We start from the raw sequence: 56,712 nt of genomic DNA, 5'->3' as shown, positions 1-56,712 counted from the left end.
GCGTGGCAGTGGACGCCGAAGGACGGCGGCGGCGCCGGTACGGTGCCCGACGCGCACGACCCGTCGAAGAAGCACGCACCCGCGATGCTCACGAGCGACCTCGCTCTTCGTTACGACCCGATCTACGGCGAGATCACCCGCCGCTGGCTCGATCACCCCGAGGAACTCGAGCGCGAATTCGCCAAGGCGTGGTTCAAGCTCCTGCACCGCGACATGGGTCCGATCTCGCGGTACCGCGGCCCGTGGATCCCGGAACCCCAGATCTGGCAGGACCCGGTACCGGAGGTCGACCACGAGCTGATCGACGAGAGCGACATCGCGTCGCTCAAGAGCACGGTCCTCGAGTCGGGAGCAACCGTCCCGCAGCTCGTCGCGGCCGCGTGGGCGTCGGCTGCGAGCTTCCGCGGAACCGACAAGCGCGGTGGGGCGAACGGCGCGCGGGTGCGGCTCGAGCCGCAGAAGAACTGGGAGGCCAACGAACCCGAGCAACTCGCACAGGTTCTGCAGATCCTCGAAGGCATCCAGGAGCAGTTCAACAGCTCGGGCGGGAACAAGAAGATCTCGCTGGCGGACCTGATCGTCCTCGCCGGGAGCGCCGCGGTGGAGAAGGCCGCCAAGGATGCCGGGCACGAGATCACGGTGCCGTTCACACCCGGCCGCACGGATGCCACGCAGGAGTGGACGGACGTCGAATCGTTCGCGGTGCTCGAACCGAAGCACGACGGCTTCCGCAACTACTTGCGCGGCGGCGAGAAGCTCCCACCCGAGAAACTGTTCCTCGAACGGGCGAACCTGCTGACGTTGACGGCTCCCGAGATGACGGTGCTCGTCGGCGGTCTGCGTGTTCTCGGCGCGAACCACGGGGGCGGCACGCACGGGGTCTTCACCGACCGTCCGCAGACCCTGACGAACGATTTCTTCGTCAATCTGCTCGACATGGGAACCGAGTGGAAGGTCTCCCAGAACAGTGAGGGCGTCTACGAAGGTCGCGCTCGGGGATCGGACGAGGTCGAGTACACCGCGACCGCCGTCGACCTCGTCTTCGGGGCCAACTCGCAGTTGCGGGCGCTGGCCGAGGTCTACGCGGCCGACGATGCAGGCCCGAAGTTCGCGCGTGACTTCGTCGCGGCCTGGACGAAGGTGATGGACCTGGATCGCTTCGACCTGAAGAAGTGAGGGCCTCAGCGGTCCACGACCGCGCCTGATGCACCACTCCGGAGCCACCCGCCGTACTCGGCGGGTGGCTCCGCAGCGTGCGGCGAAGGGGTACCGAGAAAACGGACTGGACAGACTTACTACACACAGGTGTACCGTGGGAGTGCGATTTTGGTGATATGTGTCACATTCCGCTCTCGGGGGGAGCAGATGCGACGAGGTCCGTACTCGAACGACTCGTCTCCCTGGGAGGCCCCACCATGCGTAGATCTCTCATCTCGGCGGCCTGTGCCGCCGCACTCCTGTCCCCTGTCCCCCTGTCCGTCGCACTCGCCGGCACCGCAGCGGCACAGACCGACGTCTCCGTCGTCGGGATGTCACAGGAACAGGCCCGGACAGTGCTCTCCGACGCCGGAGTCCCCTACATCATCCTCAACCGTTCCGGCAGCACCATGCAGAACTGCCGGGTGACCGAGCAACGCGACCGCGGCTACGACGTCGAGGTCGAATACGACTGGAATCACGAAGACGGGACATGGGACAAGACCGAGGTCGAGGTCTGGCGAGGACTCGCACTCGTCATCGTCTGCGATTGACGGCCGACTAATCCCAGAAGACCCGCTCGACGACCGCCCGCGCACGCCGCGTCACGCGCAGGTAGTAGTCGAGGAACTCCGACGCGTCCTCGCCACGCCAACCCGTCACGCGGGCAACCGCTTCCAGCAACCGTCCGGGACCGGGGAGTTGGTCGGTCGGTTTACCGCGCACGAGCACGAGGCAGTTGCGCGCATCCGTCGCGGTGATCCACGCCGTCCGGAGAAGTTCGACGTCGGTGGCGCTGAGCAGTTCGGCGGCTCCGATGGCGTCGAGCGCGTCGAGCGTCGAGGTCGTGTGCAATGCCGGGATGCCGTATGCGTGCTGGAGCTGCAGCAACTGCACGGTCCACTCGATGTCGGCGAGCCCACCCCTGCCGAGTTTGGTGTGGGTCGCCGGATCGGCGCCGCGCGGCAGCCGCTCGGAGTCGACGCGGGCCTTGATCCGCCGGATCTCGCGGACGGCCTCGTGGGAGACCCCGCCCTCGGGATACCGCACGTCGTCGATCATGTGCAGGAAGCGTGTGCCGAGTTCGCGATCCCCTGCGACGGCATGCGCGCGCAGCAGAGCCTGGACCTCCCACACCTCGGCCCACTGCGTGTAGTACGCGCGGTAGGACGCGAACGTCCTCACGATCGGACCACTGCGACCTTCCGGACGCAGATCCAGATCCACCTCGAGAGGCGGATCGGTGCTCGGCGCACCCAGCAGTCGCCGCACCTGTTCGGCGATGCTCGTGGCCCACTTGACCGCATCGGTCTCGTCGGCGTCCGGCAGCGGATCACACACGAACAACACGTCCGCATCGGATCCGTAGCCGAGTTCGCCGCCACCGAGCCGTCCCATCCCGATCACGGCGATGCGGGCCGGGGCCGGTCCGCGAGACTGTACCGAGGCACGGATCACCGCATCGAGCGCGGCTTCGAGCACGCCCGCCCATACCGCGGACAACGCCTTGCACACCTGCGGCACGTCGAGCATCCCGAGGATGTCGGCGCTCGCGACCCGCGCGAGTTCGGCACGGCGGAGTGAGCGCGCGGCGGCGATCGCGCGTGCGGGATCGGAGTAGCGCGACGACGAGGCGACGAGGGCGCGCGCCACCTCGGGCGGGTTCGCCTCGAGCAGCCGCGGCCCGGTCGAGGCGTCGGCGTACAGGCGGATGACGTCGGGAGATTTCACCAGCAGGTCGGCGACATAGGCCGACGAGCCGAGAACCGTCATGAGGCGTTCGGCCACCGCCGGTTCGTCGCGCAGCACCCGCAGGAACCAGACGGTGTCGTAGAGCGCATCGGACAGCCGTCGATAGGCGAGCAGGCCGGCATCGGGATCGGTTGTCTCCCCGAGATATTCGAGCAGTTGCGGGAGCAGCAGCGCCTGGATTCGCGCCTTGCGTGAGGCCCCGCCGGACAGCGCAGCCAGGTGTTCCATCGCGTGCTGCGGGGCGTTGTAGCCGAGCGCCGCGAGCTGGCGGACCGCCGCGTCGGGCGACAGGCGCAGGGCTTCCTTGTCGAGCTTGCTCACCGAGTCGAGCAGCGGCCGGTAGAACAGGCGCGCGTGCAGTTTGCGGATCCGCGACGAGTTGCGCTTGATCTCCGATTCGAGAACGCCGAGCGCGTCCTTGCGTCCGTCCGGTCGCATGTGGGCGGCACGGGCGAGCCAGCGCAGCGCCTCGCGGTCCTCCGGGGGAGGCAGGGTATGGGTCCGCTTGAGCCTCTGCAACTGCAACCGGTGTTCGAGCAGGCGGAGGAATTCGTAGGACGCCCGCATGTTCGCCGCATCGTCGCGGCCCACATAGCCGCCGTCGGCGAGCGCGCACAGCGCTTCGACGGTGTTGGGGACGCGGAGCGACTCGTCGACGCGGCCGTGCACGAGTTGCAGCAACTGCACGGCGAATTCGACGTCGCGGAGGCTGCCGCGTCCGAGCTTGAGTTCGCGCTCGCGCAGTTCGGGCGGGACCATCTCCTCGACCCGGCGCCGCATCGCCTGCACATCGGGGACGAAGTCCTCGCGTTCGGAGGCGGTCCACACCATCGGGCTCATGGCGTCGATGTACCGGCGGCCGAGGTCGAGATCCCCGGTCATCGGTCGCGCCTTGAGCAGCGCCTGGAACTCCCAGGTCTTGGCCCACCGGTTGTAGTACGCGACATGGGATTCGAGGGTGCGGACGAGTTCGCCGCGCTTGCCCTCCGGGCGCAGCGCGGCATCGACCTCGAAGAACGCCGACGTGCCGATGCGCATCATCTCGCCGGCGATCCGGCTCGCCCGGGCATCGGCGGGTTCGGCGACGAACACGACGTCGACGTCGCTGACGTAGTTCAGTTCGCGCGCACCGCACTTGCCCATCGCGATGACGGCGAGGTCGATCGGGCACGGGCCGTCCGGAATCACCGTGGACACGGCCACCGCGAGCGCCGCGGTCAGCGCCGCATCGGCGAGGTCGGCGAGCAGCGCACCGACCTCGAGATAGGGCACCACCGGTTCGTTCTCGACCACCGCGGCGAGATCGGCGGCGGCGATCAGCATGAGCTGGTCGCGGTAGGTGGTCCGCAGCGCCGCGACCGCGTGTGGGCCGACGAGTCCGGCCCGGTGGATCAACCGGCCGGGCCGCCCGTCGGGCTCGGGCTCGGCGTCGACGCTGTCGAGCATCCGCGCCGTGAAGGTGTGCTTGTCGGGCAGCGCCGCGCTGCCCGCGAGCATCGTCCAGCGATCCGGATTGGCGACGACGTGGTCGCCGAGCGCCGACGACGCACCGAACAGCCCGAACAGCCGGCCGCGCAGGCCTGTGTCCGAGCGGAGCGCCGAGTCGAGGTCCGTCCAGTCGTCACCGAGCGCGTCGGCCAGTCGCACGAGAGTGCGCAACGCCAGATCCGCGTTCGGGGCACGGGACAGCGACCACAGCAGTTCGACGCTGTCGGCGTCGTTCCATCCGAGTCGAGCGAGTTCGGCAGGGGCGGTCGGCTCGACGAGGCCGAGCCGACCGGGGCCGGGAACTACCGAACGCGCGCTGGGCGGTCTCACCACGTTTCCATCGTCGCTTACAACCCCAGGTACTGCTCGAGTTCGAACGGGGTGACCTGGCTGCGGTAGTTCTCCCACTCCCGCCACTTGTTGCGCAGGAAGTAGTCGAAGACGTGCTCACCGAGGGTCTCGGCGACGAGTTCGGACTTCTCCATCTCGCGCAGCGCGATGTCGAGATCGGTGGGCAGTTCGCGGTAGCCCATGGCGCGACGCTCGGCGGAGGTCAGCGACCATACGTCGTCCTCGGCCTCGGGTGCGAGCTCGTAACCCTTCTCGATGCCGCGCAGACCGGCCGCGAGCAACACCGCGAAGGTGAGATAGGGATTGCACGCCGAGTCGGGGGTGCGGATCTCGACGCGCCGCGACGACGCCTTGTTCGGGGTGTACATCGGGACACGCACGAGCGCGGAGCGGTTGGACGGACCCCAGCAGGCGGCCGTCGGTGCCTCTCCACCGTGCACGAGACGCTTGTACGAGTTGACCCACTGGTTGGTGACGGCGCTGATCTCGTTGGAGTGTTCGAGGATGCCGGCGATGAACGCCTTGCCGGTCGCCGAGAGCTGCAGCGGGTCGTCCGGGTCGTGGAAGGCGTTGGTCTCACCTTCGAACAGCGACATGTGGGTGTGCATCGCCGACCCGGCGTGGTCGCGGAAGGGCTTGGGCATGAAGGTGGCCCGCACGCCCTCCTGCATCGCGATCTCCTTGACCACGTAGCGGAAGGTCATGACGTTGTCGGCCATGGACAGCGCATCGGCGTAGCGCAGGTCGATCTCCTGCTGGCCCGGTGCGGTTTCGTGGTGGCTGAACTCCACCGAGATACCCATGGATTCGAGCGCGTCGATGGCGTGACGCCGGAAGTGCGGGGCGGAACGGTGCACCGACTGGTCGAAGTAGCCGCCGATGTCGGCCGGCACGGGTGCACTGCCCTCGGGGCCGTCCTCGACGAGGAAGAACTCGATCTCGGGGTGCACGTAGCAGCTGAACCCGAGATCGGAAGCCTTGTTGAGCTGACGCCTCAGCACGTGGCGGGGATCGGCCCAGCTCGGGGTGCCGCCGGGCATGGTGATGTCGCAGAACATCCGGGCCGAGTACTGGTGGCCCCGGTCGTCGCTCCAGGGCAGCACCTGGAAGGTGGTGGCGTCGGGACGCGCAACCATGTCGGCTTCGGAGATGCGGGAGAAGCCCTCGACGGCCGAGCCGTCGAAGCCGATGCCCTCCTCGAAGGCCCCTTCGAGTTCGGCAGGCGCGATCGCCACCGACTTGAGAGTGCCGACGACGTCGGTGAACCACAGACGCACGAACCGAATGTCGCGCTCTTCGAGGGTGCGGAGCACGAACTCCTTCTGGCGATCCATACCCGCGAGACTAGGCACAATCCGTTAATTCCGTGTTACATCGGCAGGCGCATCCGGATGGCGTGTCGCTCACACGCCCCTCCGGTCAACAGCGAGGATCCCGCGCGGGCACCTCGAGATCCACCAGATAGCTGGTCACAGCGGTGTCCACGCACTCGTTGCCGTCCAGGGCGACGGTGTGCTGCGTTCCCTCGAAGGTCACCAGGACACCACCGAGCCGGGCGGCGAGTTCGACCCCCGCGTCGTAGGGGGTCGCGGGATCCCCGGTCGTCGAGACCACGAGCACGGGCGGCAGATCGCGAACGTCGGGAGTGTGCGGTTCCCCGGTGGCCGGCACCGGCCAGAAGGCACAGACGTCGAGGGCCGCCGATCCGGTGCCGCGGCCGTCGTCGAGGAAGGGTGCGGCCGCGCGGAACCGCGTGTCGAGTTCGCCCGCGAGCGCCCGGTCGGTCACCGGTGGGTCGTCCACGCACCGGATCGCGTTGAAAGCGTCGGTGATGTTGCTGTAGGTGCCGTCCTCGCCGCGCCCTTCGTAGAGATCGGCGAGCCGCAACAGGGTGTCGCCGGTGCCGGTGCTCGCGAGCGACTCCAGCCCGCCGCGCAACGACCCCCACAGCGTCGGCGAGTACAACCCCTGCTGCACGCCGGTGATCGCGTCGCGGTGACTCAGTCCGCGCGGGTCGGTCGTGGGTGCGGGAGCGTCGAGCAGCGGGTCGACGAGCGCCCGGAACCGCTCGGCGGCCCGGCCGGGATCGGCCCCGAGGGGGCATCCGGCGTACTGCGCACAGTACGCCGCGAATTCGTCGAAGGCTTTCCGGAAGCCGTCGGCCTGCAGAACGATCTCCTCGACCGGGTCCTGCTCGGGGTCGATCGCACCGTCGAGCACCATGGCCCGCACCCGACCGGGGAAGGCCTCGGCGTAGAGGGTGCCGAGCCGGGTTCCGTACGAGTAGCCGAGATAGGTCAGCGCGTCGTCGCCCAGAACGCCGCGAAGCACGTCCATGTCCTGCACGACCTCACGAGTGCCGACGTGGGCGAGCAGGTCCGTACCGTTGCGTTCGGCGCACAACTGCGCGTACTCGCGATTGCGCTTCTCCGCCTCGGCGATGCCCTCGGGGCTCGTGTCCCCGTCGTCGAGGGCGCGGTCGGCGTCGAACTCGGCGTCGGTGAGGCAGCGGACCGCCGGTTCGGACGACCCGACACCGCGAGGGTCGAAGCCGATCACGTCGAAGCGGTCGGCAAGGACGGTGCTGTCGGCGGCGAGCGCCGTCGACAGCCCCGAGGCGCCCGGTCCGCCGGGATTGACCAGCAGGGAACCGATCCGGTCGCCCGTGGCGGCCAGGCGCGACACCGCGAGGGTGATCACCTCACCGCTCGGATCCGCGTAGTCGAGCGGAACCTCGAGCCGTGCGCATTCCACGCCCTGCCGCTCCAGCATCGGCCCCTCGGCGCCGTACGGCCCGCACGACCCCCACTCCGGGTCCTGTCGGTAGAACCGTTCGAGTCCGGGAACCACTCCGACCGCCGAGGGCTGCCGTGCCTCCTCGACGGCGTCACCGCACGCGGTCGCCGCCGCAGCGGCCACGAGCGCCAGGACGGACAGACGACGGATACGCGCACGAACAGGGTGGGGCACGATCCGATCGTGCCACGGACAGAGCTGCGCACTGCCCTCGCCACCGGCGCTGTTCACCACCGGCGGCGCAGTGGTGTGACGAATCGCACCGCCCCGGAATCTTCGCGGGTTCCGGCCCGAGTGGCAGACTGAGACGGTCATCACCCGACCCGGGGACCCCGAGGGCCTCGAGGAAGAAAGGGACAGTGATGTCCGACAACGTGACGTCCGTATACGGTGGCGCGGCTTCCGCTGCAGCCTCTGCCGACACCCCCAAGCGCAAGACACGAGTCCATCACCTGCAGGCGATGAAGGCCGAAGGCCGCCGCTGGGCAGAGTTGACGGCCTACGACTACTCCTCCGCCCGCATCTTCGAGGAGGCGGGCATCCCCGTCCTGCTCGTGGGCGATTCGGCAGCCAACGTCGTGTACGGCTACGACACCACGGTGCCCGTGACCGTCGACGAGCTCCTCCCTCTCGTCCGCGGCGTCGTGCGCGGTGCTCCGCACGCGCTCGTCGTCGCCGACCTGCCGTTCGGTTCCTACGAGTCCTCGCCCGAACAGGCCCTTGCGACGGCCGTGCGGTTCATGAAGGAGGGCGGCGCCCACGCGGTGAAGCTCGAGGGCGGCGAGCGGATGGCTCCGCAGATCGCCGCGATCACCGCCGCCGGCATCCCCGTGCAGGCACATATCGGCTTCACCCCGCAGTCCGTGAACACGCTCGGCGGGTTCCGGGTGCAGGGACGCGGCGACGGCGCCGAGCAGCTCGTCGCCGATGCGATCGCCGTCCAGGAGGCGGGCGCCTTCTCCGTCGTGATGGAGATGGTGCCGGCCGATCTGGCCGGGCAGGTCACCCGCAAGCTGAGCATCCCGACCGTCGGCATCGGCGCCGGCAACGAGTGCGACGCCCAGGTCCTCGTCTGGCAGGACATGGCCGGCTACACGAGCGGGAAGACCGCGAAGTTCGTCAAGAAGTTCGGGCAGGTGGGCGACGAACTGCGCCACGCCGCAACGCAGTACGCAGCAGAAGTGGCGCAGGGCACCTTCCCGGGGCCCGAGCACTCCTTCTGAGGATCTGCGACGACGGGCACCATCGACGAGTTCGGTGGTGCCCGTCGCATTTTTCGGGCACCTTCCGGATCGGTGGCAGACTCGACGACGACCCGACCGTACGAAACCACGAGGTGTCCATGCAGCTCCGCTTCAGTCTCGTCCCCGCCGTCACCGCCGCACTGGCCGGTGTTCTCGTCGGCTGCGCACCGGCTCAGGATCCGGCACCCAGCGGAACGTCGACCGACGCCACGGTCGAGACGTCGCGGTCGACGGAGCCCACGCGTTCGCCGTCCGCGGCAGGCTCACCCTCGGAAGCCGGAGCCGGGGGCTTCACCGAAGCGCAGACCGCCGACCTGTGTGCTCGTCTCGAAGGTCAGTTGTCGAACTGGCGCACCTACACCCCGTCGGTGGGTCGCGGCGGCCTCAACATCCTCGTCGGTGAATGGGGTGCGGCGAACGGTGTCGATCTCGTCGTGCTCGCGGGCGACCGGGGCCGCATCGACGCGGCGACCTCCGCGCAGTGCCCGCAGGTGCGCGAGGAGGCCCTGCGCGGCCTCGACATTCCCGATCTCGCGTCGGGTCTCGTCGGGTTCTGACCCGTGGAGCGACGCGAACTGTATCCGCCGATCGAGCCGCACGCGACGGGCATGCTCGACGCCGGCGACGGCCAGCAGCTGTATTGGGAGGTCAGCGGTAACCCGCAGGGCAAGCCCGTGGTCTTCCTCCACGGCGGTCCCGGTGGCGGCACCGCACCCCTGCACCGCCGCTTCTTCGACCCGGCCGCCTACAGGATCGTGTTGTTCGACCAGCGCGGCTGCGGCCGGTCGCGGCCCCACGTTGCCGATGGTGCGGATCTGTCGGTCAACACCACCGACCACCTCGCCGCCGACATCGAACGCCTGCGTGCCTTCCTCGAGGTGGACAGGTGGATGGTGTTCGGCGGGTCGTGGGGATCGACTCTCGCCCTCGCGTACGCCCAGCGGTACCCCGAGCGTGTCACCGAACTCGTCCTTCGTGGGATCTTCCTGCTGCGCCGCAGCGAGATCGACTGGTACTACAACGGCGGCGCCGGCCGGCTGTTCCCCGAGGCATGGGAGGGCTTCTGCGCCCCGCTCGCCGGGGCCGGGGCGGGCGAGCATCCCGTGGACGTCTACCACCGTCTGCTGCACTCGACCGATCCGGACGTCGCCCTGAACGCGGCCATCGCGTGGTCCACCTGGGAGGGCGCCACGAGCTCGCTGTTGCCGAACCCGTACCGGGTCGCGGAAACCGCCGAACCCCGGTTCGCGTTGGCCTTCGCCCGCATCGAGAACCACTACTTCCACCACCGCGGCTTCTTCGACGAGGGGGCGCTCCTGCGCGACGCGCACCTGCTGCGCGACATCCCGGGTGTGATCGTGCAGGGCCGCTACGACGTGGTGTGCCCGGCGCGCAGTGCCCACGACCTGCACGAGGCGTGGCCGTCCTCCCGGCTGCACCTCGTCGACGATGCGGGACACGCGGCGACCGAACCGGGGATCGTCCACCGGCTCGTCGAGGCCACCGACTCCTTCCGCTGACAGCGGATCAGGCGGGCAACCGCCCGAAGCCGATCACGGCGTCGTCACCGGCCGGGTCGAGTTCGTGGACGCGGATCCGGCCCATCTCGTTGCCGCCGACGGTGATCGCCGAATCACCGTCGACGGCGACGACGATGTTCGTGTGCTCGCGCTGGCCGACGCCGATCCTGTTGTGGTACAGCACCACGTCGCCGACCTCCGGCCGGTAACCCGTTCCTGCCGGTTCGTAGCGGCCCGTCTGCTCGTAGTACTCCTGGAGTGTGTACACGCCCGGGATCCGCCAATGACCCGAGTGCGGATTGGACAGCGGCACACCGGCTTCCCGCATGATCCAGCTGACGAAGTCGGCGCACCACGCTTCGCGGACGCCCTCCGAGTAGAACGTGCCGGGCGGTTGCGCCTCGTGCTGTTCCTCGAGCAGTTCGACGATCCGCACCTGCGCCGGCGACAACGCCGACGTGTCGATCTCGGGGAACGACGCACTGTCCCAGGGGAACAGCCGGTTCGGCAGGATCCACCACACGAGCACCGCGAGCGCCGCGCACAACGCGACCGCGACGGCGAGGACGGCAGCGACCGGACGTCGCCGCCGCGTGGTCTCACCGGTCATGGTCGAAGCGGATCTTGCGGGCCTGCGGGTCGGCGAGGGTGAGCCGCACCCGCACGGTGCTGCCCTCCTCGGGTGCCCCGCCGCACGGGCCGATGACGGTCTCGGAGGCGACGAACACCTCGGCGTCATGCCGGTCGGTGGCTTCCTTCAGCACCGTCGCCTCGAAGGTCTCCCCCACTCGCGGCGCGAGCACGACGGCCTCGGCCAGGTCGATGCACGCCCGGTTCACCTTGCCGGCGAGCGAATCGGTCGACGACATGATCTTCGGCATCGCGGACAGTTCGGCGCGCACCGCCTCCGGGACGGGCAGGCCCGACGACACCGCGAGGCACACCTCGGTGGCGTATCGGTCGGACAACCGGCGCAATGGCGCGGTGACATGCGCGTAGGGCGCGCCGATCGCTCCGTGCAGGATGGTCTCGGGCAGTTCACCGTCGAAGGCGGCGTAGGACGCCCCGCGCAGTAGCGTCGGCGCTTCGCTCATCAACACGAGCGTGCGCGGATCGTGGGCGTCGAGTCCGGCGAGGAAGGACCCGACTCCCATCTCCGGCGGCCACGGCACGTCCAACGACCGAGCGGTGCGACGCAGCCCGTCGACCGCCGCGGGATCGGCGGCGGGAAGGGTGCGCAGCAGACCGACCCCGGCGTCGATCATCATCTGCGCGGCGCACATTCCGGTGAGCAGCGAGATCTCGGAGTTCCACTCGTCGGCCTCGGTCCGCGGTTCGATCTGCAGCCTCCAGCCGTCGCCGTGCGGCACGACGTCCTGCGTGGGCAGGCGCAGTTCGATCGCGCCGCGCGCGAGCGCCGCGGCCGCGCGCAACCGGCCGAAGTCGGGCAACGCCTCGACGGACGGATGCAACCTGTCCGCGTCGGCGTCGCGCTGCACTCCGGCGTAGTCCATGCGCGCGACCGACCGGACGAGCGCGCGCCGCACGCTCACCGCGACGGGCTCCCCGCCGTGGTCGGTCTCGATCCGCCACAGCGCCGCGGGGCGGACGACGTCCGGCAGCAGGCTCGCCGTGCCCTCGGACACTTCGCGTGGATGCAGCGGAACCGAGCCGTCGGGCAGGTAGAAGGTCTGCCCGCGACGATGTGTCTCGGCGTCGAGAGCGCCGCCCGGTTCGACGAGTGCGTACACGTCGGCGATCGCGTAGTGCAGCACGAAACCGTCGTCGGTGCGTTCGAGGTGCAGCGCCTGATCGAGATCCATCGATCCGGGTGGGTCGATGGTCACGAGCGGCAGGTCGGTGCGGTCCTCGCGGACGTCCGCGTAGCGGTCGGCCGCCTGCCGTGCCTCGTCGAGGGCATCCGACGGGAAGCCGTCGACGAGGTCGAATTCGGCGCGCACGTCGGCGAAGTCGATCGCCGGCGCGACGACGATGGGAGTGGTCACCACGATGCTCGGGAACTCCTGCGGTTCCGGGTGCTCGTCGTCGAACTCAACCGTTCTTCCAGTCGTCGTCGGCGGCGTCGGCCGCCTTGTTCCGCTCTGCCGCGATCTCCAGCGCCCGCTGAGCGGTCTCCCGATCCGGGTAGGGCCCCATGCGGTTGAGGGCGTGCGGATCCTTGCCCTGGGAGACCTTCCCCGTACGCACGTCGTAGTACCAGCCGTCGTCGCTCATGGTCTCAGTGTGCCCGAACGACGTCCTCGTGTACGGGCAACCCGTCGGCGGGCGTGGCGCGGTACTGTCGGGCCGCACACATGTGCTCGATGTCCGAACGCGCATGTGCTCGATGTCCGAACGAAGGAGCACGCCATGTCCTACATCCTCTACGACGCGTTGCTGCCCTGGCTGGGTCCGGATGCGGCCTCGTACTGGGCGCACCTGCTGGTCATCGATCCGATCTGATCCGACCGGTGGCTACGCGGGGGGACCGGGAGACGCCGGGCGAACGAGCCGGCCTGTAAGCCGGATCCTGTCCCCCGCCGAAACGGGGTGGCGACCATCCATCTGGGCACACCGTCGCCGGGTACCTCGAGCGGTTCACCCGCAGGCTCGGGCGAGCAGCCCTCGAACACCTGCGCAGTCGCACCGCACGCGATGCGACCTTCAACCTTGCTCCGGGCGGGGTTTACCTAGCCGCCCCGGTCACCCGGGGCGCTGGTGCGCTCTTACCGCACCCTTTCACCCTTACCTGCCGTACGGCAGGCGGTTTGCTTTCTGTGGCACTGTCCCGCGAGTCACCTCGGGTTGCCGTTAGCAACCGCCCTGCTCTGTGGAGTCCGGACTTTCCTCGATTCGGGGCCTGGCACCGTCCGGTGCCGGTTCCCCGCGCCGCGGCCGCCCGGCCGACTCGTTCGCTCGAACAGACTATCCCGCAGTGTGTCGGCGCCGCCAACTACGGTGCCCGTATGACGCGACTCGTGGCTCTGCTGCGCGGAATCAACGTCGGCGGCATCCGGATCCGGATGGCCGATCTGAAGGAGGTCTTCGACGCTCTCGGCTTCGAGAACGTCCGCACCGTGCTCGCCTCCGGCAACGTGCTCTTCGACGCCGACGACGACCCCGCCACCGCGAAGGCCGGGATCGAGGCCGCGCTGACCGAGCGGTTCGGTTACGAGGCCTACACGTTCGTCCTCGAGCAGTCGTTTCTCACGCGGGTCGTCGAGGCCTATCCTTTCGACGCCACCCGTACGGACCGGCATTCGTACGTGGTGTTCGTGTCCGATCCCGCAGTGCTCGAAGAGTTCGCCGCCCGGTCGGGCGATCTCGATCCGAAGGTGGAGTGCATCGAGCAGGGCGAGGCCGTCCTCTACTGGCAGGTGGAGAAGGGTTCGACGCTCGACAGTGCCGTGGGGAAGCAGTCGGGTGCGGCGCGGTACAAGGCGACGACGACCGTCCGGAACCTCAACACGCTGCGGCGGCTGATCTGACGGGGCAGGTCACCGGCCCGCCGGACGATCCCCGGATGCGCACACGCCCTGACATCCCACCGGAGAAAATTTCCCGGCGACCGTGTAACGCATGCTGTCGGCCGACAGATAAACCGAACGAGTGGCCGCGCAGACAACCCCCCGACATGTCTGCGCGGCCACTTTCGGTTTCGCGACCGCTCCCGGTTCAGAGGTGCGAGGTGTCGTTCACGAGCCGCACCGACGAACCGCCGTCCGGATAGAACTCGGCGATGCTGAGCGATGCGAGATCCAGATGCAGGCGGTACAGCAGCGACGGGCCCGACTCGAGCGCCATCTGCAGGACCGTCTTGATGGGCGTGACATGGGAGACGACCAGCACGGTCGAGCCGGCGTAGTCGGTGAGCAGGTCGTCGCGCACGGAGGCGATCCGCTCGGCCACCTCGTCGAAACTCTCGCCGTTCGGGGGTCGCACGGAGGTGTCGCCGAGCCACCGCCGATGCAGTTCGGGATCGCGACGCGCGGCCTCGCCGAAGGTGAGACCTTCCCAGTCGCCGAAATCCGTCTCGATGAGCCCGTCGTGCACCGTCACCGGCAGGTCGAGAGCGTCGGCGGCCGCGGCGGCCGTCTCCCGCGCCCGCCCCAGCGGCGACGACAGGACGGCGGTGATACCCCCACGGGCACCGAGGCGCCGGGCCGCGGCGACCGCCTGGTCGCGACCGAGTTCGGTCAGCGCAGGGTTGCCGCGCCCCGAATAGCGCCGCTCGACCGACAGCGTGGTCTGCCCGTGGCGCAGCAACAACAGCCGGGTCGGCGAGCCGATCGCACCGGTCCAGCCGGGTGAGGCCGGAACAGCCGGATCGGGCACGGGCACGACCGGCGGGGTCGTGACGTTCTCGGTCGTCGCCGACGGCGGCAGCGGCCGTGCCACGGTGTCGGATGCGACATCCATCAGTGCTTCCGCGGCCGCGTCCATCGCGGCATTGGCCAACCGGTCGGCGTACGCGTTCTCCGCGCGCGGGATCCACGTGAAGTCGACGCTGCGGAACCGACCTGCCAGCTCGCGCGCCTGCGCGGCCAACGGGATCATGTCGGGATGCTTGACCTGCCACCGCCCGCTCATCTGCTCGACGACGAGCTTCGAATCCATGCGGACCTGCACCTCGTCGGCGCCGAGTTCGGCGGCGGCGGTGAGACCGGCGATCAGACCCTTGTACTCGGCGACGTTGTTGGTCGCGCGCCCGATGCTCGCCTGCCGTTCGGCGAGGACTGTCCGATGGTCGGCATCGAAGACGACGGCACCGTAGCCGGCCGGTCCGGGATTCCCGCGCGAACCACCGTCCGCTTCGACGACGACCGTCGTCACAGGCCGGATTCCTTGGTGCGGACCATGATCGCGTCGCACTCCGGGCACCGGACCAGCAGATCCGCGGGTGCGGCCGCGATCCGGGCGATCTCACCGCGGTCGATCTCGAGGCGGCACGCGCCGCAACGGCGGCCCTGCAACAGCGCGGCGCCGATACCGGACTTCTCACGCTGCTTCTCGTAGACCGTCACCAATTCCGCCGGGAACACCGCGAGCAGCGCCTCACGATCACTGCGGCACCGCTGCTCGGCCACCTCGATGTCGGCGATGGCCTCGTCGCGGGCCCGGACGGCGTCGCCGAGCCGGTCGTCGACCTGCGACACCTGCGCACCGGCATGGTCGTGGTCGGCCTTCGACGCCTCCCGCCGCTCCATCACGTCGAGCAGGTCGTCCTCGAGTGCCGCCTGGCGACGTTCGAGGCTGGTGAGTTCGTGCTGCAGTTCGGTGAGCTGCTTCGATCCCACCGAGCCGCCCTCGAGCAGCGACCGGTCGCGGTCGGCACGCAGACGTACGGCCTCGATCTCACCCTCGAGCTTCCGGATGTCCCGGTCGAGGTCGTCGAGGATGATCTCGACGGCCACCGCGGCATCCTTGCGCGCGTTGCGCTCGGTCTGCAGGCGATCCACCTCCTGCTGTTCGGGCAGTGTCCGACGGCGATGCGCGAGGCGGTTCAGTTCTGCGTCCACGGCGGCGAGGGACAGCAGCTTGGCCTGCACGGTGGGTTCGACGTTCACTCGGGTGGTTCCTGCTTTCGGTGGTGTGTCGGCGGGCCGGGAGTCGGCTGCCACGCGGGACGTGTCGTAGCTGATTACCGTACCGCGCCCGCCGCGGTCGTCCAGGGATCGGTGCGCAACTCGCTGACCCGCGCCTGCCAGCCGTCCCGGCCGGCGAACGCCTCGTCCAGAACGTCGCGGGCCTGCGCGCACCACGGGTACTCGCTCGCCCAGTGAGCGACGTCCACCAGCGCGGGACCTCCCGCACGCAGGTGCTCGTCGGCGGGATGATGCCGCAGGTCGGCGGTGACGTAGACGTCGACACCGCGCGCAGTGGCGAGACCGAGGAAGGAATCACCGGAGCCGCCGCACACCGCCACGGTCCGCACGGGCCGGTCGGGATCGCCCGCGCCGCGGACACCCCACTCGGTGGCCGGCAGCGCGGCGGCGACATCCTCGGTGAACTCGCGCAGCGTGCGTGTCTGCGGCAGCTCTCCCACCCGCCCCAGGCCACGATCGCTCGGCAGGTCGGCGAGTTCGAGGATGTCGAAGGCCGGTTCCTCGTAGGGGTGCGCCTCGCGCAGAGCCGCGAGTACCGCCGCCCGCGACCGGCGCGGCGCGATCACCTCGATCCGGTCCTCGGGGACGCGTTCGAGGTCGCCGACCGAACCGATGGCCGGGTCGGCGCCGTCGACCGGGCGGAACTGACCGGTGCCCGAGGTGGTCCAGCAGCATTCGCGGTAGTTGCCCAGGGCGCCCGCACCCGCCGCGAACAGACCCGCGCGCACCGTCTCGGCGGCGTCGGCCGGCACCATGACGACCCACTTGTCGGTTGCGGGTTCGGGCTTGGCCTCGAGCGGTCGCAGCCCGGTCAGACCCAGTGCCGCGGCCAGCGCGTCCGAGACACCGGGATTCGCCCGGTCGGCGTTGGTGTGCGCGGTGAACAGAGCACAACCGCCGCGGATGAGACGGTGGATCAACGCTCCCTTGGGGGTATGTGCACCCACGGTGTCCACCCCCCGCAGCAGCAACGGATGATGTACGAGCAGCAGCTGCGCACCCCATTCGAGTGCCTCGTCGACGACGGCCCCGGTGGCATCCACCGCCAGCAGCACCTTGCGCACCGGCTCGTCGGGGTCGCCGGCGACCAGTCCCACCGAGTCCCAGCTCTCCGCCAGGGACGGCGGGTAGGCCGTCTCCAGAACGTCGATCACCTCACGCAGCGTCGCCGCCGTCACGTCCACCTCCAGCTGATCCGCTCTCTCCTACGCGCACGACCCTACGCGGCAGGACACCGGACGAACGGGGAGAATGGGCCGGTGACCGCTCTCGCCACCACCCGACCGCTCGTGCTCCCCGCCCCCGTCGTCCTGTTCGATCTGGACGGGACGCTCACCGATTCCGCGACCGGGGTGATCAACGGATTCCTCCACGCCGCCGAAACGACCGGCTTCGAAGCACCCGAGGGCGACCTGCAGTGGTTGCTCGGACCTCCGATGCGCGACACGCTGCAGGGCCTCGGACTCGACGACGAGCAGATCGCTGCGGGGCTCGCAGCGTACAAGGACTACTACTCCGCCACCGGATGGGCGGAGAACGCGGTCTTCGACGGCATCGAATCGGTGCTCGAGGCCGTACGCGGCGCCGGTAGCCGACTGGCCGTCGCGACGTCGAAGTCCCAGGCGTTCGCCGAACGGATCCTCGACCATTTCGGTCTGACCGGATACTTCGAGTTCATCGGCGGTGCCAGCGACGACGGCTCCCGGCGGCACAAATGGGAGGTCGTCGCGCACAGTCTCGCCGCCCTCGGGATCGATCCGCAGGAGACCGCGGCCGGCGGCACGACCGGCGTGGTGATGGTGGGCGACCGCGAACACGACATCCACGGTGCGGGACGCTTCGGCATCCCCACGGTCTTCGTCGAGTGGGGTTACGGGACCGAGACCGAGGGCCGTGCGGCGGCGCGGACGACCGCCTCGGTCGAAGAACTGCGGGAGGTGCTCACGGGTGGACGCTGACAGCCGCTTCCACGTCACCTTCGTGTGCACCGGCAACATCTGCCGGTCGCCCATGGCCGAGAAGATCTTCGCCGAACACCTGCGCCGCGAAGGACTCGACGACCGGATCCGCGTCAGCAGCGCCGGTACCCACGGCTGGCACGTCGGGTCCGAGGCGGATCCGCGGACCGACGCGGTCTTGCAGCGGCACGGCTATCCCACCGGTCACCGAGCCGCGAAGCTCGGGACCGAACACCTGTCCGCCGACCTCGTCGTCGCCATGACCACCACCCACGAGCGGGCGCTGGCGCGGCTCGGTGTCCCCTCCGATCGCCGTGTGTTGCTGCGATCGTTCGATCCCGACGCCGACGACGATTCCGTGCCCGATCCGTACTACGGCTCCCTGAACGAGTTCGAGCAGGTCCGCGAGCAGATCGAAGCCGCGGTTCCCGGCCTGCTCGAGCGGGTGCGACAGTGGTGAGACGCACCTCACCGGCTACCGTGGGTCTGTGCGCCGATTGACATTTCTCCTACGCCCCAGCTGGTTGGTCCTGGCGCTGGTCGTCGTCGGCTTCGCCTACGCGTGCTTCACGGTCCTCGCGCCGTGGCAGCTCGGCAAGAACACGAGCACCGAGGACCGCAACGGCCGCATCGCTGCGTCGATGGCGCAGGATCCGGTTCCCGTCGCCGATCTGCTGGGCGGCGACGGCCCGACGGTCGAGGACGAGTGGCGCCGTGTGCTCGCGCAGGGCTCCTACCTCCCCGAGTCGGATGTGCTCGTGCGGTTGCGCAGCGTCGAGTCGCAGCCGGCCTACGAGGTGCTGACTCCGTTCGCACTCGATTCCGGCGGAACGATCCTCGTCAACCGCGGGTACGTGCGGCCGGTCCGCGGCACCGAGATCCCCGAGATCCCGCCCGCGCCGTCCGGCCCCGTCACGCTCGACGCCCGCATCCGGATGTCCGAGGGAACGGTCGACGGCAAGGACCCCTTCTTCGACGCGGGCTACCAGCAGGTCTACTTCATCGACGCCCCGCAGGTCGCATCCGTCACGGGTCTCGACCTCGAGGACGTCTATCTGCAACTCGACGCCGACCAGGCCGGCGGTCTCGGTGTGATCCCCCTCCCCCAGCTCGACTCCGGCCCGTACCTGTCGTACGGCCTGCAGTGGCTGGCGTTCGGGATCATGGCTCCGCTCGGTCTGGGCTACTTCGTGTGGGCCGAGATGCGGGAGCGCAAGAAGGCGAAGAATCCGGAAGCCGGTGGTGACGCTGCCGGGGCTCCGGTGGAAGCGGCGCCACGCACCGCGAGCGAGAAGCTCGCCGATCGATACGGCCGGCCGCGGTGACCGAGCCGACCACCCTGCCCCGATCCGAGGAGCTCCCGATGTACACGACCGTCGACGACTATCTGGCCGACAAGGATCCGGCCGCCGTCGACGTGTTCCGGCACGTGCGCGCCATGATCCTCGGCCTCGGCGACGACGTCACCGAGCGTGTGCACGCGTCGGAGATCTCCTGGTCGCGGGGTCTGCCCTTCGCGGCGGCGTTCGTCTACGCCTCACGCCTCGAGGTGGCCCTGGATCTCCCCCGGCGCATCCACCACGCGACGCTGCGCGAGGCGTTCCCGAAGAAGGGACCGGTGACGACGCACCGGCTGAGCGTTTCGTCCGTCGACGAACTCGACGACCACTTCGTGGAGCTGCTGGACGTCGCCTATCGCACCGCGGCGGAACCGCGCGACTGAGGCCCCACGACTCCCTTCCGCACGAAGGAGACGAGATGGACGAGGTGAGCGGCGCGATCCGGTTCCTGTCGGCGTTCACGGCCATCGAGAACCACTTCAAGTGGCAGCTGCAGACGGATGAGGAGCACATAAGCTTCGTCCGGATGGCCAAGGAGTACGCCCGGCGCCACCGCACCCAGGTCGATCTGCCCGCCCTCCGAGCCTTCGCAGACCTGCGCAACGCGCTCGTCCACCAGGACTACTACGGGGGCAAGCCGGTCGCCGATCCGGTCCCGGAGGTCGTCGAGGCGATCGAGAGACTGCGCGACAGGATCATCGATCCGCCGAAGGTGTTGCAGGTCCTGCCGAGGCGGGCACCCGCCGTGTTCGAGACGGACACACCGCTGAATCGGGTGCTCGACGAGATCCGGTGCCACGACTACTCGCAGTTCCCGATCTACGAGGACGACACCTATCTCGGGCTGCTGACGACGAACTGCATCGCCCGCTGGCTCGCGCATCGTCTCGCGACGGACGAGATCGTCGAGGGCGAGACCGTCGGAGCGGCCCTGGAGTTCGCCGAGCCGCACGAGCGGGCCGCGCACCTACCCCGGACCATCACGGTGCCGCAGGCCATCAAGAAGCTGTCCCCGCCCGCGGGCGGGCAACTGCCACCGACGGCGCTGATCGTCACGCACAGTGGCAGCGCGAAGGAACGGCCCCTCATGATCGTCGTCGCCGACGACCTGCCGACGCTCGTGGCCGCGGTGAACGCCGGAAATTAGATCTGTGTGGATCCGACCCCGCTGAGCGGGGCTCGATCCACCGGAATCGCACATGGGATTGTGGGCGCGGAGGGTTTCGAACCCCCGACCGCTGGTGTGTAAAACCAGAGCTCTACCACTGAGCTACACGCCCGAAAGACGGCGGCAGATGCCGCCGACTTCGCATCAGGACTTTAGCGCGGCGAGCGCTCTGGCCCAAGCTCCCTGGTCACGGGCCTCTCCGGGCTGGTTCTCCTCCGCGAACTGCACGATGCCGTCCTTGTCGATGACGAACGTGCCGCGGTTCGCGAAACCGAACTTGTCGTTGAACACTCCGTAGGCCTGCGCGACCTCGCCGTGCGGCCAGAAGTCGGACAGCAGCGGGAAGGTGTAGCCCTGCTCGGCCGCCCAGATCTTGTGGCTGGGCGACGGACCGACGGAGACCGCAAGGATGGCGGTGTCGTCGTTCTCGAAGGTGGGCAGGTCGTCGCGGACGGCGCACAGCTCGCCCTGGCAGACGCCGGTGAAGGCGAGCGGGTAGAACACCAGGAGCACGTTCTTGCTGCCCCGGAAGCTCGACAGCGTCACTTCCTGGTTGTTCTGGTCCTTGAGGGTGAAATCGGGGGCTTCGGTGCCCACGGCGATCGGCATGCGTGTGGATCCTTACGTTCTGGGAGTCGGGTCAGCGGCGGGGACGGCCGGCCTTGGGCTGGACGAGGCGGCTGCCGATCCAGTCTCCGAGGTTGGTGGCCGTGGTCTGGGTGAGACCGGCCGTGGTGGCCGATTCGGCGATCTCGCTGGGCTCGACGTGATCGGGACGCCCGGTCTTGGGGGTCAGGACCCACACGACGCCCTCGTCCGCGAGGGGACCGATCGCGTCCATGAGGGTGTCGACCAGGTCGCCGTCGCTGTCGCGCCACCACAGCAGTACGACGTCGACGACCTCGTCGGAGTCCTCGTCGAGCAGCTCGGTACCGGTGACCTCTTCGATCGCAGCCCTCAACTCGTCGTCGGTGTCCTCGTCCCAACCGAGTTCCTGCACCACGTGGTCGTGAGTGATACCGAGCTTGGAAACATAGTTCTTGGCATCCGCCGCGGCGACCACGGTGGTTCCTCCTCAGGGTTGTGGCGCGCGAAGCGGGCTCCGCGCACCGACGTGACGATCAATAGGTCAAAGCGAACATCGTCGGAAGCCTCAACGCAACCCGAATCGCTGGGAAAAGCGGGAGAATCTTTCGGAAGAGACCTTTTGCACCACCTCACACCGTGCCCGATCCGTCCGGTTGGCCGGACCACGACGTGATCCTTCGTTCCGGATGGGGGAAGATGAGGGTTGCATCATGTTCAGATGTCGATTGCGTCGGCTCCCACAAGAGCCGGCCGACGGAGAGGGCGCTCCACCGACGCGCCCACCACGATGAGGAGCAGACGTTGACAGACCTGATCCACGGATCCGATTCCCGACAAGGCGCCGCACCGGGCGCATCGGGACCGGATTCCTCGGCCAAGCCGGCATCGACCAAGGACAATCGAGTCCGGGTGATCCGCGAAGGTGTGGCCTCCTACCTGCCGGACATCGATCCGGCGGAGACCGACGAGTGGCTCGAGTCGTTCGACGGAATGCTCGAGGCCGCAGGTCCCACCCGCGCACGCTACCTGCTGCTGCGCATGCTCGAGCGCGCCAACGAACGCAAGGTCTCCCTTCCCGCCCTGACTTCCACCGACTACGTCAACACCATCCCCACCGAGAGCGAGCCGTGGTTCCCCGGTGACGAGGAGGTCGAGCGCCGCTACCGCGCGTACATCCGGTGGAACGCGGCAATCATGGTCACCCGCGCGCAGCGTCCGGGTGTCGGCGTCGGTGGCCACATCTCCACCTATGCCTCGTCGGCCGCGCTGTACGAGGTCGGCTTCAACCACTTCTTCCGCGGCAAGGACCATCCCGGCGGTGGCGACCAGGTCTTCATCCAGGGCCACGCCTCCCCCGGCATCTACGCGCGCGCCTTCCTCGAGGGACGCATCGGCACCGAGCAACTCGACGGCTTCCGTCAGGAACACAGCCACGCCTCGCTCGGCGGCGGCCTGCCGTCGTACCCGCACCCGCGTCTGCTCCCGAACTTCTGGGAGTTCCCCACGGTGTCCATGGGCCTGGGCCCGATGAACGCGATCTACCAGGCACGGTTCAACCACTACCTGCACGACCGCGGCATCAAGGACACCTCCGACCAGCATGTCTGGGCGTTCCTGGGCGACGGCGAGATGGACGAGCCGGAATCGCGCGGCCTGGCGCACGTCGCAGCCACCGAGGGTCTCGACAACCTGACCTTCGTCGTCAACTGCAACCTGCAGCGACTCGACGGCCCGGTGCGCGGCAACGGCAAGATCATCCAGGAGCTGGAGTCGTTCTTCCGCGGCGCCGGCTGGAACGTCATCAAGGTCGTGTGGGGCCGCGAGTGGGATGCCCTGCTGCACGCCGACAAGGACGGCGCGCTGGTCAACCTCATGAACGTCACGCCCGACGGCGACTACCAGACGTACAAGGCGAACGACGGCGCGTTCGTGCGCGAGCACTTCTTCGGCCGCGACCCGCGGACGAAGGAACTGGTCAAGGATCTGTCCGACCAGGACATCTGGAATCTCAAGCGCGGCGGTCACGACTACCGCAAGATCTACGCGGCGTACAAGGCCGCCATGGAGCACAAGGGTCAGCCGACGGTGATCCTCGCGCACACCATCAAGGGCTACACGCTCGGTAAGCACTTCGAGGGCCGCAACGCGACCCACCAGATGAAGAAGCTCACCCTCGAGGACCTCAAGTACTTCCGCGACCTTCAGCGGATCCCGATCTCGGATGCCGAGCTCGAGAAGGATCCGAAGATGCCGCCGTACTACCACCCCGGTTCCGAGGCACCCGAGATCCAGTACATGCTCGAGCGGCGACGGTCCCTCGGCGGCTTCCTGCCGGAGCGCCGCACGAACACGAAGCCGCTGCAGCTACCCGCGGAGAAGACCTACGACGTGGTCCGCAAGGGTTCGGGCAAGCAGGAAGTCGCCACCACGATGGCGACCGTGCGTGTGCTCAAGGAACTGTTGCGCGACAAGGAGATCGGCAAGCGCATCGTGCCGATCATCCCGGACGAGGCTCGCACCTTCGGTATGGACTCGTGGTTCCCGTCGCTGAAGATCTACAACCGCAACGGTCAGCTCTACACCTCGGTGGACGCCGACCTGATGCTCGCCTACAAGGAGAGCGAGGTCGGGCAGATCCTGCACGAGGGCATCAACGAGGCCGGTTCGACGGCGTCGTTCACGGCGGTCGGTACGTCCTACGCGACGCAGGGCGAGCCGATGATCCCGGTGTACATCTTCTACTCGATGTTCGGTTTCCAGCGCACGGGCGACGGTCTGTGGGCGGCGGCCGACCAGATGGCACGCGGTTTCGTGCTCGGCGCCACCGCCGGTCGCACGACGCTGACCGGTGAGGGCCTGCAGCACGCCGACGGGCATTCGCTGCTGCTCGCGTCGACCAACCCCGCCGCGGTCACCTACGATCCGGCGTTCTCCTACGAGATCGCCCACATCTTCCGTGACGGTCTGCGGCGGATGTACGGCGGTACCGAGGGTGTCGACGGCTTCGGCGGCGAGGACGTCTTCTACTACATCACCGTGTACAACGAGCCGTACTCGCAGCCGGCCGAGCCGGAGGATCTCGACGTCGACGGTCTGCTCCGCGGTATCTACCTGTACAAGCGGGGTGCGGAATCCGGCCCGAAGGCGCAGATCCTGGTCTCGGGCGTGATGATGCCCGAGGCGCTGCGCGCGCAGCAGATGCTCGCCGACGAGTGGGGCGTGTCCGCCGACGTCTGGTCCGTCACCTCGTGGGGCGAGCTGCGCCGCGACGGCGTCGAGTGCGACCGTCAGGCACTGCTCAACCCCGGTGAGGAAGCTCCGGTGCCCTACGTCGCGTCGGTGCTCAACGACGCGGCAGGTCCGTTCGTCGCGGTGTCCGACTGGATGCGTGCGGTGCCCGACCAGATCCGCAAGTGGGTGCCCGGCGACTACACGGTGCTCGGGGCCGACGGCTTCGGCTTCTCCGACACCCGTGGTGCCGCGCGTCGCGTCTTCAACATCGACGCGGAGTCCACGGTGGTCGCGGTGCTCGCAGCGCTGGGCCGCGAAGGTGCCGTCGACCGTGAGAAGGCCGTCGAGGCGGCCCGCACCTACAAGATCGACGACGTGACGGCCGCCCCGGTGTCGATGGCGGATCCGGGCGTCGCCTGACCCACCTCGACGTCACGTCCGTCGTGGCGTGACGGCCGGCTCGCGACCGGCGGGTACTTTCGTCCCATGGTCGACGAGCCGCAACCCCGCCGGATCGGGCAGGTACCGGGTGCTCACAGGGAGCGCCCGGTGCCGCCTTCGCGTCCCGAGCGGGCGCCGCTGCCCGACGCTCTGCTCCGTCGGGTCAAGCAGTTCTCGGGGCGACTGTCCACCGAGGCCGTGCACGTCATGCAGGAGCAGTTGCCGTTCTTCGCCGACCTCGACGCGTCGCAGCGTTCGACGGTGCAACTGGTCATCCAGACGTCGGTGGTCGATTTTCTCGAATGGGTGCGCAATCCCGACAGCGACCTGCGGTTCAGTCTCGACGCTTTCCAGATGATCCCGCAGGATCTCGCGCGGCGGCTGACGCTGCGTCAGACGGTGGACATGGTCCGCGCGGCGATGGAGTTCTTCGAGCAGTGGCTGCCGGCCCTCGCCCGCAACGAGGAACAGCTGGTCGCGCTCACCGAGGCGATCCTCCGGTACGGACGCGAACTCGGCTTCGCCGCGGCCGCGGTATATGCGGGGGCCGCCGAGTCCCGGGGTGCGTGGGACACGCGGCTCGAGGCCCTCGTCGTCGACGCCGTGGTGCGCGGGGACACCGGTCCCGACATGCAGTCGCGGGCCGCGACCCTCAACTGGGATGCCACGGCCCCGGCGACGGTGATCGTCGGTACTCCCCCGCCGGATCAAGGGGTCTCGGTGATCACCACCGTGCACACCGTCGCCCAGGAGCACGGGCGCGCAGCTCTGGCCGTGGTGCAGGGCGAACGTCTGGTGATGGTGGTCAGCGGCGATCTGCACGGTTCGGCGGATGCGGCGACCTTCCGTACCGAGTTGATGCGCGCGTTCTCGGACGACCCGGTGGTGATCGGCCCGACGACGCCCACGCTGACGACCGCGCACGTCTCCGCGGTCGAAGCGCTCGCCGGGATGGAGGCCGTGGTGGGCTGGCCGGGTGCTCCCCGGCCGGTGCATGCCGCGGAGTTGCTGCCCGAGCGTGCGCTGCTCGGTGATCCGGGTGCGATCGCCGCGCTCGAGGACTTCGTCGTCGCCCCGCTGGCGGCTGCGGGACCGTCCCTCGCGGACACGCTGGACGCATACCTCGACAGTGGGGGCGCTGTCGAGACTTGTGCCCGAAAGCTGTTTGTTCATCCAAATACCGTGCGGTATCGATTGAAGCGGATCACAGAGGTAACGGGTCGAGATCCCACAAATCCTCGCGACGCGTACGTGCTCCGGATCGCGGCGACGGTGGGCCGCCTGGCACGAAGCCATAACGAATTGAGATCACCTGCACCACCTGTCACTCGATTCACAATTCGCGAATCGGACACGTAACGTCTCGGGCCTTTCACCCGATAGCGACCACCGACGTGCAGATTTGTGGGAACCCTACAAATCGAGGCGCCAGCTTTCATCGCTACCGACATCTCGCGGGGGCGCACTTCCGGTGTTCCCTGGTGATCGTGATTTCGCTGCTTGCCCCCGGTCAGGGGTCTCAGACACCCGGAATGCTCGCCCCGTGGCTCGAGCAGTCCGGAGCGCGCGACCGCATCGATCTGTGGTCGCAGACGGCGGGACTCGACCTCGCGCGACTGGGCACCACCGCCACCGCAGACGAGATCACCGACACCGCGGTGACCCAGCCGCTCGTGGTGGCCTCCGCACTCCTGGCCTTCGAGGATCTCGACCGTCGCGGCCTCGTGCCTGCCGACACGATCGTCGCCGGCCACTCCGTCGGCGAACTCGCCGCAGCCGCCATCGCGGGTGTCATCAGCGCCGACGACGCCGTCGCCCTGGCCGCGATCCGCGGGGCCGAGATGGCCCGTGCGTGCGCGATCGAACCCACCGGAATGTCCGCCGTCCTCGGCGGCGCGGAGGACGAGGTGCTCGCGCGCCTCGCCGAGCTGGATCTGACCCCCGCCAACATGAACGCGGCAGGCCAGATCGTCGCAGCAGGGCGCCTGACCGCGCTCGAGGAACTCGCTGCGAACCCGCCCGAGAAGGCCCGCGTCCGCGCACTGCCGGTCGCCGGTGCCTTCCACACCCGATTCATGGCACCCGCCCAGGACGCCGTGGCCGCCGCCGCGGCGAAGATCACCCCTTCGGACCCGACGCACACGCTGCTGTCGAACTACGACGGCAAGCCCGTCACCTCCGGAGCCGACGCCCTCGAACGTCTCGCAGCCCAGGTCACCCGGCCCGTCCGGTGGGATCTGTGCACCGCTTCCCTGCGCGAGGCGCAGGTGAGCCGGATCGTCGAGCTTCCCCCCGCCGGCACGCTGGTGGGCATCGCCAAGCGCGACATGCGCGGCACGCCCACCCTCGCCCTCAAGACCCCCGCGGAAATTTCCGCTCTGGCCGAAAGTCTTCAACTCGGTTAGGTTGCTGCGCGCGCCGTCGCACAGCACGGGCACCTCACCGGGACATCCCCGGAGCCCCGGTCGGAAACATCCGGCCGGTTTCGAACGACATAGTCGACAGATCGAGAAGGGAGCCACATCGTGGCCGCCACCCAGGAAGAAATCATCGCCGGTCTCGCCGAGATCATCGAAGAGGTCACCGGCATCGAGCCCTCCGAGGTGACCGTCGAGAAGTCCTTCGTCGACGACCTCGACATCGACTCGCTGTCCATGGTCGAGATCGCCGTCCAGACCGAGGACAAGTACGGCGTGAAGATCCCCGACGAGGATCTCGCCGGTCTCCGCACCGTCGGCGACGCCGTGAACTACATCCAGAAGCTCGAGGCCGCAGGCGTTCAGGCCACGAACGACAACGAATGAGTTCTGCTGTGACCTCCCCTTCTCCTCGGGCACTCCGCAACGTCGTCGTCACCAGCCTCGCGGCCACGACGTCGATCGCCGGCGACGTGGACTCCACCTGGAAGGCACTGCTGGCCGGTGAGAGCGGGATCGGCACCATCGACGGCGGATTCGTCGACGAGTACGACCTGCCGGTGCGCATCGGCGGAACTCTGAAGGTCAGCCCCGACGAGGGCCTGTCCCGCGTGGAGCTCCGTCGGATGAGCTTCGTCGAGCGCCTCGCGCTCACCCTCGGGCGCACCGTCTGGCAGAACGCCGGCAGCCCCGAGGTCGACAAGGACCGTCTCGGTGTGGTCATCGGTACGGGCCTCGGTGGTGGCGAATCGCTCATCGACGCCGTCGACAAGCTCCGTCAGGGCGGGTACCGCAAGGTCTCGCCGTTCGCGGTGCAGATGATCATGCCGAACGGGCCGTCGGCCACCGTCGGGCTCGAACTCGGTGCCCGCGCGGGGGTCATCACCCCGGTCTCGGCGTGCTCGTCCGGATCCGAGGCGATCGCCAACGCGTACCGGATGATCGCCTTCGGCGACGCCGACATCGTCGTCACCGGTGGTGTCGAAGGTCAGCTGGACGCGGTCGCCACCGCGGGCTTCGCGATGATGCGGGCGCTGAGCACCCGCAACGACGACCCGCGCGGTGCGTCGCGCCCGTTCGACAAGGACCGCGACGGTTTCGTCTTCGGCGAGGCCGGCGCGCTGATGGTGCTCGAGAGCGAGGAGCATGCCAAGGCACGCGGATCGACCATCCACGGTCGCATCCTCGGCGCCGGCATCACCTCCGACGGGTACCACATCGTCGCCCCCGATCCGGAAGGCACGGGTGCGGCACGGGCCATGCGGCGGGCGATCGAGACCGCCGGGCTCACCAAGGCCGATATCGGGCACGTCAACGCGCACGCGACGGCCACCCCGATCGGCGACGTGGCCGAAGCCAAGGCCATCAACGCGGCCGTGGGCAACCATGCCGCGATCTACGCCCCCAAGTCCGCGCTCGGTCACTCGATCGGTGCGGTGGGTGCACTCGAAGCAGTACTCACGGTCCTGACGCTGCGTGACGGGGTCATCCCTCCCACGCTGAATCTCGAGAACCAGGATCCAGGGATCGATCTCGACGTGGTCAAGGGCGAACCGCGTTCCGGCCGGATCGATTTCGCGCTGAACAACTCGTTCGGTTTCGGTGGGCACAACGTGGCGCTCGCTTTCGGTCGCGCCTGACCGTCGACGCCTGTCCGCCCCCTGTGGTGGAGGCTCCGCCCGGAGCCTCCACCACAGCCCACCACCACCGCGTCTGCCCGAGGAGTACCCGATGACCATCCTGGATCCAGCCACCCTGCGTGAGACGTCGGTGGACCCCAGAGATCCGTTGGCCCGTCTCGAGAAACTGTTCGACCCGGGCAGCCTGGAGTTGCTGCACAGCCGCGACAAGTCGGGCGTCCTCGCCGCCGTCGGCGACGTCGACGGCATCCGCACGGTCGCGTACTGCTCCGATGCCACCGTCATGGGTGGCGCCATGGGCGTCGAGGGATGCAAGCACATCGTCTCCGCCATCGACTACGCCATCGATCACGAGATCCCCGTGGTGGGCATCTTCCACTCCGGGGGCGCGCGTCTGGCCGAAGGTGTCGAGGCCCTCCACGCCGTCGGCCTGGTCTTCGAGGCCATGGTGCGCGCGTCCGGTCTCGTCCCCCAGATCTCCGTCGTTCTCGGCTTCGCGGCCGGTGGTGCCGCCTACGGCCCGGCCCTGACCGACATCGTCATCATGGCCCCCGAGGGCCGTGTCTTCGTCACCGGCCCGGACGTGGTGCGCAGCGTCACCGGCGAGCAGGTCGACATGGAGTCGCTCGGCGGACCCGACACGCACACCAAGAAGTCCGGTGTCGCCCACATCGCCGCGCACGACGAGACCGACGCTCTGCACCGGGCACGCCGTCTCGTGTCGATGCTTGCCGAACAAGGCGAATTCGACGTCGCCGCAGCGGCACTCGGCGACACCGACCTGCGGGCACTGATGCCCGAGTCGCCGCGACGCGCATACGACGTGCGGCCGATCGTCCACCGGTTGCTCGACAACGTCGACGGCGAGTCCGCCTTCGAGGAGATCCAGGGCGGTTGGGCGCGCAGCATCGTCACCGGTTTCGGTCGTCTCGGCGGCCGCACGGTCGGTGTCATCGCCAACAACCCGCTCCGCCTCGGTGGGTGCCTCAACTCCGAGAGCGCCGAGAAGGCAGCACGATTCGTGCGGATGTGCAATGCCTTCGGCGTTCCGCTCGTCGTGATCGTCGACGTTCCCGGTTACCTTCCCGGCGTGAACCAGGAGTGGGAGGGTGTCGTGCGACGCGGCGCCAAGCTGCTCCACGCGTTCGCCGAGGCGAAGGTTCCCCGCGTCACGCTCGTGACGCGCAAGATCTACGGCGGCGCGTACATCGCGATGAATTCCCGGGCTCTCGGGGCCACCGCCGTCTACGCGTGGCCGGAGTCCGAGGTGGCCGTGATGGGCGCGAAGGCAGCCGTGGGCATCCTCCACAAGAAGGCCCTCGCCGCGGCGTCCGAGGAGGAGCGCGAGGCGCTGCACGATCGGCTCGCCGCGGAGCACGAGGCGATCGCCGGCGGTGTCGGGCGCGCGATGGCCATCGGTGTCGTCGACGAGATGATCGATCCGGCCACCACGCGCAGCACCCTGGCCGCTGCACTCGCTGCCGCCCCTGCGGTTCGCGGACGGCACAAGAACATTCCGCTCTGATACTGCTCTTCCACGGCAGAAGAACACCGGCATCGCTCCGAGGAGCGATGCCGGTGTTCTCGTCTCGGGAAAGCTGTGGGGTGCGTTCCGGTCGTGATTCCGGGGCGGCGACCGCGGTCAGCCGACGTCCCGGCGGAGCCATGTCACCTGGGCGCCTTCGTCGCCGCTGCGGTACGGCTCGAGTTCCTCGTCCCATGCGGTCCCGAGGGCGCGGTGCAGTTCGCTCGTGACGTCGGAAGCGGAGGACAGCAGGGCACGCAGACGCATCTCTCCGACGACGATGTCGCCGTTGGCACTGGTGGCCCCCCGCCACAGGCCCAGTCGGGGGACGTAGCTGAAGCGTTCGCCGTCCACACCCTCGCTGGGGTTCTCGGTGATCTCGAAGCGGAGCATCGGCCACGAGCGCAGCACGTCGGCCAGTCGTGCGGCCGTGCCGACGGGCCCGACCCAATCGACGCAGGTACGCAGTAGGCCCGGGGAGGCGGGCTGACCCGTCCACGCGAGGTCGGGCCGGCAGTCGAGGATGTCGGCCAGCGCCCACTCGATGTGCGGGCACACGGCCGCCGGAGAGGAGTGGACATAGATCACCCCCGCCGTGGCATCCGCGAATTGGTTGGATGCGCGCATACATTCACCTCCGATTCGACCAGGACGTCTTCCCCAACGACCTTCGCCGATCAAGGCTTCTCCATGCGGGCTGCGTACAAGTGTGCCCGTGTGGCGGGTGTTTCGCCAGCGAACCAGAGAGGTTCATGTGAATTCGGTGATGATCCCGTCCCCGAGGGCGGGCCAGAGAGGCTTCGCCCAATCTCCGAACGCACGATCAGTAAGTACCACAGTGGCGACGGAAATTTCGGGATCTACCCAAATGAACGTTCCGGATTGACCGAAATGACCGAAAGTGCGCGGCGAATTCCGCGTGGCGGTCCAATGCGGATTCTTCTCGCCCCGGATCTCGAATCCGAGACCCCAGTCGTTGGGCTTGAACATCCCGTAGCCCGGTACGAGTCCGTTCAGCCCCGGGAACTGCACTGCGGTCGCCTCGGCGACCGTTCCGGGCGAGACCAGAACAGGCGTGAGCAATTCACGCGCGAACAGAGCGAGATCGGCCACCGACGACTGCGCACCGTGGCCGGCCGGACCGGGCAGGGAGGAGGACCGCATGCCGAGCGGCTCGAAGACCGCCTGCCGGAGGTATTCCGGGAACTCGATGTCGGTTTCCGTCTCGACGAGTTCGGCGAGTACCTCGAAGCCCGCGCTCGAGTAGATCCGCTTCCGCTCGGGCTCGGTCTGCACGGTGCGCTCACCGAACGCCAGACCCGAGGCGTGGGCGAGCAGATGCCGCACCGTCGACCCCTCGGGACCCGCGGGCTGATCGAGTTCGATCGCGCCCTCTTCGACGGCCACCAGGACCGCGTACGCCACGAGCGGCTTCGTCACGGACGCGAGCGGGAAGACCTCGTCGAGGTCCCCCCGGGACGCGACCGTTCCGCCGTCGCGGGTCACCACTGCGGCGGCGGAACGGTCGACGGGCCAGTCGCTGATCGGATCGAGGCTGTGCACGCGATCAGCCTACGAGACGACCCGACGGGGCGAGGTCACCGGTCGGCGCCGGTCACCAATCGGCTTCGGTGTACCGGATGACGCCGCGGATGTTCCTGCCCTCGAGCATGTCCCGGTATCCGTCGTTGACCTGCTCGAGGGTGTAGGTGCGCGTGACCATGTCGGCCAGGTTCAGCTGACCGGACTTGTACAGGTCGAGCAGGTTCGGGATGTCCACCCGCGCGTTGCAGCCACCGAATATGTTGCCCTTGAGCTCCTTCTGGAGCATCGAGAACATGAAGGCGTTCAGCTTGACGTCCATGTCCGCCATATGACCCATGGCGGTGACGACGCACGTCCCGCCCTTGCCGGTGATGGTGAGCGAGGGATCGACGTACTCTCCCTTCATCTCCCCCACGGTGATGATCGTCTTGTGGCACATGCGTCCCCACGTGATCTCCATGATGGGCACGATGGCCTCCTCGATGGAGGCGAAGGTGTGCGTGGCACCGAACTTCATCGCCTGCTCGCGCTTCCACGGCACCGGATCGATGGCGAAGACGTAACGTGCACCGGACGCGACCGCACCCTGCAGTGCGCTCATGCCCACGCCGCCGACCCCGATGACGGCCACGAAGTCCCCCGCCTTCACGTCGGCGACGTGCGTGGCCGAACCCCAGCCGGTGGGCACGCCGCACCCCACGAGTGCCGCGAGCTCGAAGGGAACGTCCTTGTCGATCTTGACCACCTGGGTCTCGTGGACGGTCATGTACGGCGCGAACGTCCCCAGCAGCACCATCGGGATCACGGGCTTGCCCTGCGCATGGACGCGGTTGGTCCCGTCGGCGATGGCCAGGCCGCTGAGCAGTCCGGCACCGAGATCACAGAGATTGGACTGCCCCATCACACAGGACGGACACCGGCCGCAGGCCGGCACGAACGAGAGCACCACGTGGTCGCCCACCTCGAGACCGGTGACCCCGTCGCCGACCTTGGTGATGACACCTGCACCCTCGTGACCACCCATCACCGGATAGGCCGGCATCGGCGTGGCACCCGTGACGATGTGATGGTCGGAATGGCACATGCCGGCGGCTTCCATGCGGATCTGCACTTCACCCGCGACGGGGTCGCCGAGCTCGATCTCCTCGACCGACCACGGTTCGTCGATGCCCCACAGCACTGCACCCTTGGTCTTCATCTGGCTCGCCTCCATCGCATTGCCGGTTGTGCACGTGACGATAGCCACAATCGCACAGAATTGAAACAGGTTCTACTCACTGTCCCGGTCACCGCCGAACCCGATTCCGCCGGAACGCAGTCGTGGGGCTACCGGGAGGACGATCTGCGCACGGCGTGGCCGATCCTCGCCGAGTCGATGGGCGCCGAGGCCCGATCCCGCACCGGGACACCGCTTCGGCTCGTCACCGATCGGCACGGGCGATCGCGGCGAGGCGCGTCGCGAGCCGGTCCGCGGCCGCCCGAAGCTCCGATGGCTCGAGGACGACCGCTTCGAAACCCATTCGCGCGACATGCATCACGATCCAGTCCGGGTCGTCCGCGCCGACGACGAGCACGCACCATCCGTCCTCGTCCTCCTCGACCCGCCCGACCTGCGGCGGCACCATGTCGCGCACCCGGTCGGCGTCCGCCCGTAGTCGGATCCGCGCGATGTACCGGTAGGGCGACTCCGTCACCGACCGCTGGACGTAGGCCACCGGATCGGGATGCTGCCGCGGCCGGAACCGCCACGTCGTGGGCGTCACCTCGCGCATCCGGTCGAGCCGGAAGGTACGCCAGTCGTCGCGGTCGACGTCCCAGGCCATGAGGTACCAGCGTTGTCCCGCTGCGACCATCCGCACCGGTTCCACCGTGCGCTCGTCGTCCGCATCCAGGCGGGTGGTGTACCGGAACCGCACGCGGGTCGCGTCGCGGCAGGCGCGGGCCAGCACCATCAGCATGTCGGCGTCGATCTCCGTACCCGCGCCGACGACGGTCTCGGTGGCGCCGTAGATCGCCCGCACCTTCTCGCGCAGGCGCGGTGGCATCACCTGGTCGAGTGTGGCCAGGGCGCGCAGCGCCGCCTCGGCGGCTCCGGCGATCGTGCTGCCCGACGCCAGTCGCAACGACACCGCCGTGGCGATCGCCTCGTCGTCGTGCAGGAGCAGCGGCGGCAACCTCGTGCCGGCTCCGAGCTGATAGCCGCCCCCGACTCCGGGAGACGCGCGCACGGGATAGCCGAGGGCACGCAGACGATCGACGTCGCGACGCACCGAGCGATCGGTCACACCGAGCTCCGCGGCGAGTTCGACGGCGGTCCAGGACGGGCGGCTCTGCAGCAGTGCCAGCATCCGCAGGACCCGTTCGGTGGTCGACTCGACGGTCATACGACGATGGTCGCACGGATCACGGACCGACCCTGTCCGCAATATGCGTCAACCTGTAGCCATGACGGAACTCGCCTGGAACCACCTCTTGCGACAGCAACTCGACTATCCGGTCCGCCGCCGTCTCGACGGCCTGACCGACGACGAATACTTCTTCGAGCCCGCCCCGGGCTGCTGGAGTGTGCGGCCACGCGGGACGAGTACCGCTCCCGTGCAGGGCGGAGCCGGGGCGATGACCATCGACTTCGCCTTCCCCGAACCCGATCCGCCGCCGTTCACGACCATCGCGTGGCGACTCGGGCACGTACTCGTCGGCGTGCTGGCGATGCGCAATGCGAGCCACTTCGGGCGCACCCCCACCGACTACACGACGTTCGAGTACGCAGCGACCGCCGACGAGGCCCTGGCCCAGCTCGATGCCGAACTCTCGACGTGGATCGCAGGCGTCGAATCACTCGGGGAAGACGGACTCGCCCGGCCGTGCGGTGAGGCGGAAGGACCGTACGCGCAGTACCCGATGGGCATGCTGGTCCTGCACATCAACCGCGAACTCATCCACCATCTGTCCGAGGTCTGCCTCCTGCGGGACCTGTACCTGCATTCCCGTAGCCGAGCCCGACAGGAGACGAGCTGACATGGCCCGCGATATCCAGATCACGTTCGACTGCGCCGATCCCGGAGCCCTCGCGGAGTTCTGGGCCGATGCCCTCGGTTACGAGATACAGAAGCCGCCCGGCAATTTCGTCTCGTGGGACGACGCACTCGACGCGATGGGAGTACCGCTCGACCGACGCAACGACGCGTCGGCGGTCGTCGATCCGGACGAGGCAGGTCCCCGGTTGTTCTTCCAGAAGGTGCCCGAGGGCAAGCAGGCCAAGAACCGGGTGCACCTCGATGTGCGTGCCGCTCCCGGACTCGACGGCGCCGAGCGCATGGCCGCCCTGGAAGCCGAGGCCGAGCGGCTCGTCGCGCGCGGTGCCACGCGCCGGGAGCGCCACGACCCGGCGCCACCGTTCGGGGCCGGCCACATCGTCATGGCCGACCCCGAGGGCAACGAGTTCTGCCTCGACTGAACCTCGCCTGGGTCAGGCCGGCTCGGAGACCCAGTGGACGAGCTGCCAGATGATCCCGTTGGGATCGGCGAACTGGCAGTACCGCTCGCCCCACGGCTCGGTCTCCGGCTCGGTCACCACCGTCGCACCGGATTCCGCGATGCGCGCGAACTCGGTGTCGACGTCGTCGACGACGAAGGCGATGAGCATGCCCTGCCCGGCCGGTCCGGCGACGGATTCCGGCTTGAAGGTCGACAACCCGGTACGCAGGAACACGATGTTGAATCCTGCGTGCGGGTGAGTCAACGAGACGAACCCGTCGGCCGACATCTCCTCGGTGAAACCGAAGTGCCGGATGGCGAAATCGGCCGATGCGGCCGTGTCGGCGACGTTGAGCGACAGTGCTGTGGAGTTGATTTTCACAAGACCTCCCGGGACAGAAACTTCGTACGTTGTATAGAGTACTCGTGAGGACGAGATTCCGGGAGGTATCGATGGCACGCGATCTGATCGACCTGCTGTGGCGCGAGCACCCCGAGGCGCCCACCGCCGGTTCACGCGGACCGAGAGCGAAGGTCACCACCACTTCCGCGGTGGACGCTGCCGTCGCCGTCGCCGATGCGGAAGGCCTCGAGGCCGTGACGATCCGCCGCCTCGCAACCGACCTGGGGATCTCCGCGATGGCCCTCTACACCCATGTCGGATCACGCGACGATCTTCTCGTCCTCATGGTGGACCGAGTCCACGCCCGACAACCCCGCCCGCCCTACACGTCGTCGTGGCGGGACCGGATACGGCAGGTCGCCGAAGCGGAACTCGAGCACTATGCCGCGCACTGGTGGCTGCTGGACGTCGACGACCAACGCACAGCCCTCGGCCCCGGCACGATCGCGAAGTACGACCACGAACTCCACGCCTTCGACGGAACATCCCTCGTCGATATCGATCGCGATGCGGCACTCACCTTCGTCGCGGACTTCGTGCGCGGTGCGGCGCGAGCACGACGTCCCGATCCGCACGCGGCCGACATGGGCGAGGCGTGGGCCAGGTGGAACGAGCGATTGGCTCACTATCTGGGCGACACCCATCCTCTCGCGCAGCGGGTGGGAGCGGCGGCCGGAGCGGAGATGAACGCCGCCTACAGCCCGCACCACGCGTGGGAGTTCGGGCTGCAGCGCGTCCTCGACGGACTCGAACCGCTTGTCTCCGTATCGGGATCGAAGCGCGAGGACCGGCCCGTCCGGACATGAGCCCCCCTGATCCCACCGAGCACTCCCCACCGGCAACGATGCGCCTCCCGACCGCGCAGCACCCCGCTGCCCGCTGCGAGGCCCACAAAGTTTGCATACGAAACAGTCGGGTATGTGGCCTTCAGCAGGCCCGACAGTCGGGGCCGCAAGGAGGTACACGATCATGGTCGACTCATCCGGCCGCCGCGCCGAATCCCCGGTGGTGCTGCCCTCCGAAGTACGCGGGCAGTTGTCACTGTTCGACCGTTTCGCCACACGTGCCGACGTTCTGGTCTCCCGAGCCGCGTTCTTCGCCTTCTGCGTGCTGTTGGTACTGGTCTGGGCGCCGTCGTTTCTGTTGCTCGACAACATCGACACCTGGCAGCTGATCATCAATACCGTGACCACCATCGTCACGTTCCTGTTGGTCGCTCTGTTGCAGAACACCCAGAAACGGTCCGACGATGCGATCCAGCACAAACTCAACGCGATCGCCGACGGCTTGGCCGACCTGATGGCACAGCTGTCCCGTGAGCACCCCGGCCTGCAGATCGATTGCGAGGAACTACGCGCGGCCGTCGGACTCGAGCATCGTGAAGGCTCCTGAGCCGTTCCGCTTTCCGGTCCGGCCGGCCGGGCACATCAGGGTACGCCGGGCACGGTGATCGTCGGGTCTCGGCGGCACACGGTGCGGCCTGACCACCCACCCGGTGCCTCACCTCGCAGTTGCCAGGATTTCACCTCCGTTTTCACCATCGGAACGTCCGTTTCCCGCCGGGACGGTCGTTCCCGAGCGGTGATACTTGTCCGTGGTGGTCCACGATCCCCGACCTGTGGGTCACCGGACGGCCCGCCTCGAGCCCGAGGCGGGCCGTCGAATCCCGCTCGGCGCACTCCGTTACCGCACTGCCTGGTCGGCCGTCCCGATCGCGGATCTCCAACTTTCGATGGATGAACGAACTCAACCAATGCGCGATGTCCGCACCCCCCGTTCTCCGCGAAGCTGGATACATGTTCCTCAGTCTCCGAGATCTCCGTTTCGCCAAAGGCCGTTTCACGCTGATGGCTTCAGCCTTGTTCCTCATTTCGTTGATGGTGGTCATGCTGTCCGGTCTGACCTCGGGACTGGGCAATCAGTCCATCGCCGCGATCGAGAAGATCGATGCCGACCACGTCGCCTTCGGCACTCCGGCCGAGGGCCGAGCGGTTTCGTTCGGCGAGTCGACCGTGACGATGCGCCAACAGGCGGAACTGGCCGGTGCCGACGGTGTCGACGCTGCCGCGATCATCGGGATCGCCCCCGTCCGGATCAGCGCCGACGGACGAGAGGTCGCCGCTTCCGCGTTCGGTGTCGACGGGCGGTCCTTCGCATCCCCGGTTCCACTCGACTCCGGCTCGGTCGCCGTCGACACCGACCTCGCGAGCAGCAACGAGTGGACGACCGGAACTCGGATCTCGCTGGGCGGCAACATATTCACCATCCGCGCTCTGGTCGACGACTCGTTCTACAGTCACCAGCCCGTGGTCTGGATGGAGCACGACGCATGGCAGTCGCTGCCGTCGGCCGGTGGTAGCGAGGGCACCGTCGTGGCGTTGCGCACCTCCGGCGATTTCGATGCCGATTCCGTCGGTGCTGCGACCGGAACGGTCGTCACCGACGACGACGGCGCGTTGAACGCCATCGGCTCGTACACCTCCGAGCGGGGTTCGCTCCTGCTGATGCAGACCATGCTGATGATCGTCAGCGCCCTGGTGGTCGGCGCCTTCTTCACCGTGTGGACGATCCAGCGCAGCCAGGACCTCGCCGTACTCAAAGCCGTCGGTGCATCCACCCGTTATCTGCTCCGGGATGCCCTCGGCCAGAGCCTGATCGTGCTCGTGCTGGGGGCCGGGCTCGGTACCGTGGCCGCACTCGGCCTCGGACTCGTTGCCGCACAGGTCGTCCCGTTCTCCCTCTCGATCTCGACCACCGTGGTTCCGTTCCTCGTCCTCGTGGCCACGGGCATGATCGGCGCGGCCGCCTCCCTGGCCCGTATCGCCAAGGTCGACCCCCTCACCGCGCTCGCAACCGCCCGATGAGCCACTCCACGAACCCGAAGGACTCCGATATGAGCATCTCCTTACGCGACATCGTCCTCACATACCCCGACGGCGACGAGCGCCGACGCGTCCTCGACGAGGTGGATCTCGAGGTCCGGCGCGGCGAGTTCGTCGCCGTGACCGGTCCGTCCGGGTCCGGTAAGTCGAGCGTGCTCGCCGTCGCCGGCCTGCTCATCACCCCCGACGCCGGCCGCGTCGTCATCGACGGCAGCGACATGACGGGACTGGGTCGCGACGAGCGCACCACCGTACGGCGCGACAAACTCGGATTCGTGTTCCAACAGTCGAATCTGCTGCCGTCGCTGACCGCCGTCGAACAACTGCAGATGATGACCCACCTCGCCGGCGGATCGGTTCGCGAGAACAGCGCGCGCGCCAGGGATCTGTTGTGCTCGCTGGGTCTCGAGGAACATCTGGATCGGCGTCCCCACCAACTGTCGGGAGGTCAACGGCAACGGGTCGCCATCGCCCGCGGTCTGATGAACGATCCTTCGGTACTGCTGGTCGACGAGCCCACCTCGGCGCTCGACGAGGAACGCAGCCGGGAGGTCGTGACCCTGCTCGCCGATCTCAGCCGGGACCGCGACGTTGCGATCGTGATGGTCACCCACGACCTGAACCAACTCGCTCTCGTCGATCGCGCCTACCGGATGCGTAACGGAGCCCTGTTTCCCTCCTCCGATCTTCCGACGGACGGCTCGGGGTATGGGCGAAGGTTCTCGACATCGTCCACATCGTGAACGTCTGCGCGGTCGGTTGCCCGGAACGATCCGGGGAACTCTGCCCCCGCAGCGCGGTCACCGGCTGCCGCGGCACCTTTGCTCCGCGGTAGGGCGGCACGCGGTGGCCCATGCCGGTCGACATTCCTCACCTCCGGCCGGCATCGGCCTGGAGGACAGCGAGCATCAACGCGCACAACTCGTCCTCGAACATATCCAGGTCGCGCCACACTCCCGCAACCTGGTCGCGTTCCCAGGACGCCAGCGCGGACACCACGAATCGCGCAGCCAGCGCCACGCGAGCGTTGCGCTGTTCCGGGGGTAGATGCCCGAGTTCGGAAGCCAGATCGGAGAAGAGCTCCTTCAGTCCTTCCAGTCCGGGGATCGCAGGATAGGCCGGGTCGTCGGGAAGCAGGGGCTGCGGGGAGGCGACGAAGTCGCTGCGGATACCCGCCAACCACTGTTCGTTGAACCGGGCCCAATAGGAGGGGTTGCGGGCGGCAACTTCCCGGACGAACGGGCGCACATAGGCTTCCACCAGCGCGGGCAGGCGGTCCTGTGCGTGTTTCGCGGTCTCGTGCAGCTTCCGGGCGGACCCGTCTCCGGCAGCGCGGGTGGCCCACAGGTCGATCAGCAGTCCGTGCCAGGATCCGAAGTGGTACTTCACCGCGTCGTTGTTGCGCTGACCGGCTTCCCGGATCACCTCGCGAACCGAGACACCGGCCAGGCCACGCTCGGCGACCAGACGTTCGGCGGCGTCGAGAAGTGCCTCTCGGGTACTGGGTGCAGGCATGGACGTGAGCATACGAGAGTGCTACCTTCCCCGATTAGGTCATTTGACCTAATCTCGTGATCGGTTCAGGAGGAGCACGATGCGCACCGATTCCCCCCGGCGAATCTCCTTACTCGCAGCCCTTACGGCGGCAAGCCTGCTGACGGCCTGCGGTTCCGCCGCCGAACAGGATCCGGTCACCGACGGCCGCGAACACGGAGCTCTGCTGACGAGCCGATCACTCTCGGGGCCTCCGAAACTGCCCGGCGCCGGGCGCAGCGAACAGATCACCTACCTGTCCCAGGGGCCGATGGGCCAGGACGTCGTCGTGTCCGGCTCGGTATCCGTACCTGCGGGCGAGGTTCCGGAAGGCGGATGGCCGGTGATCAGCTGGGCGCACGGCACCACGGGTGTCGCAGACGCCTGCGCGCCGTCTTCGGGCTCGGTACCCGGGTCGGACGGTGAATACCTGAGATATGTCGACGAGACCCTCGATCGTTTCGTACGGGCCGGCTACGCAGTCGCCCAAACCGACTATGCGGGACTCGGAACGCCGGGGGTCCACCCGTACATCAACGGCGATTCCGAGGCGGCGGCCGTCACCGACATCGTGCGCGCAGCACGCCGACTGGATCCCGATATCGGCACGGTCTGGTACGCCGCGGGACACAGCCAAGGCGGGCACGCAGCATTGTTCGCCGCAGATCGCGGACCCGATCTGGCACCCGAACTCGACTTGCGGGGAGCGGTGTCGATCGCACCGGGAAACAACCTCGGCGACACCGTCGAATACTTCGCAGCCGGAGGTCCCGAGTCGCGTGCCGTCCTCGGTTACCTACCGCTGATCCTGCTCGGCGCCCATGCGGCCGACGAGGAGTTGAGTCCCTACGATTACGTCACCGAGAAGATGACACCTCTGCTCGATGCCGCGAAGGGCGGCTGCACCGACATCCTCTGGGAACTCGCGGAATCGGTACCGCTGGACGAGGTGATCCGACCCGACGCAGACTTCGCGCCGCTGGTCTCCTATCTGAACGAGCAGAACCCCGATCGACTCAGCCCCCGCGTGCCGACACTGATCCTGCAGGGCGGCGGCGACACCGCCGTGACCGAACCGGGTTCTGCAGCATTGGTCGAATCACTGTGCGCCGGCGGTTCGCCCGTCGGTTACACCGTCTACGACGGACTCGAACATGTACCGACCGTTCCTGCTGCCGCGTCGGATGCCCTCGCCTTCTTCGACGCTCTCGGAGAAGGTCGGTCCCCTCTCCAGCCCTGCGACCGCTGAGATACCGGCGCGGACGGCCCTCGGCGTATCGGAGCGCGTGGCGGCGTCGTCCTGGCCACAGGCGGTTTCCAAGCCGACCCGGCCATGGTGCGCGACTGTCTGCGGGTCGAAGAGCACGTCCTGTGGGGATCACCTGCCGCCACCGGCGACGGTCACAAGATGGCGCAAGCAGTCCGCGCCGATCTGTGGCACATGGGAAACATGATGACCATCACCGGTGTTCGCGGAGACGACAGTCAGGGCCACTACCTCGCGTTGTGGAATGCACACAACTATCTGTGGGTGGGCGACGACGGCCGCCGATTCATGGACGAGACCGCCGATCCGTTCCACGGACACATCCCGCGCGCAGGATCCTACGAGCTGTTCCCCCTCCGGCCCTTCTACTTGATCTTCGACGAGCAGATGCGCACGGCCGGACCTCTGAGTCCGGCACCCGACATCCTGCCGGTCGGATGGAATCTCCTCATGAACGGATCCCTCTGGAGCACCGACAACAGCACAGAGATCGAGAAGGGCTGGATCGAACGTGCGGACTCGCCGGCCGAACCGGCCGACCTGATCGGGGTGGACGCCGACACGCTGGAACATACCGTCGCCCGCTACAACGCTGCGTGCGCGAGTGGACGCGACGAGCACTTCGGGCGGATTCCGGAGAAACTCGGGCCTGTGATCGAGGCTCCGTTCCATGCCCTGCGGATCACTCCGTTGCTGGGGTGGGCCAACGGCGGACCCCGACGCGACGGGCGAGCGCGTGTTCTCGACACTCGGGGCGAGGTGATCGACGGTCTCTATGCCGCAGGTGAAATCAGTTCCACCTACAGCTGGCGGAAGGACGGCGGGTTCCACATCGGGGACGCCCTGGCGTTCGGTCGTGTCGCGGGACGCGATGCCGCCACCCGGGCCTGACCGTCGGAGTGCCGCGGTCCCGTGATCTGCCGAGCCGGCCGGTAGGGTCGGCCCCGGAAAATATCGCCGACCCGGGGTGTTCGATGACCGAAGTCCTGCTCGTCCTGCTGATCGTCGCTGTGGTCGCGGCTGCCGTCGTGGTGGTGATCCGCACCCGCACACCCACAGCACCACCTGCCAGGGTGGATCCACTCGCCGACTATCCGGAGGTGTGGGACCCCTTCGGGATCGGGGTCGGCGACATCATCACCTACGCGGGTATCGACCACGTCGTCCGCGGCACTCTCACACTCGACGAAGAAGGCTACCGCTGGTACGAGCATCTCCTCGACGGGTCGACCGGTCGCCGCTGGCTCACCGTCGAGAACGACGAGGGTGAGCTCGAGATGACCCTGTGGATGCGTCGCGAGGGCACGGGCCTGCGACCCGACGGTGACGTGATCCTCGACGATCGTGTCTACCGCCGACTCGAACACGGCACCGCCCGATTCACCTCCGAAGGCACAACCGGAACCGCTCCCACCGGCACCATGGACTACGCCGACTACGCCACGGCCGACCGCACCGGTCTGCTCGCGTTCGAACGATGGTCTCGCGCCGGATCATGGGAGGTGTCCACCGGACGTGCGGTGACCCGCAGCGAATTGACGGTCATCCATGCCGGACCCGCCCGGTGAGCACGCACATCCTGGACATCGTCCCGCGTGATGTTTCCGCCTCGGCGCTGGGACTGGTACTCGACGCTCCCGCACCGCCACCACTGGTGTCCGCACGATTGACCGATTCCGCCGCGGGCATTCTCACCCTCGGTGTACTCGGCGCCTCCCACGTGGTCACAGCGCAATCCGGACGACGCACCCTCACCGAACAAGTGTCGTGCGACGCGGTCGAGGCGGGCGGACACCCGCTCCCCGAGCGTCACGACCGGGACGGCTACCTGTTCCGCAGTCGCACCGCGACGGTGCAGCGCGCAGAACTGGCGCAGCGGGCGAATCGACTGCGCGCTACGGCCCGCTCCGCACCCGGATGGCTGTGTGCAGCGTTCCCGGGGGACGACGACGCGCTCACCGTGCTCTCCGGCACCGCAGATGCCGGTGAATGGCATTGGCGGACCTGGCATCTCTATCCGTCCGTCGACACGGGCGTGATCGTCGAGACCGAGAGCCGGTGGCGGCCGTGAGACGAATCGTCATCGGCTCGCTGGTCGGTATCGCGGTCCTCGCGACCACGGCATGCGGGAGTCAGGCACGCGACCACATCGCCGACACCTACGACTACCGTGGCACCTCCGGTGATATCGACACCTATCATTCTCCGGATCCTGTGGGTACCACGGTCTCCCGAATCATCGCGGAGGACGAACCGGCCGCACGCAAGGCGGACGGCGGCAACGAATACCTCCGATACGACGACGACATCGTCACGGTCGGTGCTGCGCCGGAGGGTGGCAGCACCATCACCGTCGAAGACATCGACGGACGCTTCAGCAGCGGCGGTTTCGTGTTCCTCGGGCCGGGCTTCACCCCTGGTTCTCCGGCCGCCGGCAACCTGTCCGGTGGATCGGGAAGTGCGAAATGACGAACTCACCAGATCGGAACCTCGAAAGAATGATCTCCACCCTGTCGGCAACCGACCTCGAGATCGGCACCGTGGACCCCCTCCTGCTCGTGCTGGGAGTGATCGGGACACTGATCTACTTCGCTGTCGGTGTCGGCGTTCTCGCACTCGGATTCGCCGTGCTCGACGGGTTGACGCCCGGAAACCTGCGTCACCAGGTCTATGTGGACCGCAACCCCAACGCGGCACTGCTGCTCGCAGGAAATCACCTGGCGCTCGCGGTCATCGTGGTGACCGCGATCGTCACAAGCTCCGACGGGTTCGCGCAGGGGATCGCCGACTCGCTCGTCTACGGACTGGTCGGCGTGGTGCTGCAAGCCACAGCCTTGCTCATCATGAATCGTGTACTGCCGGGCCGGATCACGGCACTGGTCGCCGAGCCCCGCACGAGCGGTGCCGCATGGGCCGTGGCGATCACCCTGTTCTCGATCGGGTTGGTCAACGCCGCAGCGCTGTCGTGACAGCCGTGACGACTCCGGATGTCGACGCCGGTGCGCCACCTCTCGGCCGGCGGGCGCGGGCACTGCTGTTGACAGCGGTCGCCGCCTGCGCCGCGTGCGGACTGGTGTACGAACTGGCACTTCTGACGTTGTCGGCGAGCCTCACCGGCGGCGGAATCACGGAAACCTCGCTCATCGTGGCCGGTTTCGTGGCAGCACTGGGAGTCGGTGCGCTTGCCGCCAAACCGCTGCTCCCCTACGCCGCGACGGCATTCGTCGCGGTCGAGGTCGTTCTCGGATTGGTCGGCGGGTCGAGCGCCACCGTTCTGTACGTGGCGTTCACCTTCGTCGGATCGTCGACCTGGGTGCTCGTCGCGGCGACTGCAGCCATCGGGATGCTGGTGGGCGCGGAGGTCCCACTGCTCATGACGCTGCTGCAGACCGGTCGCAGTGCCGGTGCTCGCGATACCGGCAAGATCCTCGCCGACCTCAACGCGGCCGACTACGCGGGCGCGCTGATCGGAGGTCTGGTGTGGCCCCTGCTGCTGCTGCCGTCGGTCGGAATGATCCGTGGTGCGGCGCTGACCGGCATGGTGAACCTGGCGGCAGCATCGATCGCGGCATTGTTTCTGCTGCGCGGGCACCTCGGGCCGGCTACGCGAGCATTGTCCTCGGTGGCGTTGCTGCTCGCCGCGACGCTGCTCGGCGTTCTGCTGGCGCGCTCATCCGATATCGAGATCACAGCGCGGCAGCGCCTCTATCCGGATCCTGTGGTGCATGCGCAGCGTTCGCACTACCAGGAGATCGTGGTCACCGCCCGCGGCGACGACGTGCGTCTGTATCTCGACGGTGACCTGCAGTTCTCGAGCCGCGACGAACATCGCTACACCGAAGCTCTGGTATATCCGGCGCTCGCCCGCGATCCCGGCAGGGTGCTCGTACTCGGGGGCGGTGACGGACTCGCCGCGCGGGAACTCCTACGCCACCCGCACGTGCGGGAAGTCGTTCAGGTCGAACTGGACCCGATGGTGCTCGAACTGGCGAACACTCGGTTGAGCGCGCTCAACGGCGGGGCGCTACAGGACGAGCGGGTGACGGTGGTCACCGCCGACGCCTTCCGCTGGTTGCGCGAGTACACCGGTGCGGGATTCGACGCGATCATCGTCGACATGCCGGACCCGGATACCCCCACGCTGGGGCGGTTGTATTCGACGGAGTTCTACGGGCTGACCGCGTCGGTGCTGAACCCCGGCGGTCTGATGACCGTGCAGTCGGGCAGCCCGTATTCGACACCGGATGCGTATTGGCGGACGGTGTCGACCGTCGAGTCCGCGGGACTCGGTGTGGCCCCGTACCACGTGCACGTACCGAGCTTCGGCGACTGGGGGTTCGTCCTCGCGCAGGCAGGCACACCGGCGACACCGGCACTGTCGGCGAATGCCGCACCGCGAAGATTTCTCGATTCCGCGACTCTCGCTGCAGCATCGGTTTTTCCGCTCGATCGGCAGCCTCGCGAGATGGCACCGTCGACCCTGGATCGGCCGCGCATCGTCGACGACCTCCGGCGTGGATATCAGTTCTGACCCGAACGTGCCGGCACACCCCCGGTCCTGTTCCGGTAAGGGAGCCGTCATCGGTCGTTGCCCCCCCACGGAACGATCATCCGAGGACGCAGGCTGTCCTCTACACGGACACCGAACGCAGATACAACAGCCGGTCGTCGGCGACGATGACGCCGAGCTCGCGAGAATCCACCCGGATCAGCCGTCCGTCACGGACGACCCCGAGCACGATGACGGGCAGCTCCCGCGGCGAAAGCCCGAGCTCGTGCGGCTCGACACCGCGTTCGGAGACGGCGAACCCGTCCTCGGGAGTCAACAGATCCTCGATCATCTCCACCACCGTGGGAGTGGCAGGGGCCAATCCCAGCAACCGGCCCGCCGTCTCGGCGGAAACCACGACCGTATCGGCACCGGACTGGCGCAGCACATGGGTGTTCTCCGATTCGCGCACCGCGACGGCGATGCGCGCCTGCGGCGCGAGCTGACGAGCGCTGAGAGTGACGAGCACGGCGGTGTCGTCGCGATTGACGGCCACGATGATCGAGCCGGCATGCCGGGCCCCGGCCAGCTGCAGCACGTCCGACTTGGTGGCCGACCCCTGCACGGTCACCAGACCCTGACGCGACGCGATGTCCAGACTCACCGGATCGGCATCGACCACCACGATCTCCGACGGAGCGAGTCCCTCGGCGAGCAGCGCATCGACAGCGCTGCGCCCCTTCGTGCCGTACCCGACGACCACGGTGTGGCTGCGGGTGCGGCGACGCCACCGCTGAATCTTGAACGCTTGCCGGGAACTTTCGGTCAGCGCCGACAAGGTGGTGCCGACCAGCACGATGAGGAAGAACACTCGCAGCGGGGTGATGACCAGGATGTTGACCAGCCGGGCCTGCGGGGTGAGCGGAGTGATGTCGCCGTAACCGGTGGTCGACAGCGACACCGTGGCGTAGTAGATGCAATCGAGCAACGAGAGCGGGTTCTCCTGGGCATCGCGGTAGCCGTCCCTGCCCATGTACACCACGATCACCGCCGCGGTCAGCGCAGCCAGGGCGTAACCGATGCGGCGGACGATCGCCCGGCCCGGACTGGTCTGTTCCTCCGGTACCCGCAGCACCCCGACGAGAGCGAAGTCGGGACGGTCGGTGAGGGTATCCGAGCGCCGCAGCGGCACCCGCAATTTTCCTGCCATCACGACATCCCCGGCTCAGCGGTCTTCCGCTCCGCCCCCGGACATGCCGGATCGGCGAGGACGACTCGAACAGGCTCCATACGCATGATCATAAGGATGCCTACTGCGGACCTCTCTCACTCATGCACACGCCGACAGCGGGCCGGGAGGGTGGGGCGGGCGGGGCTCGAACCCGCGACCAGCGGATTATGAGTCCGCGGCTCTAACCGACTGAGCTACCGCCCCGTCGCGACGACACTTCGTCGCACAGTGCCGCACTCGTCGCACGGCGCGATCGAATGCTACCCGGACACAGCGGGCGACACTCTGCCGGGTGCAGAGTTAGGGAGATCACATCGATGGATGTCCTGCCGCATCTGTACACCCCCCGGATGCACAGAATCCTCCCACCCGTGACGGGTGGGAGGATTCTCGGGCGCTCCCCCGGCTGGACTCGAACCAGCAACCGTTCGATTAACAGTCGAATGCTCTGCCAATTGAGCTACAGGGGATTGTCCTGCGGTGCTCCGCGGTTTCCCCCGGTGCGTGAAAAACCATAGCGTCCTACCCGCCGCAGTACCAAATCGCCTGCTTGTGGGCATGCTGCGGGGTCATCGGGCAGGATGGGGACGACGCAGTCACAGGTGGAAGGACAGCACATTGATGGGTTTGTTGGTCGGGGTCGCTGCGGGATACGTGCTCGGCACCCGAGCGGGTCGCGCGAGGTACGAACAGCTCAGCAAGACGGCCAAGGCGGTGGCCGCGAGCCCCGTCACGAAGAAGGCGATCGAGGTGGGCCGGCAGAGACTCGCCGACTCGCTCAGCCCTCAGCCCAAACTCGAACCGATGAAGCCCATCGACGAGACGACCACGATCATGATCCCGCGGGACCAGTTGAAGAAGTAGGCGGTCAGCCGGCCAGGCCGTCACCGATGGCCTGGTCGAGCAAGCTCCGCCGGTACTGCTCGAGCGCCATGAGGTCGCCGAGCAGTGCGTGGAACTCCTCGGATTCGGTGGCCGGGGAGATCCGCTGCAATCTGGATTTCAGTTCGGCCACCTGCTCACCGACCCAGACCTCCTGGAGCCGGGCCAGGACACCGCTGATGTAGCGCGGCAGCCGGTCCTCTTCGGTGGGGACCGGTTCGACGGCGAGTTCCATCACCAGCGAATGCGCGACGGGATCCGTCGCGGCCCGGCCCACGGCGTCGACCCATTCGGCTCCCCCGAGGCCGGCGGCCGTTCCGCCGGCATCGGCGACGGCCTGCCGCACCGCCGCGTAGGCGGGGTCGGTGAATGTCTCCGGCGGCAGTGAGTCGAAGACGGTTCCCGCGATACCCGGATACTGCAGCGCGGCTTTGAGCGCGTCGCGTTGCGGCCACAGTGCCGGATCGTTGGGGCGGGGGCGCCGCAGAGCCGAGGCGGGCTCAGCCGTGGCCGTAGCCGGCCGCGTCCTCGCTTCCGGCGCACGAACTCCCCGGCGCGCTTCCTCCTGCACGCGCCGGCGCACCGTGGGAATGTCGTCCCATCCCGTCCAGTGCGCGAGTTGCACCGCGTAGTTGTCGCGGATCGTGCGGTCCTTGATGCGGGCCACCACCGGCACGCACCGGCGCAGGGCTTCGACGCGGCCCTCGACGGTATCGAGGTCGTGTTCGGAGAGAATCGATTTCACGACGAACTCGAACATCGGCGTGCGGCGGGCGATGAGATCGCGCACCGCGCCGTCGCCCGACTGCTGCCGCAGCTCGCACGGGTCCATGCCTTTGGGTGCGATCGCGACGTAGGTCTTCGCCGCGGTCTTCTGATCCCCCTCGAACGCCTTCATCGCCGCCGCACGACCGGCGTCGTCGCCGTCGAAGGTGTAGATGACCTCGCCACGGAAGAAGCTGTCGTCCATGAGCAGGCGGCGCAGCAGAGCGAGATGCTCGTCGCCGAAAGCGGTACCACACGCGGCGACCGCCGTCTTCACCCCGGCCAGGTGCATGGCCATGACGTCGGTGTATCCCTCGACGATCACGGCCTGATGGGACTTGGCGATCTCGCGCTTGGCGAGGTCGAGACCGAACAACACTTGAGATTTCTTGTACAGCACCGTTTCCGGTGTGTTCATGTACTTCGCGGTGATCTGGTCGTCGTCGTACAGGCGGCGAGCACCGAAGCCGATGACGTCGCCCGCAAGATTGCGAATGGGCCACAACAGACGACGGTGGAAGCGGTCGATCGGTCCGCGGCGTCCCTGCCGGGACAATCCGGCGGCCTCGAGTTCGGAGAAATCGAACCCCCAGCCGAGGAGGTGCTTCGTGAGCGCGTCCCAGCCGGCGGGTGCATAGCCGCAGCCGAACGTCTCGGCGGCCGCCTGGTCGAAGTTGCGTTCGGTCAGATAGTCGCGGGCGGCCTGCGCCTCGGGGGTGCGCAGCTGCTCGGCGTAGAACTGCTGAGCGGCCGCGTTCGCCGCGACCAGCCGGGCACGGGTGCCCCGGTCGCGCTGGACGGACGGACCTCCGCCCTCGTAGTTCAGCGTGTAACCGACACGTTCGGCGAGCTGCTCGACGGCCTCGACGAAGCTGACGTGTTCGATCTTCTGCAGGAACGAGTAGACGTCGCCGCCCTCACCGCAGCCGAAGCAGTGGAAGTGCCCGTGATTGGGCCGCACGTGGAAGGACGGGGACTTCTCGTCGTGGAAGGGGCACAGGCCCTTGAGCGAGTCGGCACCGCCGCGCTTGAGTGCGACGTACTCGCCGACGATGTCCTCGATGCGCACGCGGTCGCGAATGGCCGCGATGTCTCTGTCTGAAATACGGCCGGCCACGGTGACGAGTCTAAGCCGCGGCGCCGACCTGCCGACATCATGGTCTGTACGGATGGCTGAACAGGTTCCGCAGCGCTGCGGCGTGCGGACACTGTCTCCTCGTGCCAGGGGCTGCCGAACCGCAGGTTTGCGCGGTCCTGTGGACGGATGCCCGATGTCGACCACGAGCATCCGTCCCGGAGAACGCGTCTTCGTCAGCCCCAGCTCGCCTGCGCGGCGAGGCTGTCGCGGTCGATCCGTTCGAGGCGCGATTCGGTGCACGAGGCGATCTGATCGACCACCACCCGCACCTTCGCGGCGTCGTCGGGCGCTGCCTTCCATGCGGCGACGAAGAACGGGTCGAGCCCCACCGGCGCAGTGCGCAGCAGCCACTCGGCGACGCGATGGATGCGTTCGCGCTGGGATTCCTGGCGCGTGCGGTGGGCGCGGTCGGACATGACGAACTGCAGCGCCATCGTCTTGAGCAGAGCGACCTCCGAGACCACGATCGGCGGGATCACCAGGTCGGCGTCGTACCGGGTGACCGGGCGGCTCTCCGTCGCTTCCCGGGTTCCGAGGATCGCCGCGTTGGCGAAGCGGCCCACCAGCTCGCTGGTCAGCTTCTTGAGCGCGACCGAGCAGGCGAGAGTGCCGTCGAAGGTGCCGACGGCGCGGACCACCGGCATGGTGGACAACCGCTTGGCCGCCTCGGTCAGCTCGGCCGGGTCGAGGCCCGAGAATTCGCGCATGCCCACCTCGATGAGCCCGGCGACCTCGTCGGGATCCTCGAGCATCCGCAGGTCGATGCGACCGTCGATGACGCCGTCCTCGAGGTCGTGGACCGAATACGCGACGTCGTCGGACCAGTCCATGATCTGCGCCTCGAGGCATTTGCGATGCTCGGGTGCGCCCTCACGGATCCAGTGGAGGACTTCGGAGTCGTCGTCGTACGAACCGAACTTCGCGCCCGGGCGCGGACGCGTCCACGGGTACTTGAGCGTCGCGTCGAGCGAGGCCCGGGTGAGGTTGAGGCCGGCGCTCGTGCCGTCGGGATGGAGGACCTTCGGTTCGAGGCAGGTGAGGATGCGCAGGTTCTGCGCGTTGCCCTCGAATCCGCCGCAGGACTCCGCCACCGCGTCGAGTGCCCGCTCGCCGTTGTGCCCGTAGGGCGGGTGCCCGATGTCGTGAGCGAGGCCGGCGAGATCGACGAGATCGGGGTCGGCGCCGAGCCCTTCGCCGATGCTGCGGCCGATCTGCGCGACCTCCATCGAGTGCGTCAGACGGGTGCGCGGGGTGTCGCCGTCGCGGGGACCGACGACCTGTGTCTTGTCGGCCAGGCGGCGCAGGGCCGCGCAGTGCTGCACGCGCGCTCGGTCGCGTGCGAAGGCGGTCCGCTCGGACGCCGCGCCCTCGGACCCGGCGAGGGCCGAGGTCTTCCGCGGCTCGGCGACGCGCCGTTCGAGATCGTGTTCGCTGTAGCCCTGCATCACACTGCCTTCCGTCACCGAAGACCCTACGTTCCGCCTCACTGCTGCGCCGTGTACGGGAAATCGGCGGAGAAGTGGGTGATCTGGTACCAGATCAACGCGCCGGTCTCGCGGGCGATCCCGTGCAGTTGCGACTCGCGGGTGAACACCGCCGGGCCCTGCCGGGTGGGAGCGGTCCACGCATCGAGACCTGCATCGCGCGCCATGGTGCGGGTGCGCAGCGAGTGCCACGGGTCGCTCACCAACACTGCCGACGACAGTCCCAGCTCCGACATCTCCCGGCTGACGGCCTCGACGCTGAGCAGCGTGTCGGAGCCCTCTTCGACGGCGACGATCGATTCCGCCGGCACCCCGCGCGAGACGAGATAGTTCTTCCCCGCCGCGGCCTCGGTGAACAGGTCGCCTTCCTGCTTGCCCCCGACGGTGACGATCCGCGGCGAGACTCCCGCCTCGTACAGCTTGAGGGCCTGTTCGAGGCGGGCCTCGAACACCGACGAGGGCGTCCCCGAGTACTGGGCCGCACCGAGGACGACGATGGCGTCGGCGGGTGTGCGGTCGTCGATCCGCGCGACCTGCCAGACCCGGAGCGCCGTTCCGCCCACGACGAGAACAGCGGCGAGCAACACCCCGACGATCAGTCGTCGGAGCCAGCGCGCGATGCGCGCGCCTGCCCCGAGGTCGTCCCCGGTGTACGTCGCGGTGGTGCCGGTGCGGCGGGATGCGGTGCTCACCCCCGTGATTCTGCCAGCGAACGAGAACGCGCAGACCGGGCGACGCGCCGACCCCGCCGACGCCTCACAGCCACTAGATTCGATTCCATGCCACACGTATCGGCCGCACCGTCTCGGCGACCCGCACGGTCCGCGCTCGCATTCGTCCCTGCTCTGCTGGCAGTGGCCGCCTGGTTGCTCCTGCCGGCGGCGGCTTCCGCCGAACCTCCGTCGCGGCTTCCCCAGCCGATCACCGATACCGCGGGAGTCCTCGGCGATGCCGATGTCGCACGGATCCAGGAGGCGACGAACACCCTGTACGACGAGCACGGTCTGCAGTTGTGGGTGACCTACGTGTCGAGCTTCGACGGACGCGATTACGACAGCTGGGCGCAGGCCACCGCTCAGGCGAGCAACTTCGGTCGGAATACTGCCTTGCTGGCGATCGCGACGACGGACCGCGAGTACGCGCTGTGGACTCCGACGGGGTCCGAGATCTCCCCGAGCGAACGCGACCGGATCAGTTCGTCCGACATCGAACCCGCATTGCGGAACAGCGACTGGACGGGTGCGGCGGTGGGTGCGGCCGACGGCCTGAGCAACGCTCTCACGCCGTCGAGCGCCCCGGTGACGACACTGCTCGTCGGCGGCGGTGTGATCGCGGCCGGCGGTGCCGGGGTGTACGCGTACAACCGGCGGTCGAAGAAGAAGCGCGCCGAGTCCGGTGCCGCACAGGCCGCGCAGATCGATCCGGCCGACACCACGGCTCTGCGCGCCCTGCCGATCGAGGGTCTCGATCGGTACGCGCAGACCCTGCTGGTGGAGACCGACAACGCGGTCCGTTCCAGCGCCGAGGCGCTCGAACTCGCCCGGGGCGAATTCGGGGACTCTGCGGTGGCTCCTTTCGACCGCGCCCATCGGCAGGCGCAGAATGCGTTGGCGAACGCCTTCGAGATCCGCCAGCGTCTCGACGACGACATCCCCGAGACACCCGACCAGCAACGCGACATGCTCGTGCAGCTGATCTCCTCGTGCGGGCAGGCCGACCGCGAACTCGAAGCGCAGGTCGAGGCATTCGACACGATGCGTGATCTGCTGCTCGATGCCCCGGCCCGTCTGGACGGCCTCACCCAGCGGGCGATCGCACTGCAGGCACGCATCCCGGAGGCCGAACGGATCCTCGGGCAGTTGCACTCGGAGTTCCCCGCCGGTGCACTGACCCCGGTCGTGGACAACGTCTCACTCGCGCGAGAGGAGATCGCGTTCGCCGAGAACGCGATCGATCAGGGCCGCACCGCGGTGGCGCGACCGGTCGGCGAGCAGGGCGACGCCGTACGGGCGATCCGCGAAGCCGAGCGCGCCCTCGGTCATGCCGCGACGCTGCTCGACGCGCTCGATCACGCGGCCGAGGACATCCGACGCGCCATCGCGACACTCCCGGCAGCGATGGAGGATGCGGAGCAGGGCGTGGCGGACGCGAAACAACTCGTCGAGGCCGGCGGTCCCGCACTCGTCGACGCCCTGAAGGCCGTGCAGGAAGCACTCGAACACGCGCGCGCCGAGCAGCACACCGACCCGCTGGGCAGCTTCGCACGGGTCGTCGAGGCCGACGCGCGTCTCGACGAGCTGCGCGCCCGGACGCGGCAGGCCGAGCAGCAGGCCGCCGAGATGCGTCGCCGTCTCGAGCAGGACCTGGGCGCGGCGCAGGCGCAGGTCACCGCCGCCGCCGACTTCATCGGGACGCGTCGCGGGGTCGTCGGCGCGAAGGCCCGCACGCGTCTGTCGGAGGCCCAGCGCCACCTGCAGGCTGCGAGACAGGCCGCGGATTCCGATCCGGCCGCCGCCATCCAGTACGCGCGGACCGCTGCGTCGCTCGCGGTGGAGGCGCTGCGCAGCGCCCAGAACGACGTGCAGCGCTGGGACTATCAACAGCGCCCGCCGCGCGGCGGGTCGTCGGGCGGCAACATCGCCGGGGCCGTGCTCGGCGGCATCCTCATCAACAGCGTGCTCAACAGCGGGCGCGGCGGTGGCTTCGGCGGTGGTGGTTTCGGGGGTGGCGGCTTCGGGGGTGGCGGTTTCGGCGGGTCGAGCGGCGGACGCTTCTAGACCGTGCGCCCGATCGCGGCACGCGCACCGGGCACCGGCCTGGAATCGGTGATCCTGCGCACCCGCCGCGGTGACGAAACCCGTTTCCGGGACGTGGACTTCGAGTACATCGATCGGCGCTCGACCTGAGCGCTACGAAACGCTCGGCTACGAAACGGCAGATGCCCTCCGGTCCGTCGGGGCCGGAGGGCATCTGTGTCGATCAGGTCGGTCAGCAGCCGAGCAGGCGTTGCGCGAGGTAACCCTCGACCTGGTCGAGGCTCACGCGCTCCTGCGCCATGGTGTCGCGTTCGCGGATCGTGACGGCCTGGTCCTCGAGAGTGTCGAAGTCGACCGTGATGCAGAACGGGGTACCGATCTCGTCCTGGCGACGGTAGCGGCGGCCGATCGCGCCGGCGTCGTCGAACTCGATGTTCCAGTTCTGGCGCAGCTTCGCGGCGAGGTCCTTGGCCTTCGGGCTCAGGTCCGCGTTGCGGCTGAGCGGCAGCACGGCCGCCTTGACCGGTGCGAGGCGTCGGTCGAGGCGCAGCACGGTGCGCTTGTCGACACCGCCCTTGGCGTTGGGTGCCTCGTCCTCGGTGTACGCGTCGACGAGGAAGGCCATGAGCGAGCGGGTCAGGCCGGCCGCCGGTTCGATGACGTACGGCGTGTAGCGCTCGTTGGTGGCCTGATCGAAGAAGCTCAGATCGGTGCCGGAATGCTTCGAGTGCGTCGACAGGTCGAAGTCGGTGCGGTTCGCGACACCCTCGAGCTCACCCCACTCGCTGCCCTGGAAGTGGAAGCGGTACTCGATGTCGACGGTGCGCTTCGAGTAGTGCGACAGCTTCTCCAGCGGGTGCTCGTACAGGCGCAGGTTGTCCTTGTTGATGCCCAGATCGGTGTACCAGTTCATCCGGTAGTCGATCCAGTACTGGTGCCACTGCTCGTCTTCGCCCGGCTTGACGAAGAATTCCATCTCCATCTGCTCGAACTCGCGGGTGCGGAAGATGAAGTTGCCGGGCGTGATCTCGTTGCGGAAGCTCTTGCCGATCTGGCCGATGCCGAACGGCGGCTTCTTACGCGAGGTGGTGAGCACGTTCGCGAAGTTCACGAAGATGCCCTGTGCCGTCTCGGGGCGCAGGTAGTGGAGGCCTTCCTCGCTCTCGATCGGGCCGAGGTAGGTCTTGAGCATCATGTTGAAGTCGCGGGGCTCGGTCCACTGGCCTTTGGTGCCGCAGTCCGGGCACACGATCTCCGTCATCGGCACGGCGTCGGGATCGTCGAGCTTGTTCTTCTCGGCGTAGGCCTCCTGTAGGTGGTCCTGCCGGTGGCGCTTGTGACAGCTCAGGCACTCGACGAGCGGGTCGTTGAAGACACCGACGTGGCCGGACGCGACCCAGACCTGGCGCGGAAGGATCACCGACGAGTCGAGGCCGACGACGTCCTCGCGGCCGGTGACCATGTTGCGCCACCACTGCTTCTTGATGTTGTCCTTGAGCTCCACACCGAGCGGCCCGTAATCCCAGGCCGACCTGGTTCCGCCGTAGATCTCACCGCAGGGATAGACCAGGCCCCGGCGCTTGGCGAGGTTGGCGACGGTATCGATCTTGGATTTGGGTGCCACTCGGTTCTCCATCTTCGATGCGGGTTTTCGCAGCATGCGTCGATCTGTAAGCCTATCGCTCCTCGTTCGGAGTCCGAATTCGCGCCGGTTGACATGCGCAACCGTGCATATCAAAATGGAATCGATTTGCAATAAGGCCGCCCACCGGCGGCCGACCCGCCCCGAGGAGCCCCGTGAGTGTCGACGCCGATCCACACGACTGCAGCACAGGTGAGCGGGCCCTCGGATCGATCGGGACCGACGCCCTCGCGTCCCGGCCCGACATCTCCCACGACACACTGATCGCGGCCGGCGAGCTGCTGCGGGCGCTGTCGGCGCCCGTCCGCATCTCGATCGTGCTCGAACTGCGCGAGTCCGCTCGTTGCGTGCACGAACTGGTCGGCGCTCTCGGGGTCACCCAACCGCTCATCAGCCAGCATCTGCGAGTACTCAAGACCGCCGGCGTCGTGCGCGGCGAACGCTCGGGACGCGAAGTGCTCTACCACCTGGCCGACGACCATCTCGCCCATATCGTCGTCGATGCCGTTGCTCATGCACAGGAAGGACGATCGCAGTGACCTCCGCCCGCAAACCTCTCGTGGGGGTCCGCTCGACCCGTCAACGCAGCGCCATCGTCGACCTGCTCGACAACACCGAGGAGTTCCGCTCCGCCCAGGATCTGCACGACGAACTGCGCAAGCGCGGCGAAGGCATCGGCCTGACCACCGTCTACCGCACCCTGCAGTCGCTCGCCGAGGTGGGCAGCGTCGACGTGCTGCGTACCGACAGCGGCGAATCGCTGTTCCGGCGGTGCTCCTCCGGGCACCACCACCATCTCGTGTGCCGCCACTGCGGCTTCACGGTCGAGGTGGACGGCCCGGAGGTCGAACGCTGGTCGCACGAGGTGGCCGAGGCGAACGGCTTCGTCGACGTCAGTCACACCGTCGAGATCTTCGGCAACTGCCGGGACTGCGCACTCGTACAGGGCTGACCGC

Annotated in this window: 56 protein-coding genes, 3 tRNA genes, 1 other RNA gene and 1 pseudogene (1 of these 61 only partly in view); 35 read left to right on the top strand and 26 right to left on the bottom strand. The window is 68.1% G+C overall.

Annotated elements, in window-relative coordinates; genetic code table 11:
• Both katG and A8G18_RS12580 read left to right on the top strand, forming a co-directional pair.
• Nucleotides 1-1,176 carry the 3' portion of a catalase/peroxidase HPI gene (katG, locus tag A8G18_RS12585; protein WP_115311472.1) on the top strand. Its footprint begins 1,008 nt before the window's first position, so only the last 1,176 of its 2,184 coding nucleotides appear in the window; its start codon lies beyond the left edge, outside the window; its stop codon occupies nt 1,174-1,176.
• Between the two features lie 239 nt (nt 1,177-1,415).
• Nucleotides 1,416-1,751, top strand: a complete 336-nt coding sequence (locus A8G18_RS12580; RefSeq protein ID WP_064064138.1) for a hypothetical protein — start codon at nt 1,416-1,418, stop codon at nt 1,749-1,751.
• A gap of 7 nt (nt 1,752-1,758) precedes the next feature.
• Here A8G18_RS12580 and A8G18_RS12575 read toward each other — a convergent pair whose 3' ends face one another.
• From A8G18_RS12575 to A8G18_RS12565, 3 genes are all read right to left on the bottom strand, one after another.
• Nucleotides 1,759-4,770, bottom strand: a complete 3,012-nt coding sequence (locus tag A8G18_RS12575) for a bifunctional [glutamine synthetase] adenylyltransferase/[glutamine synthetase]-adenylyl-L-tyrosine phosphorylase (protein WP_064064137.1) — start codon at nt 4,768-4,770, stop codon at nt 1,759-1,761.
• 14 nt (nt 4,771-4,784) lie between these two features.
• Nucleotides 4,785-6,122, bottom strand: coding sequence for a type I glutamate--ammonia ligase (gene glnA, locus A8G18_RS12570; protein WP_006554416.1), 1,338 nt, complete (start codon nt 6,120-6,122; stop codon nt 4,785-4,787).
• 85 nt (nt 6,123-6,207) lie between these two features.
• Complete coding sequence (locus A8G18_RS12565) at nt 6,208-7,758, bottom strand: alpha/beta hydrolase (protein WP_084421768.1); 1,551 nt, start codon at nt 7,756-7,758, stop codon at nt 6,208-6,210.
• 188 nt (nt 7,759-7,946) lie between these two features.
• Here A8G18_RS12565 and panB point away from each other — a divergent pair, with 188 nt between their 5' ends.
• The 3 genes from panB to pip all read left to right on the top strand — a co-directional run bounded on the left by panB (nt 7,947) and on the right by pip (nt 10,348).
• A complete protein-coding gene (gene panB, locus A8G18_RS12560) occupies nt 7,947-8,807 on the top strand; it encodes a 3-methyl-2-oxobutanoate hydroxymethyltransferase (protein WP_064064135.1) in 861 nt (286 codons plus the stop codon).
• A gap of 119 nt (nt 8,808-8,926) precedes the next feature.
• Nucleotides 8,927-9,385, top strand: a complete 459-nt coding sequence (locus A8G18_RS12555) for a hypothetical protein (RefSeq protein ID WP_037222351.1) — start codon at nt 8,927-8,929, stop codon at nt 9,383-9,385.
• A 51-nt stretch (nt 9,386-9,436) separates the two neighbouring features.
• Nucleotides 9,437-10,348: a prolyl aminopeptidase gene (gene pip, locus A8G18_RS12550; protein WP_064064172.1), complete on the top strand. Its 912-nt coding sequence runs from the start codon at nt 9,437-9,439 to the stop codon at nt 10,346-10,348.
• Nucleotides 10,349-10,355: 7 nt separating this feature from the next.
• Here pip and A8G18_RS12545 read toward each other — a convergent pair whose 3' ends face one another.
• From A8G18_RS12545 to rnpB, 4 genes are all read right to left on the bottom strand, one after another.
• On the bottom strand, nt 10,356-10,958 hold the full coding sequence (locus tag A8G18_RS12545) for a CHAP domain-containing protein (RefSeq protein WP_016932683.1): 603 nt from the start codon (nt 10,956-10,958) through the stop codon (nt 10,356-10,358).
• Nucleotides 10,948-12,357, bottom strand: coding sequence for an RNB domain-containing ribonuclease (locus A8G18_RS12540; protein WP_064064134.1), 1,410 nt, complete (start codon nt 12,355-12,357; stop codon nt 10,948-10,950). The genes A8G18_RS12545 and A8G18_RS12540 overlap by 11 nt, the downstream gene beginning before the upstream one ends.
• Before the next feature lie 43 nt (nt 12,358-12,400).
• A complete protein-coding gene (locus A8G18_RS12535; RefSeq protein WP_006554424.1) occupies nt 12,401-12,583 on the bottom strand; it encodes a hypothetical protein in 183 nt (60 codons plus the stop codon).
• 268 nt (nt 12,584-12,851) lie between these two features.
• An RNA gene (gene rnpB / locus A8G18_RS12530) (RNase P RNA component class A) lies at nt 12,852-13,259 on the bottom strand.
• Between the two features lie 55 nt (nt 13,260-13,314).
• Between rnpB and A8G18_RS12525 the strand changes: the two genes are divergently transcribed.
• The gene (locus A8G18_RS12525; RefSeq protein WP_064064133.1) at nt 13,315-13,836 is read left to right on the top strand and encodes a DUF1697 domain-containing protein; all 522 of its coding nucleotides are present in this window, start codon (nt 13,315-13,317) and stop codon (nt 13,834-13,836) included.
• 187 nt (nt 13,837-14,023) lie between these two features.
• Here A8G18_RS12525 and A8G18_RS12520 read toward each other — a convergent pair whose 3' ends face one another.
• From A8G18_RS12520 to A8G18_RS12510, 3 genes are all read right to left on the bottom strand, one after another.
• Nucleotides 14,024-15,181 carry a bifunctional RNase H/acid phosphatase gene (locus tag A8G18_RS12520; protein ID WP_016933318.1) on the bottom strand — a complete coding sequence of 386 codons (1,158 nt, stop codon included), beginning with the start codon at nt 15,179-15,181 and terminating at the stop codon, nt 14,024-14,026.
• Nucleotides 15,178-15,915 carry a zinc ribbon domain-containing protein gene (locus A8G18_RS12515; RefSeq protein WP_016933317.1) on the bottom strand — a complete coding sequence of 246 codons (738 nt, stop codon included), beginning with the start codon at nt 15,913-15,915 and terminating at the stop codon, nt 15,178-15,180. Before A8G18_RS12515 ends, A8G18_RS12520 begins: the two co-directional genes overlap by 4 nt.
• Before the next feature lie 74 nt (nt 15,916-15,989).
• Nucleotides 15,990-17,138, bottom strand: coding sequence for a Nif3-like dinuclear metal center hexameric protein (locus tag A8G18_RS12510; protein ID WP_064064132.1), 1,149 nt, complete (start codon nt 17,136-17,138; stop codon nt 15,990-15,992).
• 75 nt (nt 17,139-17,213) lie between these two features.
• Here A8G18_RS12510 and A8G18_RS12505 point away from each other — a divergent pair, with 75 nt between their 5' ends.
• The 5 genes from A8G18_RS12505 to A8G18_RS12485 are packed head-to-tail and all read left to right on the top strand — an operon-like array spanning nt 17,214 to nt 20,399.
• Nucleotides 17,214-17,912: an HAD hydrolase-like protein gene (locus A8G18_RS12505; protein ID WP_064064131.1), complete on the top strand. Its 699-nt coding sequence runs from the start codon at nt 17,214-17,216 to the stop codon at nt 17,910-17,912.
• Nucleotides 17,902-18,372 carry a low molecular weight protein-tyrosine-phosphatase gene (locus A8G18_RS12500; RefSeq protein WP_064064130.1) on the top strand — a complete coding sequence of 157 codons (471 nt, stop codon included), beginning with the start codon at nt 17,902-17,904 and terminating at the stop codon, nt 18,370-18,372. The genes A8G18_RS12505 and A8G18_RS12500 overlap by 11 nt, the downstream gene beginning before the upstream one ends.
• Nucleotides 18,373-18,400: 28 nt before the next feature.
• A complete protein-coding gene (locus A8G18_RS12495; RefSeq protein ID WP_026003103.1) occupies nt 18,401-19,237 on the top strand; it encodes an SURF1 family cytochrome oxidase biogenesis protein in 837 nt (278 codons plus the stop codon).
• Nucleotides 19,238-19,275: 38 nt separating this feature from the next.
• Complete coding sequence (locus A8G18_RS12490; RefSeq protein ID WP_026003102.1) at nt 19,276-19,635, top strand: DUF5655 domain-containing protein; 360 nt, start codon at nt 19,276-19,278, stop codon at nt 19,633-19,635.
• 35 nt (nt 19,636-19,670) lie between these two features.
• Nucleotides 19,671-20,399: a hypothetical protein gene (locus A8G18_RS12485; RefSeq protein ID WP_064064129.1), complete on the top strand. Its 729-nt coding sequence runs from the start codon at nt 19,671-19,673 to the stop codon at nt 20,397-20,399.
• Between the two features lie 61 nt (nt 20,400-20,460).
• On the opposite strand, the gene A8G18_RS12480 is transcribed toward A8G18_RS12485, so the two are convergent.
• The 3 genes from A8G18_RS12480 to A8G18_RS12470 all read right to left on the bottom strand — a co-directional run bounded on the left by A8G18_RS12480 (nt 20,461) and on the right by A8G18_RS12470 (nt 21,483).
• A tRNA-Val gene (locus A8G18_RS12480) sits at nt 20,461-20,532 on the bottom strand.
• A 32-nt stretch (nt 20,533-20,564) separates the two neighbouring features.
• Nucleotides 20,565-21,029: a peroxiredoxin gene (locus tag A8G18_RS12475; protein ID WP_064064128.1), complete on the bottom strand. Its 465-nt coding sequence runs from the start codon at nt 21,027-21,029 to the stop codon at nt 20,565-20,567.
• A gap of 31 nt (nt 21,030-21,060) precedes the next feature.
• Complete coding sequence (locus A8G18_RS12470) at nt 21,061-21,483, bottom strand: DUF3052 domain-containing protein (protein ID WP_016933310.1); 423 nt, start codon at nt 21,481-21,483, stop codon at nt 21,061-21,063.
• A 326-nt stretch (nt 21,484-21,809) separates the two neighbouring features.
• Between A8G18_RS12470 and aceE the strand changes: the two genes are divergently transcribed.
• The 6 genes from aceE (at nt 21,810) to A8G18_RS12440 (ending at nt 30,262) form a co-directional block, all read left to right on the top strand.
• A complete protein-coding gene (gene aceE / locus A8G18_RS12465) occupies nt 21,810-24,659 on the top strand; it encodes a pyruvate dehydrogenase (acetyl-transferring), homodimeric type (protein WP_064064127.1) in 2,850 nt (949 codons plus the stop codon).
• A 66-nt stretch (nt 24,660-24,725) separates the two neighbouring features.
• Nucleotides 24,726-26,039, top strand: coding sequence for a PucR family transcriptional regulator (locus A8G18_RS12460; RefSeq protein WP_242496665.1), 1,314 nt, complete (start codon nt 24,726-24,728; stop codon nt 26,037-26,039).
• Between the two features lie 128 nt (nt 26,040-26,167).
• The gene (locus A8G18_RS12455) at nt 26,168-27,085 is read left to right on the top strand and encodes an ACP S-malonyltransferase (RefSeq protein ID WP_084421766.1); all 918 of its coding nucleotides are present in this window, start codon (nt 26,168-26,170) and stop codon (nt 27,083-27,085) included.
• Between the two features lie 120 nt (nt 27,086-27,205).
• On the top strand, nt 27,206-27,484 hold the full coding sequence (acpM, locus tag A8G18_RS12450) for a meromycolate extension acyl carrier protein AcpM (RefSeq protein ID WP_016691373.1): 279 nt from the start codon (nt 27,206-27,208) through the stop codon (nt 27,482-27,484).
• The gene (locus A8G18_RS12445) at nt 27,481-28,737 is read left to right on the top strand and encodes a KasA/KasB family beta-ketoacyl-ACP synthase (RefSeq protein ID WP_167352092.1); all 1,257 of its coding nucleotides are present in this window, start codon (nt 27,481-27,483) and stop codon (nt 28,735-28,737) included. The genes acpM and A8G18_RS12445 overlap by 4 nt, the downstream gene beginning before the upstream one ends.
• 91 nt (nt 28,738-28,828) lie before the next feature.
• Nucleotides 28,829-30,262, top strand: coding sequence for an acyl-CoA carboxylase subunit beta (locus tag A8G18_RS12440; protein ID WP_016933195.1), 1,434 nt, complete (start codon nt 28,829-28,831; stop codon nt 30,260-30,262).
• Nucleotides 30,263-30,379: 117 nt separating this feature from the next.
• On the opposite strand, the gene A8G18_RS12435 is transcribed toward A8G18_RS12440, so the two are convergent.
• The 4 genes from A8G18_RS12435 to A8G18_RS12420 form a co-directional block, all read right to left on the bottom strand.
• Nucleotides 30,380-30,889, bottom strand: coding sequence for a DUF3145 domain-containing protein (locus A8G18_RS12435; RefSeq protein WP_016933194.1), 510 nt, complete (start codon nt 30,887-30,889; stop codon nt 30,380-30,382).
• A gap of 123 nt (nt 30,890-31,012) precedes the next feature.
• The gene (locus tag A8G18_RS12430; RefSeq protein ID WP_064064124.1) at nt 31,013-31,825 is read right to left on the bottom strand and encodes a serine hydrolase domain-containing protein; all 813 of its coding nucleotides are present in this window, start codon (nt 31,823-31,825) and stop codon (nt 31,013-31,015) included.
• Between the two features lie 52 nt (nt 31,826-31,877).
• Entirely contained in the window at nt 31,878-33,005 is a 1,128-nt protein-coding gene (locus A8G18_RS12425; RefSeq protein WP_064064171.1) for an NDMA-dependent alcohol dehydrogenase, read from the bottom strand.
• A gap of 223 nt (nt 33,006-33,228) precedes the next feature.
• Nucleotides 33,229-34,191, bottom strand: a complete 963-nt coding sequence (locus tag A8G18_RS12420) for a helix-turn-helix transcriptional regulator (protein ID WP_064064123.1) — start codon at nt 34,189-34,191, stop codon at nt 33,229-33,231.
• Nucleotides 34,192-34,252: 61 nt separating this feature from the next.
• Between A8G18_RS12420 and A8G18_RS12415 the strand changes: the two genes are divergently transcribed.
• Both A8G18_RS12415 and A8G18_RS12410 read left to right on the top strand, forming a co-directional pair.
• Nucleotides 34,253-34,825, top strand: a complete 573-nt coding sequence (locus A8G18_RS12415; RefSeq protein ID WP_064064122.1) for a DinB family protein — start codon at nt 34,253-34,255, stop codon at nt 34,823-34,825.
• 1 nt (nt 34,826) lies between these two features.
• Nucleotides 34,827-35,264 carry a VOC family protein gene (locus A8G18_RS12410; protein ID WP_064064121.1) on the top strand — a complete coding sequence of 146 codons (438 nt, stop codon included), beginning with the start codon at nt 34,827-34,829 and terminating at the stop codon, nt 35,262-35,264.
• A gap of 12 nt (nt 35,265-35,276) precedes the next feature.
• Here A8G18_RS12410 and A8G18_RS12405 read toward each other — a convergent pair whose 3' ends face one another.
• A complete protein-coding gene (locus tag A8G18_RS12405; RefSeq protein WP_016933188.1) occupies nt 35,277-35,666 on the bottom strand; it encodes a VOC family protein in 390 nt (129 codons plus the stop codon).
• 71 nt (nt 35,667-35,737) lie between these two features.
• On the opposite strand from A8G18_RS12405, the gene A8G18_RS12400 reads away from it, so the two are divergent.
• The 4 genes from A8G18_RS12400 (at nt 35,738) to A8G18_RS12385 (ending at nt 39,312) form a co-directional block, all read left to right on the top strand.
• Complete coding sequence (locus A8G18_RS12400) at nt 35,738-36,493, top strand: TetR/AcrR family transcriptional regulator (RefSeq protein WP_064064120.1); 756 nt, start codon at nt 35,738-35,740, stop codon at nt 36,491-36,493.
• Nucleotides 36,494-36,656: 163 nt separating this feature from the next.
• A complete protein-coding gene (locus A8G18_RS12395; RefSeq protein WP_064064119.1) occupies nt 36,657-37,079 on the top strand; it encodes a low affinity iron permease family protein in 423 nt (140 codons plus the stop codon).
• Nucleotides 37,080-37,483: 404 nt separating this feature from the next.
• On the top strand, nt 37,484-38,551 hold the full coding sequence (locus tag A8G18_RS12390; RefSeq protein WP_064064169.1) for an ABC transporter permease: 1,068 nt from the start codon (nt 37,484-37,486) through the stop codon (nt 38,549-38,551).
• 29 nt (nt 38,552-38,580) lie between these two features.
• Nucleotides 38,581-39,312, top strand: a complete 732-nt coding sequence (locus A8G18_RS12385; RefSeq protein ID WP_064064170.1) for an ABC transporter ATP-binding protein — start codon at nt 38,581-38,583, stop codon at nt 39,310-39,312.
• Nucleotides 39,313-39,439: 127 nt separating this feature from the next.
• Here the strand turns inward: A8G18_RS12385 and A8G18_RS12380 are convergent, their stop codons facing one another.
• A complete protein-coding gene (locus tag A8G18_RS12380) occupies nt 39,440-40,084 on the bottom strand; it encodes a TetR/AcrR family transcriptional regulator (RefSeq protein ID WP_064064168.1) in 645 nt (214 codons plus the stop codon).
• A 79-nt stretch (nt 40,085-40,163) separates the two neighbouring features.
• Between A8G18_RS12380 and A8G18_RS12375 the strand changes: the two genes are divergently transcribed.
• From A8G18_RS12375 to A8G18_RS12345, 7 genes and pseudogenes are all read left to right on the top strand, one after another.
• Nucleotides 40,164-41,351 carry an alpha/beta hydrolase family protein gene (locus tag A8G18_RS12375; protein ID WP_064064118.1) on the top strand — a complete coding sequence of 396 codons (1,188 nt, stop codon included), beginning with the start codon at nt 40,164-40,166 and terminating at the stop codon, nt 41,349-41,351.
• A gap of 6 nt (nt 41,352-41,357) precedes the next feature.
• Nucleotides 41,358-42,260, top strand: a pseudogene (locus A8G18_RS12370) (FAD-binding protein); the annotation flags it as partial.
• 83 nt (nt 42,261-42,343) lie between these two features.
• A complete protein-coding gene (locus A8G18_RS12365) occupies nt 42,344-42,937 on the top strand; it encodes a DUF4178 domain-containing protein (protein WP_064064117.1) in 594 nt (197 codons plus the stop codon).
• Nucleotides 42,934-43,440 carry a DUF2617 family protein gene (locus tag A8G18_RS12360; RefSeq protein ID WP_064064116.1) on the top strand — a complete coding sequence of 169 codons (507 nt, stop codon included), beginning with the start codon at nt 42,934-42,936 and terminating at the stop codon, nt 43,438-43,440. The genes A8G18_RS12365 and A8G18_RS12360 overlap by 4 nt, the downstream gene beginning before the upstream one ends.
• The gene (locus A8G18_RS12355; RefSeq protein ID WP_016933822.1) at nt 43,428-43,838 is read left to right on the top strand and encodes a DUF4247 domain-containing protein; all 411 of its coding nucleotides are present in this window, start codon (nt 43,428-43,430) and stop codon (nt 43,836-43,838) included. Before A8G18_RS12360 ends, A8G18_RS12355 begins: the two co-directional genes overlap by 13 nt.
• A gap of 29 nt (nt 43,839-43,867) precedes the next feature.
• The gene (locus tag A8G18_RS12350; protein WP_064064115.1) at nt 43,868-44,338 is read left to right on the top strand and encodes a DUF350 domain-containing protein; all 471 of its coding nucleotides are present in this window, start codon (nt 43,868-43,870) and stop codon (nt 44,336-44,338) included.
• A gap of 5 nt (nt 44,339-44,343) precedes the next feature.
• A complete protein-coding gene (locus tag A8G18_RS12345) occupies nt 44,344-45,900 on the top strand; it encodes a polyamine aminopropyltransferase (protein ID WP_064064167.1) in 1,557 nt (518 codons plus the stop codon).
• 100 nt (nt 45,901-46,000) lie between these two features.
• Here the strand turns inward: A8G18_RS12345 and A8G18_RS12340 are convergent, their stop codons facing one another.
• The 3 genes from A8G18_RS12340 to A8G18_RS12330 form a co-directional block, all read right to left on the bottom strand.
• The gene (locus A8G18_RS12340; RefSeq protein ID WP_064064114.1) at nt 46,001-47,068 is read right to left on the bottom strand and encodes a potassium channel family protein; all 1,068 of its coding nucleotides are present in this window, start codon (nt 47,066-47,068) and stop codon (nt 46,001-46,003) included.
• A 151-nt stretch (nt 47,069-47,219) separates the two neighbouring features.
• Nucleotides 47,220-47,293, bottom strand: a tRNA-Ile gene (locus tag A8G18_RS12335).
• A gap of 193 nt (nt 47,294-47,486) precedes the next feature.
• Nucleotides 47,487-47,559, bottom strand: a tRNA-Asn gene (locus tag A8G18_RS12330).
• Nucleotides 47,560-47,707: 148 nt separating this feature from the next.
• On the opposite strand from A8G18_RS12330, the gene A8G18_RS12325 reads away from it, so the two are divergent.
• The gene (locus tag A8G18_RS12325; protein WP_026003515.1) at nt 47,708-47,953 is read left to right on the top strand and encodes a hypothetical protein; all 246 of its coding nucleotides are present in this window, start codon (nt 47,708-47,710) and stop codon (nt 47,951-47,953) included.
• A 4-nt stretch (nt 47,954-47,957) separates the two neighbouring features.
• Here A8G18_RS12325 and dnaG read toward each other — a convergent pair whose 3' ends face one another.
• From dnaG to A8G18_RS12310, 3 genes are all read right to left on the bottom strand, one after another.
• Nucleotides 47,958-49,853, bottom strand: a complete 1,896-nt coding sequence (dnaG, locus tag A8G18_RS12320) for a DNA primase (RefSeq protein WP_064064113.1) — start codon at nt 49,851-49,853, stop codon at nt 47,958-47,960.
• Between the two features lie 194 nt (nt 49,854-50,047).
• Nucleotides 50,048-51,319 carry a deoxyguanosinetriphosphate triphosphohydrolase gene (locus A8G18_RS12315; protein WP_064064112.1) on the bottom strand — a complete coding sequence of 424 codons (1,272 nt, stop codon included), beginning with the start codon at nt 51,317-51,319 and terminating at the stop codon, nt 50,048-50,050.
• A 38-nt stretch (nt 51,320-51,357) separates the two neighbouring features.
• A complete protein-coding gene (locus tag A8G18_RS12310; protein ID WP_016935368.1) occupies nt 51,358-52,050 on the bottom strand; it encodes a YdcF family protein in 693 nt (230 codons plus the stop codon).
• A gap of 87 nt (nt 52,051-52,137) precedes the next feature.
• Between A8G18_RS12310 and A8G18_RS12305 the strand changes: the two genes are divergently transcribed.
• Together A8G18_RS12305 and A8G18_RS23590 are read left to right on the top strand one after the other, a co-directional pair.
• Nucleotides 52,138-54,135, top strand: a complete 1,998-nt coding sequence (locus tag A8G18_RS12305) for a TPM domain-containing protein (protein ID WP_064064111.1) — start codon at nt 52,138-52,140, stop codon at nt 54,133-54,135.
• Between the two features lie 3 nt (nt 54,136-54,138).
• Nucleotides 54,139-54,264 carry a hypothetical protein gene (locus A8G18_RS23590; RefSeq protein ID WP_280746745.1) on the top strand — a complete coding sequence of 42 codons (126 nt, stop codon included), beginning with the start codon at nt 54,139-54,141 and terminating at the stop codon, nt 54,262-54,264.
• An 82-nt stretch (nt 54,265-54,346) separates the two neighbouring features.
• Here A8G18_RS23590 and A8G18_RS12300 read toward each other — a convergent pair whose 3' ends face one another.
• Nucleotides 54,347-55,738 (bottom strand): glycine--tRNA ligase, encoded by a 1,392-nt coding sequence (locus tag A8G18_RS12300; protein ID WP_064064166.1) that lies wholly within the window; start codon nt 55,736-55,738, stop codon nt 54,347-54,349.
• 230 nt (nt 55,739-55,968) lie between these two features.
• Between A8G18_RS12300 and A8G18_RS12295 the strand changes: the two genes are divergently transcribed.
• Entirely contained in the window at nt 55,969-56,295 is a 327-nt protein-coding gene (locus tag A8G18_RS12295) for an ArsR/SmtB family transcription factor (protein WP_232284795.1), read from the top strand.
• Nucleotides 56,292-56,708 (top strand): Fur family transcriptional regulator, encoded by a 417-nt coding sequence (locus tag A8G18_RS12290; protein ID WP_016935071.1) that lies wholly within the window; start codon nt 56,292-56,294, stop codon nt 56,706-56,708. The genes A8G18_RS12295 and A8G18_RS12290 overlap by 4 nt, the downstream gene beginning before the upstream one ends.
• Nucleotides 56,709-56,712: the final 4 nt, after the last annotated feature.

Source organism: Rhodococcus gordoniae (assembly GCF_001646655.1).
Lineage (GTDB): Bacteria > Actinomycetota > Actinomycetes > Mycobacteriales > Mycobacteriaceae > Rhodococcus > Rhodococcus gordoniae.
Note: the sequence above shows the minus strand (reverse complement) of the source record. Positions and strands in the feature narration are given on the sequence as shown.

Excerpts from the sequence above, each read along its gene's own strand:
- A8G18_RS12545 (WP_016932683.1), bottom strand. The coding sequence starts at position 10,958 with ATGACCGGTGAGACCACGCGGCGGCGACGTCCGGTCGCTGCCGTCCTC.
- A8G18_RS12315 (WP_064064112.1), bottom strand. The coding sequence starts at position 51,319 with ATGCAGGGCTACAGCGAACACGATCTCGAACGGCGCGTCGCCGAGCCG.
- A8G18_RS12365 (WP_064064117.1), top strand. The coding sequence starts at position 42,344 with ATGACCGAAGTCCTGCTCGTCCTGCTGATCGTCGCTGTGGTCGCGGCT.
- A8G18_RS12555 (WP_037222351.1), top strand. The coding sequence starts at position 8,927 with ATGCAGCTCCGCTTCAGTCTCGTCCCCGCCGTCACCGCCGCACTGGCC.
- A8G18_RS12380 (WP_064064168.1), bottom strand. The coding sequence starts at position 40,084 with ATGCCTGCACCCAGTACCCGAGAGGCACTTCTCGACGCCGCCGAACGT.
- A8G18_RS12375 (WP_064064118.1), top strand. The coding sequence starts at position 40,164 with ATGCGCACCGATTCCCCCCGGCGAATCTCCTTACTCGCAGCCCTTACG.
- A8G18_RS12485 (WP_064064129.1), top strand. The coding sequence starts at position 19,671 with ATGGACGAGGTGAGCGGCGCGATCCGGTTCCTGTCGGCGTTCACGGCC.
- A8G18_RS12580 (WP_064064138.1), top strand. The coding sequence starts at position 1,416 with ATGCGTAGATCTCTCATCTCGGCGGCCTGTGCCGCCGCACTCCTGTCC.
- A8G18_RS12425 (WP_064064171.1), bottom strand. The coding sequence starts at position 33,005 with ATGAAGACCAAGGGTGCAGTGCTGTGGGGCATCGACGAACCGTGGTCG.
- panB (WP_064064135.1), top strand. The coding sequence starts at position 7,947 with ATGTCCGACAACGTGACGTCCGTATACGGTGGCGCGGCTTCCGCTGCA.
- A8G18_RS12305 (WP_064064111.1), top strand. The coding sequence starts at position 52,138 with ATGCCACACGTATCGGCCGCACCGTCTCGGCGACCCGCACGGTCCGCG.
- A8G18_RS12420 (WP_064064123.1), bottom strand. The coding sequence starts at position 34,191 with ATGACCGTCGAGTCGACCACCGAACGGGTCCTGCGGATGCTGGCACTG.
- A8G18_RS12435 (WP_016933194.1), bottom strand. The coding sequence starts at position 30,889 with ATGCGCGCATCCAACCAATTCGCGGATGCCACGGCGGGGGTGATCTAT.
- A8G18_RS12410 (WP_064064121.1), top strand. The coding sequence starts at position 34,827 with ATGGCCCGCGATATCCAGATCACGTTCGACTGCGCCGATCCCGGAGCC.
- A8G18_RS12350 (WP_064064115.1), top strand. The coding sequence starts at position 43,868 with ATGATCTCCACCCTGTCGGCAACCGACCTCGAGATCGGCACCGTGGAC.
- A8G18_RS12445 (WP_167352092.1), top strand. The coding sequence starts at position 27,481 with ATGAGTTCTGCTGTGACCTCCCCTTCTCCTCGGGCACTCCGCAACGTC.
- A8G18_RS12395 (WP_064064119.1), top strand. The coding sequence starts at position 36,657 with ATGGTCGACTCATCCGGCCGCCGCGCCGAATCCCCGGTGGTGCTGCCC.
- glnA (WP_006554416.1), bottom strand. The coding sequence starts at position 6,122 with ATGGATCGCCAGAAGGAGTTCGTGCTCCGCACCCTCGAAGAGCGCGAC.
- pip (WP_064064172.1), top strand. The coding sequence starts at position 9,437 with ATGCTCGACGCCGGCGACGGCCAGCAGCTGTATTGGGAGGTCAGCGGT.
- A8G18_RS12490 (WP_026003102.1), top strand. The coding sequence starts at position 19,276 with ATGTACACGACCGTCGACGACTATCTGGCCGACAAGGATCCGGCCGCC.
- A8G18_RS12475 (WP_064064128.1), bottom strand. The coding sequence starts at position 21,029 with ATGCCGATCGCCGTGGGCACCGAAGCCCCCGATTTCACCCTCAAGGAC.
- A8G18_RS12400 (WP_064064120.1), top strand. The coding sequence starts at position 35,738 with ATGGCACGCGATCTGATCGACCTGCTGTGGCGCGAGCACCCCGAGGCG.
- A8G18_RS12535 (WP_006554424.1), bottom strand. The coding sequence starts at position 12,583 with ATGAGCGACGACGGCTGGTACTACGACGTGCGTACGGGGAAGGTCTCC.
- A8G18_RS12415 (WP_064064122.1), top strand. The coding sequence starts at position 34,253 with ATGACGGAACTCGCCTGGAACCACCTCTTGCGACAGCAACTCGACTAT.
- A8G18_RS12385 (WP_064064170.1), top strand. The coding sequence starts at position 38,581 with ATGAGCATCTCCTTACGCGACATCGTCCTCACATACCCCGACGGCGAC.
- A8G18_RS12340 (WP_064064114.1), bottom strand. The coding sequence starts at position 47,068 with ATGGCAGGAAAATTGCGGGTGCCGCTGCGGCGCTCGGATACCCTCACC.
- A8G18_RS12460 (WP_242496665.1), top strand. The coding sequence starts at position 24,726 with ATGGTCGACGAGCCGCAACCCCGCCGGATCGGGCAGGTACCGGGTGCT.
- A8G18_RS12440 (WP_016933195.1), top strand. The coding sequence starts at position 28,829 with ATGACCATCCTGGATCCAGCCACCCTGCGTGAGACGTCGGTGGACCCC.
- A8G18_RS12390 (WP_064064169.1), top strand. The coding sequence starts at position 37,484 with ATGTTCCTCAGTCTCCGAGATCTCCGTTTCGCCAAAGGCCGTTTCACG.
- A8G18_RS12525 (WP_064064133.1), top strand. The coding sequence starts at position 13,315 with ATGACGCGACTCGTGGCTCTGCTGCGCGGAATCAACGTCGGCGGCATC.